The sequence below is a fragment of the Pseudomonas sp. ERMR1:02 genome (assembly GCF_002277815.1).
Taxonomy (GTDB): domain Bacteria; phylum Pseudomonadota; class Gammaproteobacteria; order Pseudomonadales; family Pseudomonadaceae; genus Aquipseudomonas.
In genome coordinates this window covers 56,337-113,050 of the sequence record NZ_NKJI01000019.1, presented here as the reverse complement: position 1 = coordinate 113,050, position 56,714 = coordinate 56,337, and the positions used below count along the sequence as shown (strand labels likewise).

At 57.9% G+C, this 56,714-nt stretch carries 50 protein-coding genes, 1 tRNA gene and 10 pseudogenes (2 of these 61 cut by a window edge); 33 read left to right on the top strand and 28 right to left on the bottom strand.

Annotated elements, in window-relative coordinates:
- From CES87_RS25870 to CES87_RS25825, 9 genes and pseudogenes are all read right to left on the bottom strand, one after another.
- A protein-coding gene (locus tag CES87_RS25870) for a hypothetical protein (protein WP_128608342.1) crosses the window boundary here: on the bottom strand, positions 1–779 show its 5' portion. It extends 598 nt beyond the left edge of the window; 779 of the gene's 1,377 nt are visible here — the first part of the coding sequence; the start codon lies at positions 777–779; the stop codon falls past the left edge of the window.
- Positions 776–2,659 (bottom strand): hypothetical protein, encoded by a 1,884-nt coding sequence (locus CES87_RS25865; protein WP_128608341.1) that lies wholly within the window; start codon positions 2,657–2,659, stop codon positions 776–778. Before CES87_RS25865 ends, CES87_RS25870 begins: the two co-directional genes overlap by 4 nt.
- Before the next feature lie 216 nt (positions 2,660–2,875).
- Positions 2,876–3,505: a LysE family translocator gene (locus CES87_RS25860; RefSeq protein WP_128608340.1), complete on the bottom strand. Its 630-nt coding sequence runs from the start codon at positions 3,503–3,505 to the stop codon at positions 2,876–2,878.
- A gap of 69 nt (positions 3,506–3,574) precedes the next feature.
- Positions 3,575–4,923 (bottom strand): annotated as a pseudogene (locus tag CES87_RS25855) (NCS2 family permease).
- A gap of 445 nt (positions 4,924–5,368) precedes the next feature.
- Positions 5,369–5,740, bottom strand: a complete 372-nt coding sequence (locus tag CES87_RS25845; protein WP_128608338.1) for a glutathione S-transferase N-terminal domain-containing protein — start codon at positions 5,738–5,740, stop codon at positions 5,369–5,371.
- Between the two features lie 104 nt (positions 5,741–5,844).
- Entirely contained in the window at positions 5,845–6,390 is a 546-nt protein-coding gene (gene folE / locus CES87_RS25840; RefSeq protein WP_003204506.1) for a GTP cyclohydrolase I FolE, read from the bottom strand.
- 77 nt (positions 6,391–6,467) lie between these two features.
- A complete protein-coding gene (locus CES87_RS25835; RefSeq protein WP_128608337.1) occupies positions 6,468–7,025 on the bottom strand; it encodes a Smr/MutS family protein in 558 nt (185 codons plus the stop codon).
- Positions 7,026–7,101: 76 nt separating this feature from the next.
- A complete protein-coding gene (locus tag CES87_RS25830) occupies positions 7,102–7,422 on the bottom strand; it encodes a hypothetical protein (protein ID WP_128608336.1) in 321 nt (106 codons plus the stop codon).
- Between the two features lie 131 nt (positions 7,423–7,553).
- A pseudogene (locus CES87_RS25825) lies at positions 7,554–8,142 on the bottom strand (cysteine hydrolase family protein).
- A 236-nt stretch (positions 8,143–8,378) separates the two neighbouring features.
- Here CES87_RS25825 and prmB point away from each other — a divergent pair.
- Positions 8,379–9,285, top strand: a pseudogene (prmB, locus tag CES87_RS25820) (50S ribosomal protein L3 N(5)-glutamine methyltransferase).
- A 100-nt stretch (positions 9,286–9,385) separates the two neighbouring features.
- Here prmB and CES87_RS25815 read toward each other — a convergent pair.
- Positions 9,386–10,172, bottom strand: a pseudogene (locus tag CES87_RS25815) (hypothetical protein).
- Positions 10,173–10,325: 153 nt separating this feature from the next.
- A pseudogene (locus tag CES87_RS25810) lies at positions 10,326–11,275 on the bottom strand (alpha/beta hydrolase).
- Between the two features lie 132 nt (positions 11,276–11,407).
- Between CES87_RS25810 and aroC the strand changes: the two are divergent.
- From aroC to mtnC, 5 genes are all read left to right on the top strand, one after another.
- Complete coding sequence (gene aroC / locus CES87_RS25805; protein ID WP_128608335.1) at positions 11,408–12,499, top strand: chorismate synthase; 1,092 nt, start codon at positions 11,408–11,410, stop codon at positions 12,497–12,499.
- A 34-nt stretch (positions 12,500–12,533) separates the two neighbouring features.
- Positions 12,534–13,682 carry an MFS transporter gene (locus CES87_RS25800; RefSeq protein WP_128608334.1) on the top strand — a complete coding sequence of 383 codons (1,149 nt, stop codon included), beginning with the start codon at positions 12,534–12,536 and terminating at the stop codon, positions 13,680–13,682.
- A complete protein-coding gene (locus tag CES87_RS25795; protein WP_128608333.1) occupies positions 13,679–14,299 on the top strand; it encodes a methylthioribulose 1-phosphate dehydratase in 621 nt (206 codons plus the stop codon). Before CES87_RS25800 ends, CES87_RS25795 begins: the two co-directional genes overlap by 4 nt.
- A gap of 96 nt (positions 14,300–14,395) precedes the next feature.
- Positions 14,396–14,941 (top strand): acireductone dioxygenase, encoded by a 546-nt coding sequence (locus tag CES87_RS25790; protein ID WP_128608332.1) that lies wholly within the window; start codon positions 14,396–14,398, stop codon positions 14,939–14,941.
- Positions 14,942–14,945: 4 nt separating this feature from the next.
- The gene (mtnC, locus tag CES87_RS25785; RefSeq protein ID WP_128608331.1) at positions 14,946–15,629 is read left to right on the top strand and encodes an acireductone synthase; all 684 of its coding nucleotides are present in this window, start codon (positions 14,946–14,948) and stop codon (positions 15,627–15,629) included.
- Between the two features lie 189 nt (positions 15,630–15,818).
- Here the strand turns inward: mtnC and CES87_RS25780 are convergent, their stop codons facing one another.
- A complete protein-coding gene (locus tag CES87_RS25780) occupies positions 15,819–16,097 on the bottom strand; it encodes a DUF3509 domain-containing protein (RefSeq protein WP_128608330.1) in 279 nt (92 codons plus the stop codon).
- Positions 16,098–16,440: 343 nt separating this feature from the next.
- On the opposite strand from CES87_RS25780, the gene CES87_RS25775 reads away from it, so the two are divergent.
- The 10 genes from CES87_RS25775 (at position 16,441) to CES87_RS25720 (ending at position 25,675) form a co-directional block, all read left to right on the top strand.
- Entirely contained in the window at positions 16,441–18,279 is a 1,839-nt protein-coding gene (locus CES87_RS25775; RefSeq protein WP_128608329.1) for a long-chain-acyl-CoA synthetase, read from the top strand.
- Between the two features lie 154 nt (positions 18,280–18,433).
- Complete coding sequence (locus tag CES87_RS25770) at positions 18,434–18,952, top strand: ankyrin repeat domain-containing protein (RefSeq protein WP_128608328.1); 519 nt, start codon at positions 18,434–18,436, stop codon at positions 18,950–18,952.
- A gap of 169 nt (positions 18,953–19,121) precedes the next feature.
- Positions 19,122–19,652 (top strand): hypothetical protein, encoded by a 531-nt coding sequence (locus tag CES87_RS25765; RefSeq protein WP_128608327.1) that lies wholly within the window; start codon positions 19,122–19,124, stop codon positions 19,650–19,652.
- 82 nt (positions 19,653–19,734) lie between these two features.
- Positions 19,735–19,926 (top strand): PLDc N-terminal domain-containing protein, encoded by a 192-nt coding sequence (locus tag CES87_RS25760; protein WP_128608326.1) that lies wholly within the window; start codon positions 19,735–19,737, stop codon positions 19,924–19,926.
- A 240-nt stretch (positions 19,927–20,166) separates the two neighbouring features.
- Positions 20,167–21,042, top strand: a complete 876-nt coding sequence (gene speE, locus CES87_RS25750; RefSeq protein ID WP_128608324.1) for a polyamine aminopropyltransferase — start codon at positions 20,167–20,169, stop codon at positions 21,040–21,042.
- Between the two features lie 227 nt (positions 21,043–21,269).
- A complete protein-coding gene (locus CES87_RS25740) occupies positions 21,270–21,503 on the top strand; it encodes a hypothetical protein (protein WP_128608323.1) in 234 nt (77 codons plus the stop codon).
- Between the two features lie 211 nt (positions 21,504–21,714).
- The gene (locus CES87_RS25735; protein ID WP_053157306.1) at positions 21,715–22,059 is read left to right on the top strand and encodes a ribonuclease E inhibitor RraB; all 345 of its coding nucleotides are present in this window, start codon (positions 21,715–21,717) and stop codon (positions 22,057–22,059) included.
- 436 nt (positions 22,060–22,495) lie between these two features.
- A complete protein-coding gene (locus CES87_RS25730) occupies positions 22,496–23,905 on the top strand; it encodes a circularly permuted type 2 ATP-grasp protein (protein ID WP_128608322.1) in 1,410 nt (469 codons plus the stop codon).
- 13 nt (positions 23,906–23,918) lie between these two features.
- A complete protein-coding gene (locus tag CES87_RS25725) occupies positions 23,919–24,869 on the top strand; it encodes an alpha-E domain-containing protein (RefSeq protein ID WP_077044641.1) in 951 nt (316 codons plus the stop codon).
- Entirely contained in the window at positions 24,866–25,675 is an 810-nt protein-coding gene (locus CES87_RS25720; protein ID WP_128608321.1) for a transglutaminase family protein, read from the top strand. Before CES87_RS25725 ends, CES87_RS25720 begins: the two co-directional genes overlap by 4 nt.
- A gap of 145 nt (positions 25,676–25,820) precedes the next feature.
- Here the strand turns inward: CES87_RS25720 and CES87_RS25715 are convergent, their stop codons facing one another.
- Positions 25,821–26,642, bottom strand: a complete 822-nt coding sequence (locus tag CES87_RS25715; RefSeq protein ID WP_128608357.1) for a cytochrome c — start codon at positions 26,640–26,642, stop codon at positions 25,821–25,823.
- Positions 26,643–27,246: 604 nt separating this feature from the next.
- Between CES87_RS25715 and CES87_RS25710 the strand changes: the two genes are divergently transcribed.
- From CES87_RS25710 to CES87_RS25700, 3 genes are all read left to right on the top strand, one after another.
- A complete protein-coding gene (locus CES87_RS25710) occupies positions 27,247–28,452 on the top strand; it encodes an acetyl-CoA C-acetyltransferase (RefSeq protein ID WP_128608320.1) in 1,206 nt (401 codons plus the stop codon).
- Between the two features lie 24 nt (positions 28,453–28,476).
- The gene (locus CES87_RS25705) at positions 28,477–30,621 is read left to right on the top strand and encodes a 3-hydroxyacyl-CoA dehydrogenase NAD-binding domain-containing protein (RefSeq protein ID WP_128608319.1); all 2,145 of its coding nucleotides are present in this window, start codon (positions 28,477–28,479) and stop codon (positions 30,619–30,621) included.
- A gap of 94 nt (positions 30,622–30,715) precedes the next feature.
- Positions 30,716–31,438, top strand: coding sequence for an amidotransferase (locus CES87_RS25700; protein WP_128608318.1), 723 nt, complete (start codon positions 30,716–30,718; stop codon positions 31,436–31,438).
- 99 nt (positions 31,439–31,537) lie between these two features.
- Here CES87_RS25700 and CES87_RS25695 read toward each other — a convergent pair whose 3' ends face one another.
- The 3 genes from CES87_RS25695 to CES87_RS25685 all read right to left on the bottom strand — a co-directional run bounded on the left by CES87_RS25695 (position 31,538) and on the right by CES87_RS25685 (position 34,279).
- Positions 31,538–32,509 (bottom strand): magnesium and cobalt transport protein CorA, encoded by a 972-nt coding sequence (locus CES87_RS25695; RefSeq protein WP_128608317.1) that lies wholly within the window; start codon positions 32,507–32,509, stop codon positions 31,538–31,540.
- 143 nt (positions 32,510–32,652) lie between these two features.
- Positions 32,653–33,375 (bottom strand): 1-acyl-sn-glycerol-3-phosphate acyltransferase, encoded by a 723-nt coding sequence (locus CES87_RS25690; protein WP_128608316.1) that lies wholly within the window; start codon positions 33,373–33,375, stop codon positions 32,653–32,655.
- A gap of 214 nt (positions 33,376–33,589) precedes the next feature.
- Entirely contained in the window at positions 33,590–34,279 is a 690-nt protein-coding gene (locus tag CES87_RS25685) for a crotonase/enoyl-CoA hydratase family protein (RefSeq protein WP_128608315.1), read from the bottom strand.
- A 308-nt stretch (positions 34,280–34,587) separates the two neighbouring features.
- On the opposite strand from CES87_RS25685, the gene CES87_RS25680 reads away from it, so the two are divergent.
- Positions 34,588–34,677: transfer RNA gene (locus tag CES87_RS25680), tRNA-Ser, on the top strand.
- Between the two features lie 226 nt (positions 34,678–34,903).
- On the opposite strand, the gene CES87_RS25675 is transcribed toward CES87_RS25680, so the two are convergent.
- The 4 genes and pseudogenes from CES87_RS25675 to phbB form a co-directional block, all read right to left on the bottom strand.
- Positions 34,904–35,170 carry a hypothetical protein gene (locus CES87_RS25675; protein ID WP_128608314.1) on the bottom strand — a complete coding sequence of 89 codons (267 nt, stop codon included), beginning with the start codon at positions 35,168–35,170 and terminating at the stop codon, positions 34,904–34,906.
- A 257-nt stretch (positions 35,171–35,427) separates the two neighbouring features.
- Entirely contained in the window at positions 35,428–37,131 is a 1,704-nt protein-coding gene (gene phaC, locus CES87_RS25670; RefSeq protein ID WP_128608313.1) for a class I poly(R)-hydroxyalkanoic acid synthase, read from the bottom strand.
- A gap of 161 nt (positions 37,132–37,292) precedes the next feature.
- Positions 37,293–38,470 (bottom strand): annotated as a pseudogene (locus tag CES87_RS25665) (acetyl-CoA C-acetyltransferase).
- A 63-nt stretch (positions 38,471–38,533) separates the two neighbouring features.
- Complete coding sequence (gene phbB, locus CES87_RS25660) at positions 38,534–39,280, bottom strand: acetoacetyl-CoA reductase (RefSeq protein ID WP_128608312.1); 747 nt, start codon at positions 39,278–39,280, stop codon at positions 38,534–38,536.
- 272 nt (positions 39,281–39,552) lie between these two features.
- On the opposite strand from phbB, the gene CES87_RS25655 reads away from it, so the two are divergent.
- Positions 39,553–40,680, top strand: coding sequence for an AraC family transcriptional regulator (locus CES87_RS25655; protein WP_128608311.1), 1,128 nt, complete (start codon positions 39,553–39,555; stop codon positions 40,678–40,680).
- A 17-nt stretch (positions 40,681–40,697) separates the two neighbouring features.
- On the opposite strand, the pseudogene CES87_RS25650 reads toward CES87_RS25655, so the two are convergent.
- Positions 40,698–43,129, bottom strand: a pseudogene (locus CES87_RS25650) (DUF3141 domain-containing protein).
- Between the two features lie 251 nt (positions 43,130–43,380).
- Here CES87_RS25650 and phaP point away from each other — a divergent pair.
- The gene (phaP, locus tag CES87_RS25645) at positions 43,381–43,944 is read left to right on the top strand and encodes a TIGR01841 family phasin (protein WP_128608310.1); all 564 of its coding nucleotides are present in this window, start codon (positions 43,381–43,383) and stop codon (positions 43,942–43,944) included.
- Positions 43,945–43,959: 15 nt separating this feature from the next.
- On the opposite strand, the gene phaR is transcribed toward phaP, so the two are convergent.
- Positions 43,960–44,511: a polyhydroxyalkanoate synthesis repressor PhaR gene (phaR, locus tag CES87_RS25640; RefSeq protein WP_128608309.1), complete on the bottom strand. Its 552-nt coding sequence runs from the start codon at positions 44,509–44,511 to the stop codon at positions 43,960–43,962.
- 317 nt (positions 44,512–44,828) lie between these two features.
- Between phaR and CES87_RS25635 the strand changes: the two genes are divergently transcribed.
- The 5 genes and pseudogenes from CES87_RS25635 to CES87_RS25615 all read left to right on the top strand — a co-directional run bounded on the left by CES87_RS25635 (position 44,829) and on the right by CES87_RS25615 (position 47,039).
- Positions 44,829–45,008, top strand: a complete 180-nt coding sequence (locus CES87_RS25635) for a hypothetical protein (protein WP_128608308.1) — start codon at positions 44,829–44,831, stop codon at positions 45,006–45,008.
- Between the two features lie 64 nt (positions 45,009–45,072).
- Positions 45,073–45,318, top strand: a pseudogene (locus CES87_RS25630) (6-aminohexanoate hydrolase); the annotation flags it as partial.
- A 170-nt stretch (positions 45,319–45,488) separates the two neighbouring features.
- Positions 45,489–45,677 carry a hypothetical protein gene (locus CES87_RS25625; protein ID WP_128608307.1) on the top strand — a complete coding sequence of 63 codons (189 nt, stop codon included), beginning with the start codon at positions 45,489–45,491 and terminating at the stop codon, positions 45,675–45,677.
- A 327-nt stretch (positions 45,678–46,004) separates the two neighbouring features.
- The gene (locus CES87_RS25620) at positions 46,005–46,373 is read left to right on the top strand and encodes a hypothetical protein (RefSeq protein WP_047531564.1); all 369 of its coding nucleotides are present in this window, start codon (positions 46,005–46,007) and stop codon (positions 46,371–46,373) included.
- 357 nt (positions 46,374–46,730) lie between these two features.
- Complete coding sequence (locus tag CES87_RS25615) at positions 46,731–47,039, top strand: class I SAM-dependent methyltransferase (RefSeq protein WP_128608306.1); 309 nt, start codon at positions 46,731–46,733, stop codon at positions 47,037–47,039.
- Positions 47,040–47,057: 18 nt separating this feature from the next.
- Here the strand turns inward: CES87_RS25615 and greB are convergent, their stop codons facing one another.
- The 3 genes from greB to CES87_RS25600 form a co-directional block, all read right to left on the bottom strand.
- On the bottom strand, positions 47,058–47,555 hold the full coding sequence (gene greB / locus CES87_RS25610; RefSeq protein ID WP_008031876.1) for a transcription elongation factor GreB: 498 nt from the start codon (positions 47,553–47,555) through the stop codon (positions 47,058–47,060).
- Positions 47,556–47,620: 65 nt separating this feature from the next.
- Complete coding sequence (locus tag CES87_RS25605; RefSeq protein WP_128608305.1) at positions 47,621–50,125, bottom strand: ABC transporter permease; 2,505 nt, start codon at positions 50,123–50,125, stop codon at positions 47,621–47,623.
- On the bottom strand, positions 50,125–50,808 hold the full coding sequence (locus tag CES87_RS25600) for an ABC transporter ATP-binding protein (protein WP_034150171.1): 684 nt from the start codon (positions 50,806–50,808) through the stop codon (positions 50,125–50,127). The genes CES87_RS25605 and CES87_RS25600 overlap by 1 nt, the downstream gene beginning before the upstream one ends.
- 10 nt (positions 50,809–50,818) lie before the next feature.
- On the opposite strand from CES87_RS25600, the gene CES87_RS25595 reads away from it, so the two are divergent.
- The 3 genes from CES87_RS25595 to CES87_RS25585 all read left to right on the top strand — a co-directional run bounded on the left by CES87_RS25595 (position 50,819) and on the right by CES87_RS25585 (position 52,872).
- Positions 50,819–51,424 (top strand): arylesterase, encoded by a 606-nt coding sequence (locus CES87_RS25595; RefSeq protein WP_128608304.1) that lies wholly within the window; start codon positions 50,819–50,821, stop codon positions 51,422–51,424.
- A gap of 56 nt (positions 51,425–51,480) precedes the next feature.
- A complete protein-coding gene (locus tag CES87_RS25590; protein WP_077044623.1) occupies positions 51,481–51,774 on the top strand; it encodes a hypothetical protein in 294 nt (97 codons plus the stop codon).
- A 126-nt stretch (positions 51,775–51,900) separates the two neighbouring features.
- Positions 51,901–52,872: a L,D-transpeptidase family protein gene (locus tag CES87_RS25585; protein ID WP_128608303.1), complete on the top strand. Its 972-nt coding sequence runs from the start codon at positions 51,901–51,903 to the stop codon at positions 52,870–52,872.
- 122 nt (positions 52,873–52,994) lie between these two features.
- Here the strand turns inward: CES87_RS25585 and oprI are convergent, their stop codons facing one another.
- Positions 52,995–53,246, bottom strand: a complete 252-nt coding sequence (gene oprI, locus CES87_RS25580; protein ID WP_003199355.1) for an outer membrane lipoprotei OprI — start codon at positions 53,244–53,246, stop codon at positions 52,995–52,997.
- A 638-nt stretch (positions 53,247–53,884) separates the two neighbouring features.
- Here oprI and CES87_RS25575 point away from each other — a divergent pair.
- Complete coding sequence (locus CES87_RS25575) at positions 53,885–54,172, top strand: GNAT family N-acetyltransferase (protein ID WP_010461341.1); 288 nt, start codon at positions 53,885–53,887, stop codon at positions 54,170–54,172.
- 82 nt (positions 54,173–54,254) lie between these two features.
- Here CES87_RS25575 and CES87_RS25570 read toward each other — a convergent pair whose 3' ends face one another.
- Complete coding sequence (locus CES87_RS25570) at positions 54,255–55,331, bottom strand: 3-deoxy-7-phosphoheptulonate synthase (protein WP_128608302.1); 1,077 nt, start codon at positions 55,329–55,331, stop codon at positions 54,255–54,257.
- 160 nt (positions 55,332–55,491) lie between these two features.
- Positions 55,492–55,935 (bottom strand): PilZ domain-containing protein, encoded by a 444-nt coding sequence (locus CES87_RS25565; protein ID WP_128608301.1) that lies wholly within the window; start codon positions 55,933–55,935, stop codon positions 55,492–55,494.
- Here CES87_RS25565 and CES87_RS25560 point away from each other — a divergent pair.
- Positions 55,934–56,319, top strand: a pseudogene (locus tag CES87_RS25560) (thioredoxin family protein). The gene CES87_RS25565 and the pseudogene CES87_RS25560 sit on opposite strands and share 2 nt — an antisense overlap.
- Positions 56,316–56,714, top strand: a pseudogene (locus CES87_RS25555) (putative 2-dehydropantoate 2-reductase); it runs 557 nt beyond the window's last position. The pseudogenes CES87_RS25560 and CES87_RS25555 overlap by 4 nt, the downstream one beginning before the upstream one ends.

Sequence of the window (56,714 nt, the reverse complement as noted above, 5' to 3'; positions counted from 1 at the left end):
GAGTCGGATGAGGTTGTTACAAGGTTTTCAAGTATTATCGTTTTGTTTTTGAAGAACAACTGCAAGCTGAAGTCACTGTAAGCCAGGTAGTCATTGCTGTTTCGAGTGTTGACTTGAACTGTGTAGGTGGCTTGCGTGTGAGTCAGTTCCTCGCTGTCGCAATCGATATGAATGGTTTTCAGATTGTTTTGGTCATTTTCAATAAATTTCAAGAGGGTTTGGTTAATGTCTCGATCAATGAAGAAGTGCGAAGATCTGCCGGAAGTCATTTCATGTTCAGGGCTGGTGATGATCATGGGGGCTGGCCTTTTTCCTTTCACCAGAATCAGGATTTCAATACTGTGATTGTTTGCACCGTTCAATTCATCGGGAAAGTCAGGGGCGAGTTGAAAACCGTCCAGGGTCAAAAAACGCATTTTCTGTTCCTGAAACAAGTGTTTGTTGCCCACTGATTTATAAACGTCCTTGATGATTAGTTTCCTCTCTGGCCACTCTCCATCTTTTCCGCACAGAGACGAGACCACCAGTGAGGTGTCTTCAACGGACCATTTCTGAATGCTTTCAAACGGCCAGTCCATGATGATCAGGCTTTCTTCTCCTGCCTCCTCCTTGATAGTGACGGTGCCGCTTTTGTGGGCAATGTAGTACTGGTCCTTGCCTGTACCACCCGCAGCGGTTGCATAACCTCCCAGCAGATAAATCGTGTCATCACCAGCGCCTGCGTGGATTCGGTCCTGGCCTCTGGAAACGATTCGGTTCGCTTTGGCTGACCCTTTCACGATGTTTCTTGCACCGGAAAGTGTCTCGACGTTTTCAATACTTTCCAGAGTTGTGAGGGGGCAGGGGGTGTCGAATCAATATTGCTCAGCAGGCATATCCGGCCGCTTTCCAGATCAATCTCAAAGCCGATGTGTGTAGAAACATCCTGGCTTTGCAACTGGCCTTGAAACACCAGCGTGTCGTCGCCGTCGCCCCCCAGAAGATGGGCGTCTGTCTTGACAGGCGCGGGCGCCTTGAGCGTCTGCACCGCCCCCGCAAATAGGAAGTGATCATCCTTTTTACCACCCGTCAGATGCTTGGAGCCTGTGCCGTAGCTGAAATGATTGGGCTTGTTCTCGACGCCGATGACGGTGTCTTTCCCGCCTCCCAACAGCCAAAGCGTTGCTTTCGATTCACCGCGTGTTCCCTTCACCACCCCGGGAAGATTCGAAGGAATTCCATTGCGGGCGTCGATGGTGTCGTTTCCATCCTCAACCAGTGGCGCCTTGATTTCCTTTGAAGGCGTTGACTCGCGTCCTTGTGCATCCCACTCGAACCAGAACACTTGAGCGGCCTTCAGTGAAACATCCACCTTGCCGTTCACAATGGCCTCAATGCTGTCTTTCATTTGTCCGTCGAGCCACTTTCGAGCTCTGCTGGTGAGCATTTTCGAGTGCTGGTCCAGGGTCAGGGCGATGCTGTAGCGGTCCTGAATACGCTGCGGTGCACTTTGGTTCACAAACGCAAGAAACCCGGTGACGAGACGTTCATCGACGCTCAATTCAATGTAATCGTCGATGTCGTCTACCTGGCGAATGGCACTGTAAATCTGTGATCCGGTGATCAAAATGGCCGCCGCTGCGATGCCCAATGGGCCGGCGTGGGCGAAGCCGGCCAGGGCCGCGGTACCGAGAATGAGGGTCAATGCGGCGCTGGTCAGGTTCATGCCGGCAGCGACGTAGTGATCCAGGGCTTGTTTGCCGGTGGTCTGGGAGGCGTCGTTCAACGCTTTGATCGCGAAGTAGATGTCGAAGGGGAGGGTCAGCGCGCCTGCGATCAACCCTGCTGCTCGCGACAGATACAGGCCAAATCGGGTCTTGGCAAAACCCTGGTAGATACGTGCGCTGGTTTCAATAAGCTCTTGAGCGGTTTTCACCAGGCCTCGTTCGATGATCAGCGAACCAAGTTCCGTCACCACCGCGCCCGCACTGATCGCCGCTTCGGTGCGATTACCGGTTTTGATGGCATCGCAAATACCCATCAAGCCGCTGTAGATGCCGAATGCCTGAAGTCCGACGCCCATGCTGTTAACGACTTTGCTTTTTTGTTTGTTGACCCAGCCAGGGACATTTTCGGGTAGGCGGGTATCGCGAATATCCAGTTTCTGCGCAGCTTGCAGGAGCCTGTCGATCTTCTGTGTATGGCTGGTTTGCGCCTCGTTAAACAGTGGCGGAGCATCTACTGAACGATGAGTGGCAATCTCGAACAACAAGCTCGGTATCGTGTAGTCGCCAACGGTGCCACTTGCCCACATACGACTTTCGACATCCGCGGGGTTCAGTCGCAAGCCGTCGATAAATGCCTGCGTTGTGCGGCGAAAGTTGGTGTTACCAATATCCAGCGGCTCGCCGTGAACCGTGGCATTCATGAGATGAAGCTCAAGGCGGCTGACCGTAAATTGGCCAAGGGTGATCGGTCCGTAGTGCTGATCCAGGGCTCGCAGCACCCGTTCCCGTTTATTGGCGCTTCGGGGAGGCTGGTCCTTGGGGGCTGTCGTGCGTTTGCTGCGGATAAAATCGGCAATCTCCTGATCGGCTGCGGGCAAAGTAGGCGGATCAATATCCGAGACTTTTATCGAGTCGTAGTCTGTTGCATCAGCAGACGTGAAGAGTTGCGACATACGCGCTTCCTTGTAAGGGCTGTTTTGAAAAACGTTGGCCCAAACTTTATGCAAGCGTGACGGTCAGACTGCGATAACTATGTATGGCGTATGTTTCTGCCGATGACGATGCATTCAGCGTTATATCGGGGGGGGAGGTGCGCAAGCCCATCCACGGCTTCAATCTGCCGGGATGGGCGAGAAGGTCGATACCTTAAAGGCTGATCAAGCGAGCCTTCAGTGCCCGCTCAACAGCGAGGCAGCGCCAGCGCCACCGAACAAACCGGCACTGATCCGGTTGAACCAGCTCTGGCCTTTGCCCGAGCGCAAATACCTGGCTGCGCCGTGGGCGCCGAGTCCGTAGGCGATCTTGCACAGCAGATCCAGCACCGTCCAGGTTGCAATCATCACCAGTAGCTGCGGCAGAAACGCTTGTTCGGCGCTCAAAAATTGCGGCAGGAAAGCGGCGAAAAACAGAATGTCTTTAGGGTTGCTCGCGCCCAGCACGAACGCCCGCCCGAACAGTGCGCGAAAGCGCGGCACCGGTGCAGCCTGAGGCACTTCGGCGCCGTGGGAAGGCTGACGCGATTGTTGCCAGCTCTGCCAGGCGAGGTAGAACAAGTACAACGCACCGACTATTTTCAGCGCGCTGAACAGCTGTTCCGACGCCAGCAACAACGCGCCTAATCCCAATGCGGAAGCACTCAACAGGCAGATCGAAGCAAACACGCCCCCCAGAAACGCCGGGTAAGAACGGCGCAACCCGTAATTCAGACTGTTGCTGATCATCAGCAAAGACAGTGGTCCCGGGATCAGGATAACAATCAGCGCAGCGCCGCTGAACAGCAGCCAGGTTTCCAGACTCATCACTTTCCTCCATTTACACAAAAGCCTCACCCGACGGGGTGAGGCTGTTTTCGAGCGTGTGCCGCGTGTTTACAAGAAGATGAACTTGGCGATGAAGATCGCGCAGAGCACCCACAGGCTGACAGAAATTTCCTTGTATTTGCCGGTGCCGGCCTTCAGCGCCACATAGGTGATGAAACCCAGCGCGATACCGTCGGCGACCGAGAAAGTCAGCGGCATCATGATCGCGGTCACGATCGCCGGAATACTGTCGGTCGCTTCGTCCCATTCAATGTGGGCCATGCCGCCCATCATCAGCATTGCCACATAAATCAACGCACCGGCGGTGGCGTAGGCGGGATCATGCCGGCCAGCGGAGCGAAGAACATGGCAGCAATAAATAGCACACCTACGGTCACGGCGGTAAGACCAGTCCGACCACCAGCCGCTACGCCAGCGGCACTTTCCACGTAGCTTGTTACTGGAGGGACACCGACCACCGCACCGAATACGCTGGACGCACTGTCGGCCTTCATGGCGCGGGAGAGGTTTTCGATACGTCCGTCAGCGCCCACCAGGTTGGCGCGCTGGGCCACACCCATCAAGGTGCCGGCGGTGTCGAACATGTGTACGAAGAGGAAGGCCAGCACCACGCTGATCATGCTGACGTTGAACACGCCGGCAAGGTTCATGGCCATCCAGGTCGGGGCCAGGCTCGGCGGGGCCGACATGATCCCTTCGTAATGCACCAGGCCCAGACCCCAACCGGCCAGCGTTACGGTGATGATGCTGATGAGGATCGCACCGAACACCTTGTGGTAACTGAGTATGGCAATCATCAGGAAGCAGATGGCGGCCAACAGCGGTCCAGGCTCGCGCAGGGAACCCAGTTTGATCAGAGTTGCCGGGCTATCGACGACTATGCCGGCGGTTTTCAAGCCGATCAGGCCCAGGAACAGACCGACGCCGGCGCCCATGGCGAAGCGCAGACTGACCGGAATGCTGTTGAGCAGCCATTCGCGGATCCTGGAAAAGGTCAGGATCATGAACAACACGCCGGACACGAACACCGCACCCAGGGCCGTTTCCCAGTTGTAGCCCATGGTTCCAACCACGGTATAAGTGAAGAACGCGTTCAGGCCCATGCCCGGCGCCAGGCCGACCGGCCAGTTGGCGTACAGGCCCATCAACAGGCAACCGAGTGCCGCGGCGATGCAGGTGGCGACGAACGCCGCACCATGGTCAATCCCGGCGTCAGCCATGATGTTGGGGTTGACGAAAATGATGTAAGCCATAGTGATGAAGGTAGTCAGACCGGCAATCAACTCGGTCTTCACCGTGGTGCCATGCAAGCTGAGTTTAAAGATGCGCTCCAGCAAGCCATTGCGTAAAGGCGGCGAGAGATCCAGCGTCGATGCTTCGGATTTGCGGCTTTCCACAGCGAGTACTCCTCAAGAGTTTTATTTTTATTTCCAGGGCCGGATCCGTGAGGGTGGCAGCGGCCCTTTGAGGTGCTTGCGATTTGTTGACCGTATGGTCAGAAACTCGCACGAAGTGGATTATGCTTTTGTATACAAATAAAGCAAATAATGTTTTTGGTATTGTCGACGAAAAGTTTGGCAATAGGGATATATCGCCTGATCTGGCCCCTTCGCGGGCAAGCCTCGCTCCTACAATGGATCGCGTAGCGTCAGGCTGCGGCGGCGAAAACGGCGTAAGCGCAGAAACGAATAAACCGGCCATGGGCCGGTTTATTATTTTTTTCGGGATTTGTGTTGTTTGATCTGACGCCTTCGCGGGCAGCCTCGCTCCTACAGGGGAATGCGCGCCCCTGTAGGAGCGAGGCTTGCCCGCGAAGAGGCCATCAATCACACCACAAAACCATCAGACCGCAGCGAAACGCTTATCCAGATAATCAATGATCACCTTGGACTCATACATCCAGGTGGTCTTTCCATCCTCTTCGATGCGCAGGCACGGCACCTTGATCTTGCCGCCTTGCTCCAGCAGGGTCTGGCGATCCTGCTCGTTGTTCTTCGCATCGCGCAACGCCACCGGCACATTCAGGCGACGCAGGGTGCGGCGGGTTTTCACGCAGAACGGGCAAGCGTGGAATTGATACAGGGTCAGGTCCTTGGCGGCGGTTTCGACCTGGGCCTGAGCGGCGGCGGGGCGCTGCTTCTTGCCGGGGCGAGTGAGGAAGTCGATGAAGATGATCAGTTGGCCGAGGCCGACACGAAGCGCTTTGACGAACACGTTGATAAGCCTCACGGGGCGAATGAAGAAAGTCGCGCAGCTTACCTGATTTTTCACAGGCGAAAAAAAACCGGCGATGAATGCCGGTTTTCTTGTGCTGCGAATTACTTGATCAGGCTGAGGAATTCGCTGCGGGTCGCCGCGTTTTCACGGAACTCTCCGAGCATTACCGAGGTGATCATCGACGAATTCTGCTTTTCCACACCGCGCATCATCATGCACATGTGCTTGGCCTCGATCACCACAGCAACGCCCAGAGCGCCGGTGACCTGCTGGACCGCATCGGCGATCTGGCGGCTGAGGTTTTCCTGGATCTGCAGGCGGCGGGCGTACATATCAACGATCCGCGCGACTTTCGACAAACCCAGCACTTTGCCGCTCGGAATGTAGGCGACGTGGGCCTTGCCGATGAACGGCAGCAGGTGGTGTTCGCACAACGAGTACAGCTCGATGTCCTTGACCAGCACCATTTCGCTGTTGTCGGAGCTGAACAAGGCACCGTTGGTGACTTCTTCCAGCGTCTGCTCATAGCCGCGGCAGAGGTACTGCATGGCCTTGGCGGCACGTTTTGGCGTGTCGAGCAGGCCTTCGCGGGACACGTCCTCGCCCAATTGGCCGAGGATCGCGGTGTAATTCTGTTCCAGGGACATGAAACTACCTGTGGGATTTTACGCAAAGGGCAAGGGTACGGTGGCGGACACGACGCTGCAAGCGTGAAGCGACAGCTTTACTCGTCGCGGCCTTCCATCATGGTTCGTTTGAGCATCACATAAACCGCTCCGGCACCGCCGTGTTTCGCCTGACACGAAGTGAAGCCAAGTACCTGCGAATGCTGGCGCAACCAAGTGTTGACGTGGCTTTTGATCATCGGTCGCTTACCGTCCAGGCGCACGGCTTTGCCGTGGGTGACGCGCACGCAGCGGATTTCGAATTTGGTGGCTTCGGCCAGAAAAGCCCAGAGTGTTTCCCTGGCCTTTTCCACGCTCATGCCATGCAGGTCGAGGCTGCCTTCGAACGGAATCTGGCCGATCTTGAGCTTGCGCATCTGGCTTTCCTGCACGCCGTCACGTGCCCACATCAGCTCGTCTTCAGGTCCGACGTCGATGACGAACTGATCGGACAGCCCGTCAACGGTGGTGGCATCGGTGCGCACGGTGGCGGCCTGTCGCAGTTTGGCGATCTGCGCGCGATCAGCTTTGGGTTTGCCGGTTTCGGCGCGATCGTGCTTGATCGGCTTGACGCCATGGATCGCGCTTTTGAACAGGGTAAAATCGTCTTCTTGCATGTCAGCCTCCGCGAAGGGCGGCCAGTTTACCCAACTCGAAGCGAATGAGGGCGCGACAAAATGCGCAGCATTCGGCTCAGTCGTGTTTTTTCATCAAATGCGGGGACATGGCCAGCTCCCGTGACTGTCGCGAGCGCCGCCGGCAGCGACGCCACAACCACACGCCGAGGTACAGCACGAACAGGCCAATTGCCAGAATCACCGCCGCACCGGCGCGGTTGGTGTTCAACTCGCCCAAGGCAGGTGCATGACCAAGCAGGCTGGCGACACCGGCCATGGTGAGCAACACACCACACGTTGCCAGCAACGCAGCGAACGCTGCGCCGATTCGAAAACGCCAGTTGCGTTGGCCTTTGGGCCGCAAGCGGCGAGCGTCAAAACCATCGGATAACTTCATTCCGACCTTCCTCAATGGGTATCGGCCCTTCGACCGGGAGTTGACCGGGATGTTCCTGAGGCTAAGACAATTACGGCTAACGAGAGGCTTTAGCGGATGAGCGGCGATATTGACCGCTCATTAATCGCTGATCAGACCAGGTCGTTAGTCTGGGCGACGGCGGCAAAGTTGTCCGCCATGATCGCCATTTCGGTCTGCTGCACATGCTCGGCGCTCAGGACGCCGCCTTTGTATGGCAGATCGCGGGTGGCACAGGCGTCTTCCACGAGGGTGCAACGGAAACCCAGGTTTTCGCCGCCCGTACCGTGGTGCTGACACTGGAATGGCTCATGAAACCGCAAACCACCAGATCCACCGACCCCAACTCTTCCAGGCGCTTTTTCAGATCCGTGCCATGGAATGCACTCGGCAGGATTTTTTCAATCCTGATTTCACCCGCAAGCGGCTCCAGCCCCGGGATGAACTGCCCGCGTTCGCCGCGTGGGTCGAACAGCCCACCGACAGTACCGAGATGGCTGACATGCACGATTGGCCGGCCGGCCGCACGGGCAGCCGTCACCAATTTCTTGATGTTCGCGACAGCAGCATCCATGCCGCTCAGGGCCAGGGGCCGCTGAGGTATTCTTTCTGGGCATCGATGATGATCAGGGTCGCATGACTCAGTTTGGCTGCTGCATAACCGCGGCCGCTGAGTTGAAACATCGTTTGTGGAACGGACATTCTGGGGCTCCTTGGAGTGGGGCTTTGCGACATTGTCCTCTGGCTGAGCGCTTCTGTGAATCGCTACTATCGTAGCACCGTCTTTTTTGGCGTGTAGCTTTGTCAAGTGGTCCGTTTTGTTCAATACCGGGATGAAAATAGAGATTAGTCCTACATGAGCTCCGGTGTTTTTCCCGCGTCGTCGTGACGACGTTTGGCTGATAGAATCGCCAGTCGATTTTCTGGAGTTTGCCGTCGTGATCACTTCCCGCCTTCGTACCCTGCGTGACCATATCCGTTGGGCCGTCAGCCGCTTCCATGGGGAGGATCTGTTTTTTGGCCATGGCACCGACAATGCCTGGGATGAAGCCCGTCAACTGGTGTTGGGTGCACTGCATTTGCCGTGGGAAATTGCTGACAGCTACCTCGACTGCAATCTGGAAGAAGACGAAGTTGTTCACTTGCAGCTATTGCTCAAGCGCCGCATCGAAGAGCGCGTGCCGACTGCTTACCTGCTGGGCGAAGCCTGGTTCTGCGGCATGTCGTTCATCGTCGATGAGCGTGTGCTGATCCCGCGTTCGCCGATTGGCGAATTGATCGAAAACCGTTTTACCCCTTGGTTGGGCACCGAGCCTGCGCGGATCCTCGACCTGTGCACCGGCTCGGGCTGCATCGGTATCGCCTGTGCCTACGAGTTCCAGAACGCCGAAGTGGTGCTGGCCGATCTGTCGTTCGAAGCGCTGGAAGTGGCCAACCAGAACATTGAACGCCATGGCGTCGATGAGCGAGTCTATACAGTGCAGGGTGATGGTTTCGATGGATTGCCGGGCAGCGCTTCGATCTGATCGTTTCGAATCCGCCTTACGTCGACGCCGAAGATTCGCCGACATGCCCGACGAGTACCAGCATGAACCGGAGCTGGGCCTGGCCTGTGGTGACGATGGATTGAACCTGGTGCGGCGCATGCTTGCCGAAGCGGCGGATCACCTGACCGAGAAGGGTTTGCTGATTGTCGAAGTGGGCAACAGTCAGGTGCACGTCGAAGCGTTGTACCCGCAAGTCGACTTCGCCTGGCTGGAGTTCGAGCGTGGCGGGCATGGCGTGTTCATGTTGACGGCCGAGCAGTGCCGGGATCATCAGGCGCTGTTCGCTTCCCGCGTCTGACCTTATAACGCCATCGCGGGCAAGCCACGCTCCACAGGAATGCACATAACCTGTGGGAGCGTGGCTTGCCCGCGAATGGCCGCGCCTCGGTCTTCAATCGTTAGCGGTGCGTCGCAATCCAGATCAACAACCCGCCTGAAACACCGCAACGCAACCAGACACGAAATGGTGAAACGCAGCCCGACGTCTTCACGCTTGTACTTGCTGACTTTTTCTTCGTGTTCTTGAGTTTGACTCCTGCTCGGCCAGATTCTGTTCGGCCTGCTGAAGCATTTGCGCCGCTTCAAGAATTTCCACGACTTGCAGTTTTTCCGTGTTCCAGTCACCCAGCAGGTCGCCGACCTGCACCTCTTCGACGCTACCCTTTAAATGCTGGGCGTCGGCGTAAACCACATCGAAACCGTGTACCCGCAAAAAATGATCGCGGCGCAGACGCGTGTCTTCGTTCAGCGCGTCCTTGTTGTTCAGGTCAGTGCCGTCGACGGTGTAACCGGGCCAGCGTTTCTTCGCCCAGTTAATGCCTTGCGCCGCCATGAAACGGCCAATACCGCGGTTTAGCGGTTCGATCTGCAGGCCGCTGTCCGGGCCGAAGTGAACGCGTTTTCGCTGTGATCGACCCAAACATCCAGATGATTCTGTTCCTTGCGCACCCGCTGGCTGGGCAGGGCAATGCTCATGCGCATCAGGCTGTGCTGCTTGTCATTGCGTTCTGCATAACCGAATTCGACAAAGCGCAAGGGCCGCACGCCGGTATTGCGATCGGTCTGCAACGGCGCCAGGCGGAGCATCTTGTGGTGCTCGACGTGGACGTCCGCCCACGGCAGCTCGACCGCTGGCGGTGCTTCTTTTTCAGCGGTGGTGTCGGGTGAAGTCGAGGTATCAGTCATAACGGCGAGATCCTGTCCAAGCGCAGCTTGTCGCCAGCCAGTGCGCTGGCGACAAAGGCTTATCGGCCGTTTTTTCAAGACTGGAGGGTCAGGGGAGTTCTCAACTAGTTTTCACGCGGCGTGAAAATTAGTTGAGAACTCCCCCAGCAGCGCTTAACGGGGGCGAAGTCCATCAATGAACCCGAGGATTCGCGCGCCCAGTTCCGCCGCCAGTGGCAAATTCGGATCTTTATAGGAGGCGATCTGTCGTTTGACGTCGTTGGGCACGATGCGCATGACATGGTTCATGCCTTCGATCAGCGCCAGTTCGGCGTCCGGTTTGGCCGCCTTGAGCAGGCGCGCGTCATTGACGCCGACCTGGATATCGTTGCTGCCCTGGATGATCAGCGCCGGCATTTTCAGTCGGGCGAAGGCCGCCGCCGGGTCTTGGCGGAACAGCGAAATCAGGTACGGTTGCACGCTCGGGCGGAAAATAACCTGCAGTTGCGGCGGCACGTTATCGTCGGTTTTCCCCGCCTTGAGGCTATCGAGCAGCTCGTTACTGCGCAGCATCAGCGGCGCCGGCAGGCGATTACTCAGTTGCTGGCGTAACACCTGATCGATTGGCCGGGCGCTGCCGGACATGGAATCACCGCCGCCGCATCGACGCTGGGCGCGGCGAGACTGGCGATCAACGCGCCTTCGCTGTGTCCCAACAGGATCAGTTGGCCAAAGCGCGGATCGGTCTTGAGCTTCTGGCCCCAGGCTTGCGCGTCGGATACATACGCTTCCACTGACAGGTTACGCTCGTCCGGGGTGGCCGCCAGGCTCGCCGCCACGCCGCGTTTGTCGTATCGCACGCTGGCGATGTTGTGTTTGGCCAGCACCCAGGCCAGTCGTTTAAGGCTGTCGTTGCGTCCGCCGTCGGGGTTGTTTCCGTCACGATCCGTAGGACCCGAACCGGAAATGATCAAGACCACCGGTACAGGTTTGTCGGACTTTGGGAGCAATAGCGAGCCGAAAAGCTCGCCGGTACCGGTGTCCAGGGTGATCGGCCGTTTCAGGACGGTGGCCTGGGCGAAGCCGGAAATCAGGGTAAGGCTCAAGATCAAAACTCGCAGCATTATCACGCCATCATTAACAAGATGCCGGTTGGACTCGCAGGCACCCGTAAGGTTCGAGGATGAACTACTTGGGTAGCCTGCGTATACTGGCGCGCATTACGTATTTGGGTTCGATTTCACGGAGCGTCCTGCATGTCCGGCAATACCTACGGCAAGCTGTTCACTGTCACCACCGCTGGCGAAAGCCATGGTCCGGCGTTGGTCGCCATTGTCGATGGCTGCCCGCCGGGCCTGGAGATCTCATTGGAAGATCTGCAGCGCGATCTGGACCGCCGCAAGCCCGGCACCAGCCGCCACACCACCCAGCGCCAGGAAGCCGACGAAGTCGAAATCCTCTCCGGCGTGTTCGAAGGTCGCACTACCGGTTGCTCCATCGGCCTGTTGATCCGCAACACCGACCAGAAGTCCAAGGACTACTCGGCGATCAAGGATCTGTTCCGCCCGGCCCACGCGGACTACACCTACCACCACAAATATGGCGAACGCGATTATCGCGGCGGCGGTCGAAGCTCGGCCCGTGAAACCGCCATGCGCGTCGCCGCTGGCGCGATTGCGAAAAAGTACCTGGCCACCCAAGGCATCGTGATTCGCGGCTACATGAGCCAGCTTGGCCCTATCGAAATCCCGTTCAAGACCTGGGATTCGGTGGAAGAGAATGCCTTCTTCAGCCCTGATCCAGACAAAGTGCCGGAACTGGAAGCCTATATGGATCAGTTGCGCCGCGACCAGGATTCGGTCGGCGCGAAGATCACCGTAGTGGCTGAAGGCGTGATGCCGGGCCTGGGCGAGCCAATCTTCGACCGTCTCGACGCAGAACTGGCCCATGCGCTGATGAGCATCAACGCGGTCAAGGGCGTTGAAATCGGCGCGGGTTTCGCCAGCGTCGCCCAGCGCGGTACCGAGCACCGCGACGAAATGACCCCGCAAGGTTTCCTCAGCAACAACGCTGGCGGCATTCTCGGCGGCATCTCGTCCGGTCAGCCGATCGTGGCGCATCTGGCGCTGAAACCGACGTCCAGCATCACCACGCCGGGCCGCTCCATCGATATCCACGGCAATCCGGTGGAGGTCGTCACCAAGGGCCGTCACGACCCGTGCGTCGGCATCCGCGCCACACCGATTGCCGAAGCGATGATGGCCATCGTGCTGATGGATCACCTGCTGCGTCACCGTGGGCAGAACGCCGACGTGCGCGTGAGCACGCCGGTGCTGGGTCAGCTTTAATGGCTAACCTTATCGTCGCTGCGGTCTGACGGCTGTGGCGGCGCTCCCGTACTGGCGGCTTTCCAGTTTCTATCTGTTCTATTTCGCCTTGCTCGGTTCCACAGCGCCGTTTCTGGCGCTGTACTTCGATCACCTGGGTTTTTCCGCGGCGCGCATCGGCGAGCTGGTGGCGATCCCGATGCTGATGCGTTGCGTTGCGCCGAACATCTGGGGCTGGCTCGGTGACTACACTGGCCGGCGCCTGGCCATCGTGCGCTTCGGCGCCGTCTGTACGCTGCTGACCTTTTCGCTGATCTTCGTCAGCAAAACCTACGCCTGGCTGGCGATGGTCATGGCCTTGCACGCATTCTTCTGGCATGCGGTATTGCCGCAGTTCGAAGTCATCACCCTGGCGCATTTGCAGGGACAGACCTCACGCTACAGCCAGATCCGCCTCTGGGGCTCGATCGGTTTCATCATCACCGTGGTCGCGCTCGGACGCTTGTTCGAATGGCTGAGCCTGGACATTTATTATCCGGCGGCGCTGGTGCTGATCATGGCCGGGATCGTCCTCAGCAGCTTGTGGGTGCCCAACGCGCAACCGGTGCAGGGCAACCGACCGACGGGGGAAGGCTTCCTCAAGCAATTGCGCAACCCTGGTGTGTTGGCGTTTTACGCCTGCGTGGCGCTGATGCAGATGAGCCACGGGCCGTATTACACGTTTTTGACCCTGCACCTTGAGCGATTGGGTTACAGCCGTGGCGTGATCGGCTTGCTCTGGGCCGTTGGCGTGGTGGCTGAGGTGCTGATGTTCATGGCCATGAGCAGGATCCTCGCGCGCTTTTCATTGCGGCGGGTGCTACTGGCGAGTTTTCTGCTGGCGGCGTTGCGCTGGCTGCTGCTCGGTTCGCTGGCCGAGTTTCTCTGGGTGCTGTTGTTTGCCCAGGTCCTACACGCGGCGACGTTCGGCAGCTTTCACGCCGCTGCCATTTCCTTCGTGCAACGTAGCTTCGGTGCGCGCCAGCAAGGGCAGGGCCAGGCGTTGTACGCCGCACTGGCCGGCACCGGCGGCGCACTGGGTGCGTTGTATTCCGGTTACTGCTGGAATGCCCTCGGCGCTGCATGGACCTTTAGTATTGCCAGTCTCGCAGCCCTCGCGGCTGCCGTTATCATTGCCACACGTATGCAAGAGGACAGGCCATGAGCCTTACCCGTGAACACCTCGCCCAGGAAATAATCGACGCCGGGCGTTTTTTGTATGGCCGCGGCTGGTCGCCGGCCACCAGCAGCAATTATTCGACCCGACTGTCGCCGACCGAAGCCTTGCTGACGGTGTCGGGCAAGCACAAGGGCCAGTTGGGCCCGGGCGATGTGCTCGCCACGGACCTCGCGGGCAACAGCCTGGAACCGGGCAAGAAACCGTCAGCCGAAACCCTGCTGCACACTCAGCTCTATAGCTGGCGCCCGGAAATCGGCGCGGTGCTGCACACTCACTCGGTGAATGCCACGGTGCTATCGCGCCTGACGCCGGAAGATTTCATCGAGTTCGAAGACTACGAACTGCAAAAAGCCTTTAGCGGCGTGTCGACCCACGAATCCCGGGTGCGGGTGCCGATTTTCGACAACGATCAGGACATTGCGCGACTCGCTGCCAAGGTGCAGCCTTGGCTCGACGCCCATCCCGATTGCGTCGGTTACCTGATTCGCGGCCACGGCCTCTACACCTGGGGCGCGCGGATGAGTGACGCGCTACGGCAGATCGAGGCCTTTGAATTTTTGTTCGAGTGCGAGTTGAAGACTCGCAGCGTGTTGAACCGTTAACGGCAGACCTCACAAGTCGCCCACCGCCTGATGCAGCGCTGCGCCCGACCGGTGTCCACAAACCGGACGGCGCGGCCGATACCGAGGAATTGCCCCATGAGCAGCCTGTCCGTTTACCACGTCTCAAGCCCCGACATTCCCAACAAGGTGCTGACCCATTTCGAAGACATCGCCTCGACCCTGGCCGAGCAAGGCGTGCGCTTCGACCGTTGGCAAGCAGCCGCAAAGATCCAGCCCGGCGCCACACAGGAAGAAGTGATCGCTGCCTATCAGGAGCAGATCGACAAGCTGATGACCGAACACGGCTACATCACTGTCGATGTGATCAGCCTCAATAGCGATCACCCGCAAAAAGCTGAATTGCGTGCCAAGTTCCTCGATGAACACCGCCATGGCGAAGACGAAGTCCGCTTTTTTGTCGCCGGGCGTGGCTTGTTCACCCTGCACATCGATGACTACGTTTACGCCGTGCTCTGTGAGAAAAATGACCTGATTTCGGTGCCGGCGGGTACGAAGCACTGGTTTGACATGGGCGAGCATCCGCATTTCGTTGCGATCCGCTTGTTTAACAATTCGGACGGCTGGGTGGCCAACTTCACCGGCGAGGATATCGCCAGCCAATTCCCGCGTCTGGAGGACTGAATCGATGCCGATCAAAGCGATTCTCACCGACATCGAAGGCACCACCAGCGCGGTGAGTTTTGTGTTCGACGTGCTGTTTCCCTACGCCGCCAAACACCTGCCGGATTTTGTTCGCCAGCAAGCCGAGCGTGCGGATGTCGCCGAGCAACTGAACGCCGTGCGCCGGGACAGCAATGAGCCGAACGCCGATATCGAACGGGTCATTGAGATTCTGCTAGGCTGGATTGCCGAAGACCGCAAGGCCACGCCGCTCAAGGCGTTGCAGGGGATGGTCTGGGAACAGGGTTATCAGGCCGGGCAACTCAAAGGCCATGTGTACCCGGATGCCGTCGAAGCACTGCAGCGCTGGCATCAGGCCGGTTATCAACTGTTCGTTTATTCTTCGGGTTCAATCCAGGCCCAGCGCCTGATCTTCGGCTGCTCGGAGGCGGGGGATCTGACGCCATTGTTCAGCGGCTACTTCGACACCACTTCCGGACCCAAGCGTGAGGCGAAGTCCTACGCCAACATTACTCAGGCGATCGGGCTCGAGGCGGCGCATATTCTGTTTCTGTCGGACATCGTCGAAGAGCTGGATGCGGCGCGCGCAGCGGGAATGGCCACTTGCGGGCTGGCCCGTGAGGGCGGCGAGCTGGTGGGACATGTCACCGTGGACAGTTTTGCCCGCATAGACCCTTCCACGTTCTAAACAGCAACACGAAACTGTAGGAGCGAGGCTTGCCCGCGAAGGCGGCGGATCAGATGACACTTATAGCACCTGAGACACACCGCCTTCGCGGGCAAGCCTCGCTCCTACAGGGATTGTGCACCTCCAGAAACAAATCAGGCCGTGAAGCGAGAGCATTCACGGCCTGTTTGTTTACAGCGCTAAAATGATTTACAGCGAGTGATAAGTCGGCAGCGCAAACCGTTGCTGGCTTTGCAGCATGGAAATCTGCGGCAGTTCGCTGGCCTGCTCGGCGAGGTCGCGGCGAATAGCGCTGATGACCCACGACAGTTGATCGCCATTGTGCAATTGTTGGTAGGAAATCGAGCGTTTAAAGACTTTGTCTTCGGATCCACGCAACGTCAGCAAAATCCCGCCGTCTGGTCGGGCCTGGGTGGTGACTTCGAAGTTGGAGAACAAGGATGAAAATTTTTCTTGGATCAGGCTCATGTCTGTCAGCTCCGTGATTACTTAATGGCAAGCATGCACAGAGCGTTGCAGTGATTGTGCCAGCACTTAGCTTATTAAAATGTTGTTAAAAAACAATAAGTTATAAATTTGTATAATTTTCACTATCGTGCAATTTGCAAGAATGGCCATCGTGCATCCTGCATTTTGCGTGGTCGTCGGCGATTCGATGGAACCATTTGGTGTGCCTGCGCTCACGATTTCCAACGCCGCTGGGGCAGATACAAAACATTTCAAAAACCGCGTGTACAGCTCAAGAACCGTTGACGTATTTTCGGGATTAACGCAGCGCCACCCGACAATAAAAAATCGAACGGGAGCAACCATGAGCCGCACTTCAAGCGACACGATTACCTGGGGCATGATGCTCAGAAAGCTGCCTTCCATTGCCAAGGCCCTTCCACGGGTGGTGAAAGGGATGAAGGTCGCCAACGTCAAGGACCCGACCCAACCGTGTGGCCTGGCCTGGAGTTTCGAACAAGCAACCTTGCGTAATCCCGATGGTCCTGCATTGCTGCACGGCGATGTTTCACTGACTTATGCACAGGTCAATCAGTGGGCCAATCGCATCGCCCATCACCTGATCGACCAAGGCATCGGCAAGGGCGATGTGGTGGCGATCTTTATAGAGAACCGCCCGGAACTGCTGGTAACGATACTGGCGGTGGCCAAGGTCGGCGCGATCAGTGCCTTGCTCAATACCTCGCAGACCCGCGATACACTTGTCCACAGCCTGAATCTGGTGGCACCGGCAGCCATTGTGGTCGGTGGGGAGCTGGTCGCGGCATTTCTTGCAGTGCGCGAGCGGGTAGCGATCGAGGCGAGACGCATCTGGTTTGTCGCCGATCAAGACACGTACGACCATCCTGGAATTGCCCCCGAAGGTTTCATCAACCTGATGACGGCCAGTGTCGACGCCGACAGCGACAACCCCGCGAGCAGCCAGCAGGTTTTCTTCGACGACCCTTGCTTCTATCTCTACACCTCGGGCACCACCGGGTTACCCAAGGCCGGGGTGTTAAAACACGGGCGCTGGATGCGCAGCTTCGTCAGCTTCGGGATGGTCGCGCTGGATATGCGGCCTGAGGACGTCGTCTATTGCACCTTGCCGCTTTATCACGCCACCGGCCTTTGCGTGTGCTGGGGTTCGGCCATCAGCGGAGCCTCGGGGTTTGCCATCCGCCGCAAGTTCAGCGCCAGTCAGTTCTGGAGTGACGTACGCAAGTACCGCGCGACCACTATCGGTTATGTCGGCGAGTTGTGTCGTTATCTGGTCGATCAACCGCCCAGTGCCGACGACAGAATACACAGCGTAACCAAGATGATCGGTAACGGCCTGCGTCCCGGCGCGTGGCACGTGTTTAAGACGCGCTTTGGTGTTAACCACATCTGCGAACTGTATGCAGCCAGTGACGGCAATATCGGTTTCACCAATATTCTGAATTTCGAAAACACCGTTGGTTTTTCCCTGATGTCCTGGGAATTGGTGGAGTACGACCATGACAGTGGCGCGCCGACCCGTGCCGCCAATGGTTTCATGCGCAAGGTCGGCAAAGGCGAGCAGGGGCTGTTGCTGGCGAAAATTGACGACAAGGCGCCGCTGGATGGCTACACCGACCCGCAGAAAACCGAGAAAGTTGTGCTTCATGATGTGTTCGTGAAGGGTGACCGTTACTTCAACACCGGCGACCTGCTGCGTAACATCGGTTTTGGTCACGCGCAGTTTGTCGATCGCCTCGGCGACACCTATCGCTGGAAGGGGGAAAACGTCTCGACCACTGAAGTCGAGAACATTCTCCTGAAACATCCGCATATTTGCGAAGCCGTGGCTTATGGTGTGGAGATCCGCAACACCAACGGTCGCGCCGGGATGGCGGCGATCACTCCCGCCGAATCCCTGGCGACCCTGGATTTCAGTGAGCTGCTGGCGTTTTTCCGGCAACAGATGCCGGCCTATGCGGTGCCGTTGTTTCTGCGGGTGAAAGTGAAAATGGAAACCACCGGGACGTTCAAGTACCAGAAAACCCGGCTCAAGGACGAAGCCTTCGACCCGGGCAGGACCGGTGATGACCCGATCTACGCCTGGCTGCCGGGCACTGATACTTATGTGCAGGTCACCCTGCAGTTGCTGACGGACATTCAAGACGGGGCTTTTCGTTTCTAGTGCGGCGTTTCTAGTGCGGCGTTTCTGAATGCGGCGTTATTGAATGCGGCGTCATTGAATGTAGCTATTGGCCTGTATCAGAAAAAAGAAGTGACAGGGTCTGGACCGCTCGGGAAACTGTCGGTTTTCCGAAAGACAGAAAGTGGAGTGTTCCATGTCAGACCAAAGCCGCCAGATGACCCCCGAAGAAGCTGCCGAGTTTGCCGAACAGGTATTCAACAAGGCGCGCGAGGGCGATGCGGCCATGATGGCTGCGCTGCTGACCAAAGGCTTGCCGCCAAACTTGCGCAATCACAAGGGCGACACCTTGCTGATGCTGGCCGCGTACCATGGTCATGTGGACACCGTAAAAGTCCTGCTCGAACACAAGGCCGATCCGGAAATCCGCAACGATAACGGCCAGAGCCCGATCGCAGGTGCTGCCTTCAAGGGTGATCTGGCGGTGGTCACCGCGTTGGTCGAGGGTGGTGCGCAGGTCGAAGGTTCGTCCTTCGATGGCCGTACCGCGTTGATGATGGCGGCGATGTTCAACCGCGTTACCATCGTCGACTACCTGATCAGCAAAGGCGCCGACCCGAAAGCCAAGGACGCCAATGGCATTACGGCGCTGGATGCGGCCAAGACCATGGGTGCTGTCGACACCGTCGCTCAGCTGGAGAAATTGCTGGGCTAACCGCAGACTTTGTAGGAGCTGGCTTTTCAGCGAAGGCGATGTCAAATGCGAAGAAATTATCGACCGACACGCCGCCTTCGCGGGCAAGCCAGCTCCTACAAAAGCAATTACACAGCGCAATGCGTTATCCTTCGCGCCCTCAAAATTCCCTCGCTACAGGATCTGCCCCATGAAAGCCGCGCTCGTCGAACTCATCAGCAAAATCAGCTCCGGGTGCATGGGTGAAGACGAAATCCTCAAGGTCGCTGACGAAGCAACCCAGGCTTACGCGGATCCGATGAGTTTTCTGACGGCCAATCCGGACATCAATTACGACGATACCTTCCCGATTCCGCTGGGTGAGTGGGTGGTCGTCGGCAGCCTCCCCGAGACCGTGTTGTTTCAGGCTGACACCTACATGGACCTGTTCGCCCAAATCGTCGCTTCGTTCGGTCCGGGTGTAGACTTCAACATCAAGCCCAAGCAACTGGCCAAGACCGAGGCCCTGACCGCGCTTAATCGCATTCAGGTGCAAATGAGCAGCCTGAACAAGGAAAACGGCGGCTATGTGCTGATGAACTTCAGCCAGTTGCTCGACGATGAACTGCAAGTGGTATTGGTCTACGGCAACGACGTGCCACGGGTGCTTGAGTTGTGCGCCGAAGTCGGCATCGCCGCTGCGCCTTCCCTGGAAGCCTTGAAAGTGGCCATCCACGTCTGAGGCGGCAAAGCTGTCAATAAAACGGAACCCTCGCCATGGCCGGCTATCCTAAGGGGGCATACCACTCTTCGGGAGCGTCACCATGGGTTCCACATTCAACAGCCTGGTTGGCCTGATCATTCTTGCCCTGGACATCTGGGCAATCATCAATGTGCTGAAAAGTGGCGCTGAAACAGGGATGAAAATCGTCTGGGTGCTGTTGATTGTCCTGCTGCCAGTTCTGGGACTGGTCATTTGGGCCATTGCCGGTCCGCGGGGGAATGTCAGAATCTGACATTACCTCTGTAGGAGCGAGGCTTGCCCGCGAAGAACGATAATGCGGTCTACCTGTTTAACCGTGTAATCGTTCTTCGTGGGCAAGCCTCGCTCCTACAGATAGGGGGGCATCAGAAGGTTCGACCTGTCATGTTCCGCAACGTAGAATGCGCGCCTTTCCTGGGCAATCGACGCATTCGATTGGCCTTCATGGGCGGGTAACCGTCCGTTGCCACCCGCATTCATCGGAGCACTTCCCATGAGCAACATCCCTGCCAGCGACTACCTGGAAACCCTCTACGAAGGCTACGGCCAGCGTTTTCGCATGGACAAACTGCTGCACGAAGTGCGCACCGAACACCAGCACCTGGTCATTTTCGAAAACCCGCGCATGGGCCGGGTCATGGCGCTGGACGGCGTCATCCAGACCACCGAAGCCGACGAGTTCATCTACCACGAGATGCTCACCCACGTGCCGATTCTGGCCCATGGCAACGCCAAGCGCGTGTTGATCATCGGTGGCGGCGACGGTGGCATGCTGCGTGAAGTGACCAAGCACGGTAGCGTCGAGCACATCACCATGGTCGAGATCGACGGCACCGTGGTCGACATGTGCAAGGAATTCCTGCCGAACCACTCCAACGGCGCCTATGACGACCCTCGCCTGAACCTGGTGATTGACGACGGCATGCGTTTCGTCGCCAGCACCACTGAAAAATTCGACGTGATCATTTCCGATTCCACCGACCCGATCGGTCCGGGCGAAGTGCTGTTTTCGGAAAACTTCTACCAGGCCTGCCATCGCTGCCTGAATGAAGGCGGTATCCTGGTGACGCAGAACGGCACGCCGTTCATGCAGATCGAAGAAGTCAAAACCACCGCCGGCCGCCTGCGCAGCCTGTTTCCAGACTGGCACTTCTACCAGGCGGCGGTGCCGACCTACATCGGCGGTTCGATGACCTTCGCCTGGGGCTCGACCGATACCGCTTATCGCAAGTTATCCCGTGAAACCCTGCAACAGCGGTTCATTGGCAGCGGCATCGTCACGCGCTACTACAATCCAGAGATACACATCGGCGCCTTCGCCTTGCCGCAGTACGTGCTGCAGGCTGTGGGCAAGCCAAGCAACGATTGATGGTCGAGACACAACCCTTGTAGGAGCGAGCCTGCTCGCGATGGAGTCGAAAGCGCCGCGTTTAACCATTAAACACGCGTAATCGTTAACGACCATCGCGAGCAAGCTCGGCTCCTACAGGTTTTGTGGTTTTTATGCCAGCACGCTGTATTCCATTTGAACGATCAGTAAGGGTGTAAGTCGAGATAGGTGTAAGCCCATTTGCGGGTTTGATTGAGGAGGCTCCGATGTCAAAGTGGAAAGTCACTTTCGTAGATGATCATGGTGAAACGATCGACGAAGTCTTCGAGTGTGAGGAATGCCCGAGTCATGAGCAGGCCGCCAAACTCATCAAGGAACGGCTCCTTCCTGTCGCCGCGAAGCTGGATCTGAACGATCTGGAAGGGCGAACCACTGACGCGACCGTCAAAAACCTCAAGACTCAGAACAGCATTCAAATCCTCGGCATCACGCCAATCTGATCAACTCCTGTCACATTCTCAACCAGGCCTTGGCAGCGCCTCTATCCTGGGGCTACTCTGCAATCGAGATCAGCGAATGGATCGCTAAGGTCTGGTCTTGTCAGCTACATGCTTGTTTCCCGCCGGCATATCGATTGCTTAAACGCTCGCACCTTGGTTGCGCGCGCAGGGAGTACGGAAAGTCTATCCATCGGTTTGAGGAGGACGTTTCATGAGCACAGCCTATCAAGAAGACATCAGCAGCAGCGTTCTGCGCCGCATGAAAGAAGGCGGATTCGACTTTTCACGGTTCCATCCCATCGAGTTCTACGCCATTTTCCCGGACGAGGAGCGGGCACGCAGGGCGGCAGGTCATTTTCATCGTGGAGAATCCCTTAATGCGCAGATCAGTGTGCGCGACGACGGTGCCTGGGCGCTTGAGTTAAGCAAGGTCATGTACGCCACCTACGACGATATCGGCGATTTCGAACAGGGTTTCGAAGCGGTGGTCGAGCCATTGGGCGGCATCATTGAGGGCTGGGGTGTTAAACAGGAGGTACGAGGGCGACTCGCATAACCTTATGAACAGTAACAATCGGCAATCGCGGCTGACCTTAGGGTCGGCCGTTTTCGTTATTTGGGAAGATTTTATGGTCGGCCCCCTTGTCGGAGCTGGCCTGCCAGCGAAAGCCCAAAAGCGCCAAGGTTAATCAGTCAATACGCGTAATCGTTAGCGACCATCGCTGGCAAGCCAGCTCCTACAAAATTTTTTTCAGCTTTCCCGCGGATTTATCTACAACGTTAACCGGGCAGTGAAATCAACTCTGGCTATGCTGGTGATACGCAACAACATTGCCTTGCAATGAAGCGGGGGCGATCAGGTTGGGGCATTTGCCGCACAGGATTGGTGCGGTGTATGCGCGAAGATTATCCAACTGATTGAAATTAAAGCGTTTATGCCGATGGCACGGGCCTTGCGAAGGTCTGGACGTCCGGGTGACAAGGAGTACGGCATGATCCGCACCTATTTTGATGAGATGTACGATGCCGGCGGCCAGGTCCGCCCGCATTATCGGGAGTTTGCCCGTTGGCTGGCCGAAACGCCTGATGAGCTTTTGGCACAACGGCGACGCGAGGCCGATCTGTTATTTCATCGCGCCGGGATTACCTTCACGCTCTACGGTGATGAGCAAGGGACAGAGCGCCTGATTCCCTTCGACACCATTCCCCGCAGCATACCCGCCAGCGAGTGGCGCGTGGTTGAGCGCGGCTGCATACAGCGGGTCAAGGCGTTGAACATGTTTCTCGCCGACCTCTACCACGAGCAGCGGATCATCAAGGCCGGCATCATTCCGGCCGAGCAGGTGCTGGCCAACGAGCAATACCAGTTGGCGATGCAAGGGCTGGATCTGCACCGCGATATCTATTCGCATATCTCCGGTGTCGATCTGGTGCGCGACGGCGACGGCACGTATTACGTGCTCGAAGACAATCTGCGTACGCCCAGCGGTGTCAGTTACATGCTCGAAGACCGCAAGATGATGATGCGCCTGTTCCCGGAGCTGTTCGCGGCGCAGCGCATCGCTCCGATCGATCACTATCCGAACCTGCTGCTCGATACCCTCAAAAGCTCCAGCCCGATCGACAATCCGAGCGTGGTGGTGCTGACGCCGGGGCGCTTCAACAGTGCGTTCTTCGAACATGCGTTTCTGGCGCGGGAGATGGGCGTGGAGTTGGTGGAGGGCGCGGACCTGTTCGTACGTGATGACAAAGTCTACATGCGCACCACCGACGGGCCGAAAGCCGTCGACGTGATCTACCGCCGCCTCGACGATGCGTTCCTGGATCCGCTGGCCTTCAACCCGGACTCGATGCTCGGCGTGCCAGGGCTACTGTCGTCCTACCGTTCCGGCAATGTAGTGCTGGCCAATGCCGTCGGCACGGGCGTGGCGGACGACAAGTCGGTCTACCCGTTTGTCACCGACATGATCCGTTTCTATCTGGATGAAGAGCCGATCCTGAAGAACGTGCCGACCTGGCAGTGTCGTAATCCCTCTGAGCTTTCCCACGTGCTGGCCAACCTGCCGGAACTGGTGGTCAAGGAAACCCAGGGCTCCGGCGGTTACGGGATGCTGGTGGGGCCGGCGGCGACAGCGGCGGAAATCGAAACATTCCGCGCGCGGATCATCGCCAAGCCCCATGCCTACATCGCGCAACCGACGTTGTCGCTGTCGACCTGTCCGACCTTTGTCGAAAACGGCATTGCGCCGCGCCATATCGACCTGCGTCCGTTTGTATTGTCCGGTCGCGAAACCCGGGTCGTGCCTGGCGGATTGACCCGAGTCGCGTTGCGTGAAGGTTCCCTGGTGGTGAATTCCTCCCAGGGCGGCGGAACCAAGGACACCTGGGTGGTCGAGGATTGAAAGGAAGCCTGTCATGTTAAGTAGAACTGCCTCGGATTTGTATTGGATGTCGCGTTACCTGGAGCGGGCGGAAAACCTCGCACGGATGCTCGACATCAGTTACTCGCTGTCACTGATGCCACAGGATGGACGTGGTAACGGCCTGCACGAACTGGCCATGCCGCTGTTGATTACCGGCACCCTGGACGATTACCTCGAACGCCACGGCGAACTGCATGCCGAACGGCTGCTGCATTTTTTCGCCCTGGACGCGGCCAACCCGGCGAGCATCTACAGCTGCCTCGGCGCGGCCCGGGCCAGTGCCCATGCGGTGCGTGGGCGAATCACCGCTGATATGTGGGAAAACATCAACGCAACCTGGCTGGAAATCCGCGGGATTGCCGAACAGGGCCTCAGTCGCTACGGCATGAGCCGTTTCTGCGAATGGATCAAGGAGCGATCCCACCTGTTCCGTGGCGCGTCCTACGGCACCATCATGCGTAATGACGCATTTCGCTTCATTCGCCTGGGGACGTTCATCGAAAGGGCTGACAACACTTTGCGCCTGCTCGATGCCCGTTACGAAATGGCTGGCGATCAGGCCGAAGCGGTCAGCGATGGCACGGCCCACGCCTACTATCAATGGAGCGCGTTACTGCGGGCTCTATCGTCGTTCGAGGCTTACACCGAAATCTACCGCGACGCCCCCGGCGCCCGGCATGTGGCCGAGTTGCTGTTGCTGCGGGCGGATGTGCCGCGCTCGTTGCGCGCCTGTACCGAAGAAATCGACCAGATCCTCGCCCAGCTGCCGGGGGCCAACGGCCGACCGGCGCAACGCCTCGCGGCGGAAATGGACGCGCGCCTGCGCTACACCGGCATCACCGAAATCCTCGACGAAGGCTTGCACGCCTGGCTGACCGAGTTCATCCCGCTGGTGCGCCAGTTGGGCAACGCGATTCACAGTTCTTACCTGGAGGCTGCATGAGACTTTCCATTAGCCACGAGACCACCTATCGCTATGAAGATCAGGTGCGGGCGAGCATCCAGTATTTGCGACTGACACCCCACGACAGCGAGCGCCAGCACGTGCTCAGTTGGCAGCTCGACCTGCCGCGCCCGGTGCGCGCGCAACTCGATCCATTCGGCAACATCCTGCATGTGCTGACCATGGACGAGCCGCACGAGGCGATCGTCATTGGCGCCCGTGGCCAGGTCGATATCGACGAACTGCGCGAAGCCGAGCACGAGAGCCAGTCGGCGTTACCGTTCCTGCGTTTCACCCGCCTGACTGAAGCTGATGCTGCTTTGCGTGCGTTTGCCCAGAGGGAGTGCAAACAGCGCCGGGATCGTACTGCGCTGATCGATTTGATGCATGGCCTGAACCAGCACATGACCTATACGCCGGGCGCCACCGAAGTGGACACCAGCGCCGCCCAGGCCTTCGCCGGGCGCTCGGGCGTGTGTCAAGACCACACCCATGCGTTTCTCGCCTGTGCTCGCAGCCTGGGGGTTCCAGCCCGGTACGTGTCGGGTTATCTGTACAGCGAAAACAGCGAGCATTTGGCCAGTCACGCCTGGGCTGAAGCCTGGCTGGATGACGCCTGGTACAGCTTCGATGTGACCAACGAACTGGCCCGACCCGAGCGCCATTTGAAATTGGCGGTGGGCCTGGATTACCTGGACGCCTGCCCGGTGCGCGGGATGCGTCGCGGTGGTGGGAGTGAGCAGATGCATGCGAAGGTGTTCGTCACGCCGACGCCTGTGCCGGTGATTTCCGTCCAGCAGCAATAATCTGGGGCACCGCACAGCAGCCTGCTGATCATTCCCACGCTCCGCGTGGGAATGCAGCCCGGGACGCTCGGCGTCCCAGCCGTGCGGACGCAGAGCGTCCATTGAGGCATTCCCACGCAGAGCGTGGGAACGATCATGTAAGCGATCAGGGCTTAACCTTGCGCCCCACCATATGCTTCAAATACCCCACCAGCATCCCCAAGTCCTCATCCGGCAGCACCTCGGCCGAGAACCCTGGCATCTTCGCCTGGGGCCATTGGCGCAAACTCTGCGGATCACGGATATAGCGCTTGAGGAAATCCGCGCCGAAGTATTCGGTCGGGTTGTACGGAATATTCAGGTCCGGCCCGAACTGCGCATCCCCGGCACCGTTCAATCGATGGCACGCCAGGCAGTTTTTCTGAAACAGCGCAAAGCCCTTGTTGACCGGGTCGTCTGCCTTCAACGCAGGATCAGGCAGCAGGGCAGGGAAGCGCTCGGCCACGGGCGCCATGCGCTTGATGCTGGCGACTTCGAACGGCCATTGTTCCGGGCTGATATTGCCCGCTCGGGGATTGGTCCAGACCAGGTAAAACGGCCCGGCGCTGTGCTTGCCTTCCGACAGCGGCGGCCAGGGTTTGGCCGGGTCTTCAATCGCTAGCCAGGCTTGCGCGCCCTGAGTGTTGAGCAAAGGCGCAGCCGCCATTTCGGCGGCAAAACCGTCTAGCGCGACGGCTTGCAGATGATCTTCGGGTTTGACCCCTGTCAGCAACGCCGCCAACGGAACAGCGCGGTAGCTCATGTCGCGTTTGTAGGAAACATCATTGGGAATGGCGATGGTCTGGACCTGAGGATGCTTGAGCAATTGCTCGGTCTGCCAGGTGCGACTGTCCGCGCCCAGCTCAAGGTTGAGTTGTGCGGCGTAGAGAGGCGTGCTGAGCAGCAGGGCCCCGAACACAATGAGCGTTTTCAAATGATCGCCGTCCATGTCGTAGAAGTGCCACAAAGGTTGGCACAGCCACGCTGGCCCGGGTAGCGAGCCAGTCACATTTTTAACGTGGCGATATAAAACTCTGGCGCCGTAATTTTCAAATACCGACTAGCCGATCACCTTGGTCAGGTTTGGCAAAATCAACAACAGCGTAGTGGCAAAGAGAATGAGACCTGCTTGACGAACTTTCGATTGTTTGAACATGGCTGACCGCCTTTTTTTTTGTTATTTCCTGATGCCTGCCTGCATATATCCATGACGGCAAACGTTGCACTTCCTGTAGGACGAGCGCCTCGGCAAAACCCGACGACAACTTCGTATAACTTCACCTTAGAGCCCGCGTCACGCTTGGTTTAGATCCATTTAGTATGGTGTTCTTACTCTATGCTATTAAAAAGGCATGAGGCCTATTGCCAGCTTCTTGGGCGGCCTTTTGCTAGACACCTGCGTGTCAAGAAACGGTTCGCCCGTTTGTTGACGACCGTCCGTCTGAGCGTGAGCGTCAATGCCGGTGAGCGCTGCGGTCATTGAATCCGTTGCGTCCGGGGCCAAGAGTGAGAGCTGTGTTTTTCATTCATCTGCACTGCGGTTCGAGGACGTCATGACCCAAGCTTTGATTTTCGACGCATTACGCACGCCCCGTGGCAAAGGCAAGGCCGATGGCGCTCTGCACAGCGTCAAGCCGGTGAACCTGGTGGCCGGGTTGCTCAGGGCGCTGCAGCAGCGGACCGCTCTGGACACCAGTCAAGTCGATGACGTTGTGCTCGGCTGCGTGACGCCCATCGGTGATCAAGGCTCCGATATCGCCAAAACCGCGACCCAGGTCGCGGACTGGGACGTCAGTGTGGCCGGGGTGCAGATCAATCGTTTCTGCGCATCCGGGCTGGAGGCGGTAAACCTCGGAGCGATGAAAGTCCGTTCCGGTTTTGAAGACCTGGTGGTGGTTGGTGGCGTCGAGTCCATGTCACGAGTAGCCATGGGTGGCGACGGCGGGGCTTGGGCGCTGGACCCGGAAACCAATCTGCATAGCCATTTCACGCCGCAAGGTGTGGGCGCCGACCTGATCGCCACGCTTGAAGGTTTCAGCCGTCAGGACGTCGATGCCTATGCGCTGCACTCGCAACAGAAAGCCGCGCGGGCGCGGGCCGATGGTTCGTTCAGCAAATCGCTGGTACCGGTTCAGGATCAGAACGGCATCATCCTGCTCGATCACGATGAGTTCGTTCGTGCCGAATCGACCCTTGAAGGCCTGGGCAAGCTCAAGCCGAGTTTCGAAATGATCGGGCAAATGGGCTTCGACGCCACCGCACTGCGCGTCTACAGCCATGTAGAGAGGATCAACCACGTCCACACCCCCGGTAACAGCTCCGGGATCGTCGACGGCGCGGCGTTGATGCTGATTGGTTCCGAGACCAAAGGCAAAGCGCTTGGCCTGCAACCACGGGCGCGAATCGTCGCCACTGCGGTAACCAGCACGGACCCGACCATCATGCTCACCGGCCCCGCGCCGGCCACCCGCAAGGCGTTGGCCAAGGCCGGGTTGCGGGTCGAAGACATCGACCTGTTCGAGGTCAACGAGGCGTTTGCCTCGGTGGTGTTGAAGTTCATCAAGGACATGGCCGTCGACCCGGACAAGGTTAACGTCAACGGCGGTTCCATCGCCATGGGTCATCCGCTGGGCGCTACCGGCTGCGCGATTCTCGGCACATTGCTCGATGAACTGGAAACCCGCCGCCTGCGTTATGGCCTCGCGACCCTGTGTGTCGGTGGTGGCATGGGCATCGCCACCATCATCGAACGCCTCTGAGCCCCGAATTCAAGGAAACCTTCCATGACCCAAGCCATTCGTTACGAAAAAGGCCAGGACCAGATTGTCGTCCTGACCATCGACATGCCGGGCCAGAGCGCCAACACCATGAACGCGGTATACCGTGAGGCCATGGCTGACTGTGTCGCTCGCCTGGTGGCCGACAAGGACAGCATTGCCGGTGTCATCATCACCTCGGCGAAAAAAACTTTCTTCGCCGGCGGCGACCTCAATGAGTTGATCAAGGTCGGCAAGCCCGAAGCCAAAGCCTTTTACGACATGGTGCTGAGCCTCAAAGGGCAATTGCGCACCCTGGAAACCCTCGGTAAACCGGTGGTCGCGGCGATCAACGGCGCGGCGCTCGGCGGTGGCTGGGAAATCTGCCTGGCCTGCCATCACCGAGTGGCGCTGGACAACCCGTCGGTGCAACTCGGCCTGCCGGAAGTGACCCTCGGTTTGCTGCCGGGTGGCGGCGGGGTGGTGCGCATGGTACGCATGCTCGGCCTGGAAAAAGCCCTGCCGTATCTGCTTGAGGGTAAAAAGGTGCGGCCGCTACAGGCGTTGCAGGCGGGTTTGATCGATGAATTGGCGGCGGATCGGGATGAGCTGCTGGCCAAGGCGCGCGCCTGGATTATCGCCAACCCGACGGTCGTGCAGCGTTGGGACGTGAAGGGGTACCAGATTCCCGGTGGCACGCCGTCGAATCCGAAAGTCGCACAGATGCTGGCCATCGCACCGTCGATCCTGCGCAGCAAAACCCAGGGTTGCCTGCCGGCGCCAGAGAAAATCCTCTGTGCCGCCGTGGAAGGCGCCCAAGTGGATTTCGACACCGCGCACCTGATCGAAACCCGCTACTTCACCGAACTGACCACCGGCCAGGTCTCGAAAAACCTGATCGGCACCTTCTGGTTTCAGCTCAACGAAATCAATGCCGGAAGATCGCGCCCGCAGGGTTTTGCCCCTTATGTCACAAGGAAAGTCGGCGTGCTCGGCGCGGGGATGATGGGCGCGGGCATTGCGTTTGTCAGCGCATCGGCCGGGATCGAAGTGGTGCTCAAGGACATCAGCCTCGCGGCTGCCGAGAAGGGCAAGGCGCATTCGGCGACATTGCTGGACAAAAAAGTGGAGCGCGGCCAACTGAATAGCGAGCAACGCGAGGCCGTTCTGGCACGCATCCACACCACCGAAAACGATGCCGACCTGGCGGGTTGCGATCTGATCATCGAAGCCGTTTTCGAGGACCGTGAGTTGAAGGCCCAGGTCTCATCGGCTGCACAAAAAATCGTCGGCGCGGACGCGGTGATCGCTTCCAACACCTCGACCCTGCCGATCAGTGGCCTGGCGACGGCGGTACCGGACCAGAGCAAATTCATCGGTCTGCATTTCTTCAGCCCCGTGGAAAAAATGCCCCTGGTGGAAATCATCAAGGGCGCCAACACCAGCGACGAAACCCTGGCTCGCGGGTTCGATTTCGTCCTGCAAATCAAGAAAACCCCGATTGTGGTCAACGACAGTCGTGGTTTCTTCACGTCGCGGGTCTTCGGTACGTTTACCAATGAAGGCATTGCGATGCTGGGCGAAGGCGTGAGTGCGCCGATGATCGAGACCGAGGCACGCAAGGCCGGCATGCCCATCGGACCGTTGGCGATCTCTGACGAAGTTTCCATCAGCCTCATGAGCCATATCCGCCAGCAAACCGCCAAAGACTCGCAGGCGCAAGGCAAACCGCTGATCGAGCATCCGGCATTTGCTGTGATTGACCTGCTGCTCAACGAATACAAGCGTGCGGGCAAGGCTGCGGGGGGTGGTTTCTACGAGTATCCGGCCGGTGGCCAGAAGCATCTGTGGCCGGAACTGAAAACCCGTTTTGAAAAGGCCGACGGGCAGATTTCGCCCAAGGATGTGCGTGATCGCCTGCTGTTCGTACAAGCCATCGAAACCGTGCGCTGTGTGGAGGAGGGCGTGCTCACCTCGACCGCAGATGCCAATGTCGGTTCGATTTTCGGCATTGGCTTCGCCGCCTGGACCGGCGGTGCGCTGCAGTTCATCAATCAATACGGGGTCAATGACTTCGTCGCCCGCGCCCAGTACCTGGCCGGGCAATACGGCGAGCGCTTCGCGCCGCCGGCACTGCTGCTGGAGAAAGCCGCCAAAGGCGAGACGTTTTAGGGATCGGTGACGCACTGCGGGGCTTGCCTTGTCACGGTGTTTCAAGGCAGGCTCTGGGGTGTGCATTATTCCCATCAAGTGTCAGGTATTTTTTATGTCGTTACGCATCTGCATTCTCGAAACCGACATCCTGCGTCCGGAATTGGTTGACCAATATCAGGGTTACGGGCAGATGTTCAAACACCTGTTTTCGCAGCAACCCATTGCCGCCGAATTCACTGTGTTCAACGTGATGCAGGGCGAATATCCCGGCGATGACCTGTCCTACGACGCCTACCTGGTCACCGGCAGCAAAGCCGATTCCTTCGGCACTGACCCGTGGATCCAGACCCTCAAGGAATATCTGCTGACCCGCTACGAGCGTGGCGACAAACTGCTGGGCGTGTGTTTCGGGCATCAACTGCTGGCGCTGTTGCTGGGTGGCAAGAGCGAACGTGCGACCAAGGGCTGGGGCGTCGGCACCCACAATTACAAACTCGCCGCCAAGGCGCCGTGGATGAACCCGGTGCGCGAGGAGCTGACCCTATTGATCAGCCACCAGGACCAGGTGACATCACTGCCGGAAAACGCCACGGTGATTGCTTCCAGCGATTTCTGCCCGTATGCCGCGTACCACATCAATGATCAGGTGTTGTGCTTCCAGGGGCATCCGGAGTTCATTCACGACTATTCCCGAGCCTTGCTGGAGATTCGCCAGCAAGTGCTGGGCGAGCAGGTTTACTCGAAAGGAATCGCGAGCCTGGAAAGTGAACATCACGGCGCCACGGTTGCCGAATGGATGATGCGGTTTGTGGCGCATAAGCCTGAAACCGTTTAAAGCCTGTAGGAGCGAGCTCTGCTCGCGATGGTCGTGAACGATAACGCGTAAAACCAGATGGCCCCGGTGCCCTCGGGTTTTTCGCGAGCCAGCTCGCTCCTACAACCAACCCGACTTCTTGAAACTCGCCCACAAACCCACACAGCCCACCGTAATAAACCCCAGCACCGCGAAATACCCGTAATGCCAGTTCAGCTCAGGCATGTTCTGGAAGTTCATCCCGTAAATCCCCGCCACCGCCGTCGGAAACGCCAGAATTGCCGCCCATGCAGCAAACTTGCGTTGCACCACACTCTGGCGTGACGCCTCCAGCAATACGCCGACCTCGATGGTCTGGCTGGCAATGTCTGCCAGGGTGGTCAGGTCTTCCATCTGCCGCGTTACATGAATCTGCACATCGCGAAAGTACGGGCGCATGTTCTTGTCGATGAATGGAAAGCTCAGCCTTTGCAGTTCCTCGCCGATCTCCACCATCGGCGCTGCGTAACGGCGCAAGCGCAGCACGTCGCGACGGAGGCTGTGAAGGTCCTGGATATCGCGTTCGTTCAGTGTGCCGCACAGGACGTTGCGTTCCAGCTCATCGATCTCGGCATGGATCGCTTCGCCCATCGGCTGGTAGTTTTCAATCACAAAGTCGAGGATGGCATAGAGTACGAAATCTTCCCCGTGCTCCAGCAACAGTGGACGCGCCTCACATCGCTGTCGGACGTAGGCGTAGGACGCCGAATGACCATTACGTGCGGTAATGATGTAACCCTTGCCGGCAAAAATGTGGGTTTCGATGAACTTGAGTTTGCCGTCTTCGCGAATGGGGGAATAAGTGACGATGAACAGCGCATCGCCGAAGGTTTCCAGTTTCGGTCGGCTGTGTTTTTCCAGGGCATCTTCGATGGCCAGTTCATGCAGGTTGAACTGGCGTTGCAGGTTGGAAAGCTCTTGGGCATCCGGCTCTTCGAGGCCGATCCAGACAAAGTGACCAGGCTTTGCAGCCCAGGCCGCGCCCTCGTCGAGGGTGATATTGGTGACTTTCTTACCGGCGCTGTAAACCGCAGCAGCAACAACTCTACCCATGATATTGGTTCACTTCTTATTGGCAGGCGTTCGTTAACAAATAGGGGCAGGCATTGTTCAGCTTAGCCTTGTCTGCTGTTTGAGAGTCAGCAAAATATGCAGAGTTCACAGGCAAAAGAAAACCCGCACAGGGCGGGTTTCATTCACGCGGCTTGCAGTTGCCGATCCATCGAAGCGATGCATTCACGCATCTGCTCCTGGCACTGGGCAATCAGCATTGGCATGTCATCCAGGCTCAATCCCGCTGTGGGAATGGCCGGCAACGAACGGATCAGAATTTCCCCACTGCGCCAGCGGTGCAATCGCATGTGTTTGACGTAAGTGCTGACGCACACCGGCACGATTGGCACACCTGCCGCGATCGCCATCTGGAACGCGCCTTTCTTGAACGGCAACAAGTCCTCGCCCAGATTGCGCGTGCCCTCCGGGAAGACCCAGATCGAGGTGTCTTCGTTTTGCAGGGTGTGGGTCGTGGTCAACATCGACTGGCGGGCCTTCTGCGCATTGCCGCGGTCGATCAACACGTTACCGGCCAGCCAGAATAACTGACCGAACAATGGCACCCACTTCAGACTTTTTTTGCCGATGCACACAGTACGGCGGGGCACCACGTTGCCGAATACAAACAGATCGTAGTTGGACTGGTGGTTGGCGATGATCACGCAGCTGTCAGGTTTATCCATCAACGGCCCGACCTCGGCCTTCACCCGTAAACGCAAAATGCACATAGCCGGCCACGCGTAGAGACGCGCACACAGACGACTGTTGTCCGGATTGAATGGACGGCACAGGCCGAGAATCACGCCCAGTACACCCGCCACCATAAAGTGCAGGCCCATCAATGACATACGTAAAAAAAACAGCATTTTCAGGCCCCACCGGGACAAAAGGTGGCGCAGTGTACGGATGTGCACTGTTTTCGGCAATTGCCGCTAAAGAAGCGGGAGATAGCCGATGTTTAAGCATATGTTTCCGAGTGAGAGGTCAGATGCGTTCTAGAGCGGTTACGGAGTTTTCCACAGAGCATGAAAGAAAAAGCCCGACACGACGGTCGGGCTCTTCGTTGCTGCAGGTTTGGGCTTAACCCATATGCTCCTGATCCTGGATGATCGCGTTGTCCAGAGTTTCCAGCAGTGCCTTGCGTACTTTCAGTTTGGTGTTCTTGTGTGCGGTCATGTTGATCTTCTTCAACTGACGAGCCGCCGCCAGTGCCGCACCTTGCAGCTCCTCGGCGGACACCACCACGTCAAGGAAGCCGGCATCCACCGCACTCTGCGGGTTGAACATTTCACCGTTGATGACCGAGCGATGAAACGCCGACTTGCGCAGGCGATCACGGGCCAGCTCGATACCGGCGTGGTGCATGGTCATGCCGATCTGCACTTCGTTCAGGCCGATGCTGAACGGGCCGTCAACACCGATGCGGTAGTCGACCGACAGCAGCAGAAACGCACCCTTGGCCACCGCATGACCGGGACAAGCCACAATCACGGGGAACGGGTGCGACAACAGGCGACGGGCCAGCGTCGAGCCAGCGGTCACCAGCGCCACGGCTTCTTTGGGACCGGATGTCATCACTTTCAAATCGTAACCGCCCGAGAGAATCCCAGGCTGACCGGTAATGATCACCACCGCACGATCAGACACCGCTTGATCCAGCGCAGCGTTGAAGGCCGCAATCACGTCTGGAGAGATGGCGTTGACCTTGCCATTGCTCAGGGTCAGGGTCGCGATACCGTCTTCGAGATGGTAGGAAATCAACTCACTCATGACGCTATTCCTTTCAGTAAAGTTGAGCAGAAGTTACCCACCACCACCGGCCAGGTAAAGCGCCGTGACTGACCCGCCAGTCACCCTTTTCCTGCCCGCCAGGCCCGACCCGCCACAACAGCGGCGCATTGCCCTCTATATAGAAGCGTGCGTGGGGCCAGAGATTGGCCGGTTTGCCATTGCCTTGACCGGCTCGAAACGGCTAATCGAGTTAAGCGCATGAAAATTCTGAAAAAAATGTTTGCCATCAGAAAAGCTTTCGACTACATTAGCGCGCCTCGACAGACAGAACTTGTTTGAAGAGATACGGTGAAGTGTCCGAGTGGCTTAAGGAGCACGCCTGGAAAGTGTGTATACAGGAAACTGTATCGAGAGTTCGAATCTCTCCTTCACCGCCACATTTAAACGAAAAAGCCCCGATTATTCGGGGCTTTTTCGTTTCTGCGTTTCTGAAAAAATCCCGCCCATACTTTGGACGGTTCAGTGCTTTGCCAATGATCCCTGCATCGCGTAAGCCCAAGGCATAGCTCTTTGCACGACCGGCTGCTTCCAACAGCAGGCAGCCTTCGATGATCTTGAGAGTGGAGTATCAGGCGGATCACCGGTAGCGATCCGCGAGAATGCTTACTCTGGCATTGTCCAGGATTGTAGCTTGTAGCCCTCCTGGCTCAACTCGGCGCGCACCTCTTCCAGCAGGCTTTCCAGCTGCGCCGGGTCGGAATAGGCACTGCTTGGAACCTGTTTGCGACAAATACGAGTGTTGGCCCGGTCGACGACGGTCAGGCTCAGTTCGCCATTACCGTCTTGCGGAGCCCAGGCGACGCATTGAAAAGGTTCGAATGCATGGCCGGCAATCAAAAGTGCTTCGTTGATGCGCAGCGGGGTGCTCATGGGTCGTCTCTCCTTGTACCCAAACAAATGATGTGCCGTCGGTTGGGCTTACCGGTCGACTGTTTATTAGTAGTGGGGGCAGGTCGCACGTAGTAAAAGCTGACCCACCCTGCCGATTGAAATTTGACCCACGGCGGATTGCTGATTTTGCACCAGCAATTGTGGATAAACCTGGCAGCGTGCCGATCACATGAGCCGCGCAAGACCTGCTGCATGCAGTCATGCAGCAGGGGCGCTCTGGCCCCCACAGCAGTCTTTCATCGCTTTACATAACTGCCTGGCGCCGGCTCCAGAGGCGGGAATTTTTCATTCCCGGTGTGTGCAACCGCTGGTTGGCGCTCGCCGGAGTGTCCCGCCAGCCAGTTGAACCAATCATTCCACCAGCTACCGGGTTGCTGCTCAGCATTCTTGAACCAGGTCTCCGGGTTTTTCGTGACCCGATTATTGGTCCAGTAATGGCGCTTCTGCTTGGCCGGTGGATTGATGACACCGGCGATATGCCCTGAAGCTCCCAATACAAAACGCTTGGCCCCGGAGAGCAGGTTGGTGCTGGCGTAGGCGCTTTTCCAGGGCACGATGTGATCGTCATGGGTGGCGAGGATGTAAGCGGGAGCGTCAATTGCACGCAAATCCAGCTTGGCCCCGCAGCATTCCAGCTCGCCTGATTTCAAATCGTTTTGCAGATAGGTGTGGCGCAGGTACCAGCAGTACATCGGGCCCGGAAAGTTGGTGCTGTCGTTATTCCAGAACAGCAGATCAAGCGGAATCGGCTTTTGCCCCTTGAGGTATTTGTCGACGTTGTAGTTCCACCACAATTCGTTGGGGCGCAGCAGGGAGAACGTATTGCCCATGTCCTCACCACGAAACAGGCCGATAGGGCCATTAATGCCGCCGATTGTACGCTCGCGGTGGGCCACCAGTTCTTCGTCGACGAAGACGTCGATGGGGCCGGTATCCAGGTAATCAAGGAACGTGGTGAGCAGGCTCACGCTGGCGATCTCTCTGTCGCCACGTGCAGCCAGTACGGCCAGTGCCGTGCTCAACAGGGTGCCGCCGATGCAGAAACCCACGCAATTGAGTCGCTGCTCGCCACTGATCTCGCGGGTCACTTGCAGGGCGTTGATCACCCCGTGCTCAATCATGTCATCCCAGGTGGTGCCAGCGTGTTCCTGGTCAAAGTTGCGCCAGGACATCAGGAATACGGGATGTCCCTTTTCCAGCAGGTGGCGGACCATCGAGTTGTCCGGACGCAGATCAAGGATGTAGTACTTGTTGATTGAAGGCGGTACGACGAATACCGGGTGTCGGTACTGGGTTTCGCTTTGCGGGTAGTACTGAATCAGCTGGAACAGGTGATTCTCGAAGACGATTTCGCCAGGGGTGTTGGCCAGATCGACGCCAACCTTGAAGGCGTCGCTATCACACTGACGCATTTTACCTTCGTTCATATCGCTGGCCAGATGCTGCATGCCTGTGAGCAGGCTGGCACCTTGAGTCTCAACCACACGCTGGAGCGCGTCAGGGTTACTGACCAGAAAATTGCTTGGCGCACTGACGGCGATGGCTTGCTCGACCAGATAGCGCAGGCGTTGGCGCGGTTTCTTTTCGTCGATCAGCAGTTTGTCGAGCAGTTTCAGGAGAAAGCTGGAGTTGAGCAGGTAAAACGCAGCGAGGGAGCCGAACAGTGGGTCACTCCAGTTGCCGCTGGCGAAGCGTCGATCATCAAAGCTGAAGGGTTGGCCGGTCAGCAGTTTTTGGCCGAGCTGGCCCCATTGAACCTGGTAGTCCACTTGAAGGCTGTCCAGGGTTTCGCGAGGCAGATCGAACCAGGCGCCGTGTTCATGCCCGGAAAACCAAGGATTAGTGCTGACCCACAGGCGCAATTGTTGCACTGCATAGGACGCGATGAAGGGAACCTGGCCTGACCAATAGGTTGTGAATGTATGCGCGTTATTGTCCATAAAGTTCCTTGCCCATACAGATGAGCCGGGCAGAAAAAAAGCCGCGCTATGCCGGACTCCGGCATAGCGACGGCAGGAATGCGGGCAGTGTTGTTTGACGCCAGCCTGATGCGCGGAGCAAGGATCCCAAGTCCGCGCATTGGCTACTCAGATGCCGTTGGTTAGCGCTCGATAGCCAGGCCTACGCCTTGTCCGCCACCGATGCACAACGTGGCCAGCGCCTTCTTGCCGTCGCGACGGACCAGTTCGTGCACCAGCGACACCAGAATCCGTGCCCCCGACGCGCCGATCGGATGGCCAAGGGCGATCGCACCGCCGTTGACGTTGACCTTGCTGGTGTCCCAACCCAACTCTTTGCCAACCGCCAGCGACTGGGCGGCGAAGGCTTCATTGGCTTCGATCAGGTCCAGGTCCTCGACGCTCCAGCCGGCCTTTTGCAGGGTCAGACGTGTAGCCGGGACTGGGCCAATGCCCATGATCGACGGGTCCACGCCGGCGCTGGCATAGGCTTTGATCCGTGCGAGTACCGGAAGGCCGAGCGCTTGTGCTTTTGCTGCGCTGGCCAGCAACAGCACGGCCGCACCATCGTTGAGAGTCGAAGAGTTGCCGGCGGTTACGCTGCCGTCTTTCTGGAAGGCAGGTTTGAGTTTTGCCAAGGCTTGCGCAGTACTGTCGATACGCGGCTGTTCGTCGGTATCGAAGACCAGCGGGTCGCCCTTGCGCTGAGGAATCAGGATCGGGGTGATTTCGCTCTGGAAACGCCCGCCCTCAATGGCTGCGGCGGCCTTCTGTTGCGAGGCGGCAGCGAAGGCATCCTGTGCTTCACGAGAGATCTCGTACTTCTGCGCCAGATTCTCGGCGGTGATACCCATGTGGTAGTCGTTGAAGGCGTCCCACAGGCCATCCTGGATCATGCTGTCTTGCAGTTGTGCATGGCCCATACGCAGGCCGGTGCGTGCCTTGGGCAGAACATAGGGGCCAGACTCATATTTTCCTGACCGCCAGCGATTACCAGTTCCGCATCGCCGCAACGGATTGCCTGGACGGCGAGATGGACCGCCTTGAGACCGGAGCCGCAGACCTTGTTCAGGGTCAGGGCAGGAGTGGTGTTTGGCAAGCCAGCCTTGATCGCTGTCTGGCGTGCCGGGTTTTGTCCAGCGCCGGCGGTGAGTACCTGGCCCAGGATCACTTCATCAATCTGAGCGGCATCGAGACCCGTTTGCTCCAGCAAGCGGCGAATCACTGCGGCACCCAGCTCGGTCGCGGGAATTGCAGATAAAGAACCCTGAAAACTGCCAATGGCGGTACGAGTAGCGGCAACGATTACGACTTCGTTCATGCGTGACCTCATGGAAAGACAAAATTCGTCAAGCAAACCAGGGCATTCCTGCCCTGATCAGGGTTATTGCATGTTCATGCCGCCGTTCAAGGAGAAGTCGGCACCGGTGCTGTAGGCGGACTCATCGGAGGCCAGCCAGGCCACGATTGAGGCGATCTCTTCGGGTTGGCCAAGGCGACCAACCGGTATTCCCGCGATCATGCCTTCGAGAATGTCCGGGCGAATTGCCGCAGTCATGGAGGTCTGGATGTAGCCTGGGGAAACGGTATTGACGGTCACGCCCTTGCCGGAGACTTCCCGGGCCAGTGCCATGGTGAAACCATGGATGCCAGCCTTGGCGGCGGAGTAGTTGGTCTGACCGAACTGGCCACGCTGACCGTTGATCGAGGAGATATTGATGATCCGCCCCCAACCCTTGGCCAACATGCCTTCAATGACCTGCTTGGTGGTGTTGAACAAGCCCGTCAGGTTGGTCCCGATCACGCTGTTCCAGTCTTCCGGGGTGAGCTTGCGAAAAGAAGCGTCGCGAGTGATGCCAGCGTTGTTGACCAGCACATCGATCGGGCCGAATTGTTCACGAGCCGCCTCGAAAGCCTTGCGGGTCGTCTCCCAATCGGTGACGTCGCCATAGATGCACTCGAACTGATAACCCGCCTCCAGCTGGCTGGCAATCCAGTCGTTCTTGCGGCTGGAATCAGAGCTGCAGCCGACGAGTACCTTGAATCCTTCCTTGTATAGACGTTGGCTGATTGCCGTACCGATACCGCCCATGCCACCCGTTACCACAGCAATACGACTACGCGATTCCATACATCTACTCCATTTTTTTTGCGCTGCAGGAGTGAGGATTGTTCGTTATCGACAGGTCGTGCGGAAGTGTTTGAAGGTGACGATTTCCTGTCCATCGGTGCCACGCGGGTGTTCTGGCCTACTGGCAAAAAAATGAAGAGCAACCATACTGGGATCAATTCTTGAAAGTGAATGGATGGTTAATATTGGTGAAACATTATTGAAATATGTTCAACGCATGTCAGTATCGGCTCCGGACAGGATGTTCGGTTCCACAGGTCAGTGAGGACGCCATGTATAGAATGAGTTCAGGTTATGCCAGCGTGCTGGCGAATACGTTTTTGGCCCAAGGACTGGACGTTGCCCGTCTTTGCGAGGATGCGGGGCTGGATGTCAAGTTCGTGAATGAACCGGGAGCATTCTGCGATCGAAGTATTATCTATCGTCTTTGGGATCTGGCTGCTCAGGCTTCGGATGACCCGAACATCGGTTTGAAAGCCTACGGGAATTTCCATCCCAGCAGTTTTCAGATCGTGGGCTACACGATGATGTCCAGTTCGAACCTGAAAAGGGCGCTTGAGCGTCTGGTTCGATTCAGCCCGTTGATCGGTACCGGATTCAGCCTTTTCTTTGTCCAGGAGCAGCAGCATTACCGACTGGCCAGCCTCGAACATCAGCAACCTGGCTCGGTCAAACCCCGGCAATATACGGATGCAGCCTTGGCTTCGCTGCTGGGTTTCTGCCGTTGGCTGGCAGGTGGCAAGTCACCGCAACCTTTGAGTGTGGAGTTCACTTATCCCGAACCCGAAGACACGTCGGAGCATCAGCGGCTTTTTGGCTGTCCGCTGAGTTTCGGGGCAGCTTATGACAGCATCTTGTTCGATGGCCAGGAGCTTCTGAGTCCTTTGAGCATGGCCAACGAGGCGTTGGCCACACTCCATGACAGTTTTGCCGTGGCTCAATTGGACCTGTTGTCCGGTTGCTCTATCGTTGGCAGAATTCGCGCGCTGATTACCGAGCGCTTGAGCCAGGGGCAAAGCCAAGGGCAATGTGATATGGAATCGATTGCGGCGGCACTGAGCATCAGCAAGCGAACGCTTCAACGAGGCCTTGAGAAGGATGGCACGCAATTCAAGGATGTGCTGAACGATGTGCGCCGGCAGTTGGCCGATTTCTATTTGCGCCATTCTCATTTCAACCTGAAGCATATGACTTACCTGCTCGGCTTTCATGATCACAGCAGCTTCCATAAGGCATGCATCCGTTGGTTCGGTATGACCCCTGGTCAGTATCGAGTCGACGAGTCGTTGCTTGTGGTCGAAGCAGTCGCGCCGGTCCGACCCATGAACCCCGTCGGACTGCGCAGAGACCGTAACATCGCAGGCTTCGCCAGCGACTACGCCGAACGGATACACCGCTAATCCCTTTTGAAGGTTTATTAAGGCTTAGGGCCTTTTGTACCTTTGCTCGCTTTGCGCTTGGGGGCTTTAACGGCGATGGCGGGAGCGGGCGTCGGTGTGATCTCCGGCGGCAGCGTTGCTGCAAGCGGAGATGGCTCCGAAGGGGCCTCCTGCGGGATGACAACTGTTTCACCGGGCGGTTGAGTCAGGCTAAAGCCCGGTAGGGGGACTTCGAGCAGCGCGTGCAGTTCGCGCCAGAATTGGCCTTCGGCTCCGGAGGTCGCTAGCAGTTCAGGCATTAATTGCCCAACGGCTATCAGGACCTGTTGGCGCTCCTTTGCCTCTGGTAGCAACAAGGGCAGGCTGCGCAAGCTTTCTTGCGGGTGGGCAAAACCAGCAGGTTCTGCAATCGGATGGCCTCGCGCAGGGCCGTGGGTTCATTGCTGTAATCCTGGACCAGCAGATGCACCTGCTGGATCAATTTTTCGATGCTTTCCTTGCCCGCCTTGTCGCTGTCGCGGCCCAGCAAAAACAGAATCCTCACCAACGCTTCCAGGGGGCCACCATGGGGTAGCGCATCCTGCAAGCGTTCGATCAGGGCCTGGTCCTGCCGGTCGGCATGTGCCTGGAGATTTCGCGTCGGCTTGTTGCCGGTGAGGGCATTCAGTGCGCCATAAATCCCGTAAAAACACATCTCCTGAATGGCATCACGCGCATCGCGGTACGCATTCAGGGTGTCTTGCATCTGGTTGGAGAACAGTTCCTGCCAGGCCAGCAACGGGTTGTCTTTGCGTGCGGGACGACGATCACTGCTGACTTTGGATATGCTCCCGGCTAACCACCACAGCGCCGGATTGAGGCTGCTCCATATCAATTGCTGCTGATGGAAGGGGTGCGTCCTGCGCATCAATTCGGCAATGGGCTCGTTGACCATCGGACGCAGCCACGGACGTATGAAGCCGTCGTAAAACGCGCTGTTGATTTCAGAGGTGCGCTCTACCAGAGAGAATTCGCGATCGTCATCACGGGCCGGCTCGATGTCTTCATGGATATCGGCGATTCGCCTTGATTCGAATTGCACTCGGTATTGCACGTCATTGCTGCCTGAAGGGGCCGGCAGATCGTCAATCAGCATTTCATACAACCCCGCCGGCAGCGCATTGATGGCTTCGAGCGCGCCGAGCAACTCCCGGTGTTCACGCCGCGCCACCTTACCGGAGACAAAAATACCTAAATGGCCGATGCTGGCGTGCCGAAGGTAGACGATGGTGCGTCCTGCCTCATGCAAGGCGAGATCGCTGGGATAGACATCGGCGATCCAGTTCAATGCCTGCTGGGGAGGGTGATGTTGTCGCCGTAGGAGCAGAACACCACCACCGGCACTTCGATCCGTTTCAGGTCAATACCGCTGCTCTTGCGGTCGAGTCCGCCGGATAATTGGTTGCCGATGAAAAGATCATCGACAATCATCTCTATCTCTTCGCCATTGAGCAGAGTCGGGCTGCCCCACCAGCGTTCGAAGTCGAGGAAGCGCGCAGCTTCGCTGTCGACCTGGCTGAACAACTGGTAGTACTTGCCCCAATAGGTGTTGGCCGGGTCCAGGTTTTCGAAATTGCTGACCAGCCAGCTACCGTCAAAACGGCCATTGCCCAAGTCGCTGCCCAGGCGAGCCAACCAGCCGCCACCCAGCAGGCCACCGGTATAGCGCATCGGATTGCGTCCATTGACACCGGCCCAGTATGACAGGGGGCACCATTGATAATGATCAATCCCGGCAGTTCCGGTCGTGTTGCCGCCAGCCCCATCAAGGCCCAGCCTGCCTGGCAGTTACCGATGATGATCGGCTTGCTGTTGGCTGGGTGAAGGGCGCCGACGACTTCGATGAACCGGGCCTGGGCTTCGACGATATGGGCCAGGGTTTGCCCAGGCTGTGGTGAGTGACTGAAAGAGATGAAATAGGTGGGGTGGCCGGCTCTGAGGCTTTCACCTAATACCGAATCCTGTTTGAAGCCGCCGATTCCCGAGCCGTGGCCGCCGCGTGGATCAATGATGATCACCGGCTGGGCGTTGCTGTCGATTTCTTGCTCTGGTCCGGGGAGGATTCGCAGCAGTGAATAGTTGACCGGGTGTGGGAGCTCGGAGCCAGCGATCAGGGTTTCATGATCGAACTTGAGCAGCAGCGGATACCCGGCGCGTTCATGGGCCAGCGTATTGTCGCCGCGCCGGCGCAGGGTGTCCCAAAACAGAAGGCAGCGTTGGCCGAGGTCGGTGACATACTCCTGCCATTCAGCGGGCGTAGGTTGTCTGAGTTGACCCCGCTTCAGAGGCGCAAAGGTTTTTCCTGGCGCTGGCGAAAAGCAAAAAGGAAGTTCAGCGTATTGAGGCGCTGCAGATGACTCAGGTGTTCGAACAGGCCACGTTGAGAAGAAAGTCGGTAATATTGCGGTGCAATAATATCTTCCGGGCCCATGGTGATCTCCTGGTTTTATGCATGAGAAGCGGCTCGCCTGCATCTCATCATCAAAGAGAGCTTGGCCGGCCGTTCGCCTTTCAGGAGTCTATAGCGAATAGCGGCGTAGGTGAAAGACTTTTGTGCGGTGCACAAAAAAACATTGCCAAACGAATTTGTGCACTGCAATATCAAGGCTAGCGCGATGACCGGCAGGATCGCTATCGCGTCCTTAGGCCCATGTCGGCCTTTCAGAATCAGGAGATTCAAGCATGTCTTTTTTTAACTCGGAAAAATTGCAAGACGCTCAGAAAGCCAACCTAGACCTCCTGCAGCAAATCAGCGGCAAAATCTTCTCCAGTGTTGAGCAGCTCAGCCAATTGCAGTTCAAGACCCTGCAGGCCTCCACCGAGGAGCAGTTCGACGGTTTTCGCAAACTGTTGGCGGTACGTGATCCACAAGGTTTCGCTGAGCTTCAGGCTTCTTTCACCCAGCCTAATGTGCAAGCCGAACGCCTGGCTGAGTTCAATCGTCAAGTACACGCGCTGATTGTTGGCACCCAATCGGAAATTGCCCAACTGACCACGCGTCAGGTCGAGGCGGGCACCAAGCAGGTGCAAGAGTTCGTTGAAGTGATCAGCAAGAATGCACCGGCTGGCTCCGAGTCTGTTGTGGCCGGGTTCAAGTCATCGCTGGCGAATGCCGGTACCGTTTTTGAAAGTGCACAGAAAGCCGTTAAACAGGCTACTGACGTTGCCCAGAGCAGTTTTGACGCAGCGACCGCCGCAGCCGGCAAAACCGCTCCTGGTGCCAAGGCTACAAGCGATAGCAAATAAGTCAGATTAGAACGGTTACATGATGGCGATGGGTTTATTCCCCATCGTCATTTTTTTTGGCCCGCCACCGGCCCCCGGCTTGCCTGCTGGCATGCTGCCGAATAGGCCGAAAAGGTTCTGAGTGTTCATGTAGAGGGCTTTTGACTGGTCGACATACTGGCGCATCAAATCCTGCATGACCGGTGCTTGCTGGTGCATGAACGCGCCCCAAGCTTCAGAGGACTGAGCGCCGGACTGGGACTGGATGTCGATGACCGTCTGGATGCTTTTATCCAGGTAGCTGCCGAGGACGCTCTGGTAGGGACCGTAGAACTGGATAATCCCCATGAGCATCTCACTGGAGAATATCGGTTCACCGCCACTTTCGGCTTCCAGAATGACCTGCAGCAAAATACTTCGGGTCAGATCCTCGCCAGTCTTGGCGTCGACCACCTCGAACGGGATTCTATCGACGACCAATTGACGTATATCCGCAAGGGTCAAATGACTGCTGGTGTGCGTGTCATAAAGACGGCGATTCGGGTACTTCTTGATCAGACGGGTGGTGTTCCGACTGTTATCTGTCATGCGGGGCTACTCACAGCAAGCCTGATTTGCAGGCATCTTATCCTACTCTGCCCACTGCGACTCCAATGCGTCGCCTCACGCGGCACGCGCTGGGTGGTCAGCGTAAGGACTTCCTTCATCTTTTGGGCGCTGAGCTTGCGAGCTGGCCGTCTATGGACCTATAGAAACACTAAAATGGCGGACTCCTTCACCGCCAAATTCGATGTAAACAAAACCCCTGGTTTCGAAAGAAGCCAGGGGTTTTGTTGTTTCCGGGGTTTAAATTTCACAAGCGTGCAAAGGCGCTTCTGAATTTAATGTAGGGACAATGGACCGGCATGTGGGAAGCATCTCTGGAAAGCCCCGTCTTCTGGTGCTTTCATCGGGTTTTGTACCGCAAGCTGAACACCGAAGCCGGCAAGATGACCCGTGAAACTTTTTGGTATCCGGTGGCCGTTGCACCTGGTTTGATTGGCACAGTGGCGACTATCACTGCGGTGTTGATCAAGCTCCTTTAGTACCTGTTCTTCGAACGGAATCGAAACCATGTCCAAGCTTTGTTCCGCTTTTCGCGGGGGCTGCATGCCCATCGCTGTTGTACTGATGTGCATGGTGTCATCACACTCCAGCGCTTCCACAACCTATCCCGACGCGGCGGCCAGCGACCCGGCAAAATTGCGCTGGATGGTCGGCTCTCCACCGCCTGCGGATCGCACCGTGCGTTTCGAAGATGGCAGCTATTTTCAGTTCCCGGCGATGCGCTGGAGCGTCTCGAACTTTCGCCAGCTAATGCCGACAATCAACCTTTCGCGAGGGCTGGGTGCGCCGGAACGGCGGTCAAACTGAGGTGAGTGAGGCGGCCCATTCGTCGGGCATTCGCCAATCTGAACTACGAGTCCAGTAATGACCGGCTAGTCTGAAAAACCTTGGTGATCGATATTTTTTCGGCGAATAGGTCTTGCCGGTGTCGATCCCGCTTTTAGAAAAGGGGTGAAGAGATGGCTGATCCGTATATCGAGGACGACGGTGCAGAGTTTCCAATCAACAATTGCGTACAGTGTGGACAGACTGTTTACGTTGCCAGCTTCGGCGAAGACCAGACCGAGGTCGACAAGATCAAGACCCGGGCGAGCCGCGTGCTGAAAGGGAAATTTCTCCCCAAGTTGACGGCGCCGGTCAGGAAGTAATGGATCTGTTAGCGAACCCCGTCATTGAACGGGGTTTTTTGTGCCTGAGAGTGTTGCAATGGATTTGTGTGAACGAATAATTAACCTGAGTTTTTTTCACACAGTTTTCACAAGCTCCTACGTAGGCTCAACTCATCCGTTAGAAAGCAACACCCTGCCCGTTCCCCCAGCGGGCTTTTTTTTGCCTGTCCATAAAACCTTTTCCATAAATGCTGTCCAACCGTCGCGAATAACGAGGTTGAGCGCGCGCATGTCTGGACTTTGTCTCCTCTAAGGCTTTCAATCTCGCCCCTTTTGATTACATCCCCTATTTTTGAGGTTTTTGTCATGCGTTTCACATTGCCTGCTCTGGTTCTGGGTCTTCTGGTTGCTCAAGGTGCAATGGCTGGCGACGGCACTGCCGCCGTCGGTGGCGGTTTGGGCGGCGCGCTGGGTAATGTCGTGGGCCAAAGCATGGGCGGCAGCACCGGGGCAGCTATTGGTGCGGGTGTAGCAGGCGCAGCCGGCAGCGCTGTTGCCGCCAAAAAAGGCCACCGTACCAGCGCTGCAATCGGCGGTGGCGTCGGTGCCGCTGGCGGTTCGGTGATCGGTAACAGCCTGGGCGGCAAAACCGGTTCCACCATCGGCGCAGGCCTGGGTGGCGCATTGGGTGGCGGTGTAGGCAGCAACCTGGCCAAAGGTCACAAGCGTCACTGATCTTGATCGATCAATTCAAAAAGCCGGCTTGATCAGTCTGGGTGAAAACCTGGCAATCTGCCGGCCAGTTAAAGGAAATGCCCGTATCGCAAGATACGGGCATTTTTTTCGCGGTATCCAAGGTCCGACAAGGCCTGATTGAGTCGGCTTTTTTGTTGCGCGTCATTCTTGACACTGTCCGGTCAGCTTCTCTAGGATGCTGCTCATGCGCCGATTTAAACAGCTACTTGCGGGGCGCCAGGTGACTCATTCAGTTGCCGATAGAAGCTTGAAACAGGCTTCGAAATACCGCTAAAGCGCTGGTTCGGTGTTGCCTCTCACCTGCCATGCAGTCTTTTGAGGCAGAGACACGACACGATGAATGCACTAAGCCCCGTTGTACGTCCCGCGCCGATCACGGCACATCTCACCCAGCGCAATCCAAAAATCCTGCTTGGCGGCAAACATCAGCCGACGCTCTTGCGTTACCTCGATGGCTGGCCACGTCGCAACGCTGGGCCAGCAGCCTTCCTGATCCAGTTTGTCGAAGACGGTGAGTCCCTGGCTCGATTTGCCAGCGACAGTTTTGATCTGGCGGTGATTCAATCGCCCAGCGCTGAAGACGCCCCTGAAGTCATCAAACAACTGACCCGCGTCGCCCGACAAGGGCTGATCACCCGCCGCTGAGGCGTAGGGCCCTGCAGCTTAGGGATAGTCAATTGCCACGATGTATACGCACTGCTCACCGGTCGGTGTCTGAACCCGTACTTCGGCGTCCAGTGCCTTGCCGATCAAGGCGCGGGCCAGCGGCGAGTCAATGCTGATCAGGCCTAGTTTCAAATCCAGTTCATCCGGCCCGACGATGCGATAGCGTGACTCTTTGCCATCCTCGTCCTCGATGGTGACCCAAGCGCCGAAATAGACCTTGTTTGGATCGCTGGGCTTTTCGCTGACGACTTTGAGCGCTTCCAGGCGTTTGGTGAGAAAGCGCACCCGGCTGTCGATCTCGCGCAGCATCTTTTTGCCATAGGTGTATTCCGCGTTTTCCGAGCGATCGCCCTGGGCTGCGGCTTCGCTGACAGATTGCGTTACTTGCGGTCGCCGAACGTGCCAGAGCTCATGGAACTCGGCGCGCATCCGCGCTTCACCTTCAGGGGTGATCAGCGCGGTGCCGGCGGTGCGGGGAGGGCGATAACGGCTCATGGCGACTTCTTTGAAAGATGAGAGGTTTGAAGGGAAGAGGTTTGAATGGTAAGTGGCTGAGTCTATCAACCCTCGCGCAGGACTGTCAGGGGGCTGGCGTTCAACGCGCGGCGAGTGCCAAATACACCGGCGCCACCAATCAGTACCGCACCGATCAGTGGCAACACCAACAGCCATGGATGCGGATGCCAGGGCAGATCGAACGCGTATCGGTACAGCACCAAACTCACGACTTCCGAACCCAGCGCGGCCAACAAACCGCTGACCGCACCGAGTAAACCAAACTCGATCCGCCGCGCCTTGACCAGCAGTTGCCGCTCCGCGCCCAGCGCCCGCAACAGCGCGCCTTGGCGGATGCGTTCATCCAGCGTCGCCTGCAAGCCGGAAAACAACACGGCCATCCCCGCCGCCAACACAAACAACAGCACATACTCCACCGCCAGGGTGACCTGTGCGAGGATGCTGCGCAGCTGCGCCAGCAAGGCTTCGACTTGCAGAATAGTGACCGCCGGAAAGCTGCGGGACAAATCGACGATCTGCTGATCATGACCCGCTGACAGGTAGAAACTGGTCAGGTAAGTCGCCGGCAGATCCTTCAAGGTACCGGGCTGGAAGATCATGAAGAAGTTCGGCTGGAAGTTGTCCCAGTTGATCTCCCGCAGGCTGGTGACTATCGCCTCGCGATTGACCCCGCCGACGGTAAAGACCATGTGATCACCGAGCTTGAGCTTCAGACTCTCCGCGACTTTGCCTTCCACCGACACGCCGGGAATTTCATTGGGTGGTTGCTCGGACCACCAGTCGCCGGCTGTGATCTTGTTGCCCGCGGGCAGGTCTGCTGCCCAAGTCAGGCTCAGGTCGCGCTGGACCGCCCGATCACCGGCCGAATCCTTGCTGACGATCTGCTGCACCGGTTCGCCATTGATGCTGATCAGCCGTCCCGGCACCACCGGATACAGCGGTGCCGATTGTGCCGAGAGTGAGATCAGGCGATCGGTAAATGCCTGCTTATCCGCTGGCAGGATGTTCAGGGCGAAATAGTTTGGTGCATTTTTCGGCAGCTGGTTCTGCCAGGTGTCCAGCAACTCGCCGCGCAGCAAGGCGATCAACGCCATCGACAACAGAATCAGGCCGAACGCCAGCGATTGTCCGGCGGCTGCCAGTGGATGACGCAGCAATTGACCCAACCCGAGTCGCCACGGCAAGGAGGCGCGGGCAAGCATTCGCCGCAAACTTTTCAACAGCAACAGCAGCAGGCCACCCAATACCAGTGCCGCGATCACGCCGCCGCCGAGCAGGGCAAAAGTCAGAACCAGGTCCAGGCTCAAGCGCCACATGATCAGCCCGAGGGCGCCCAACGCTGCGCCGTAAACCATCCAGGTGCTGGAAGGAATCGGCAGCAAGTCCCGACGCAACACCCGCAACGGTGGAACCCGCCCCAACGCCGCCAGTGGCGGCAAGGCAAACCCGGCCAGTGCCACCAGGCCGGTGCCGATCCCGGCGATGGCTGGAAACAGACCGCCCGGTGGCACGTCGCTGGGCAACAAATCATGCAGTAAGGCAAACAGCCCCAGTTGTGCCAGCCAGCCGATAAAGGCGCCGCTGATACTGGCGAGCAAGCCGAGGACGGTCAGCTGCAAACTGAACAGCACCATGGTTTCCCGGCGGGACAATCCAAGGCAACGCAACAGCGCACTGGCATCGAATCGGCGCGTGGCGAAACGCGTCGCTGACAGCGCCACGGCCACACCGGCCAGTAACACCGCCACCAGACTGGCCATATTCAGATAACGCTCAGCCTTGCCCAGGGCACCACCAATCTGACGGTTGCCATCCCGGGCATCCTGGATTCGCTGGTTGGCGGCCAGGCCGGCTTTGACCAATTGGCGATAGGTTTCCAGGGCATGTGTATCGCCGCGCCAGAGTTCACGGTAGCTGACGCGACTGCCAGGTTGAACGACGCCGGTCGCGGTGAGGTCGTCGAGGTTGATCAGTACCCGTGGCGTCAGGCTGTAGAAGTTGCCGGCGCGGTCGGGTTCGTAGGTCAGTACTCGCGCCAGTGTCAGGGTTTTCATTCCGACATCGATGCTGTCGCCGATCTTCAGATCAAGCGCGGTCAGCAATCTTGCCTCGACCCAGGCTTCGCCGGGTTTCGGCCCGCCGCCGGACTCCTCCGGGGCGAAAGGGGCAGGGGCGCTTTTCAGTTCGCCGCGCAAAGGGTAGACGCTATCGGCAGCCTTGATGCTGGACAGCTGGATGCCGTTGTCGGTGGCGATGACGCTGGAGAACTCCACTACTTGCGCGTGTTTGAGACCTAGCTCGGTGCCGCTTTTTATCTGTTCGGGTCGCGCCGGCGAACTGCCCTCGAGCAGCAGGTCCGCCCCGAGAAACTCGGTGGCGCGCAGCATCATGGCGCCGTTCAGGCGGGCGCCGAAGTAACCGATGGCGGTGCTCGCCGCCACGGCCACCAGCAGGGCGAAAAACAACACGCGCAATTCACCGGCGCGGGCGTCACGCAGTAATTGACGGATGGCGAGACTGAACAGGCGCAATAGCGGCAGGCGTACCATCAAGGCTCCAGAGGGGCGACCAGAAGGCCGGCTTCAAGACGGATCAGACGCCGGCAGCGATGTGCCAGGCGTTCATCGTGAGTCACCAGCACCAGGGTCGTGCCGCGTTCCTTGTTGAGTTCGAACAACAGATCGCTGATGCGCTCGCCGGTATGGCTGTCGAGGTTGCCGGTGGGTTCGTCGGCGAACAGCACATCGGGTTCGGCTGCAAATGCCCGGGCAATGGCCACGCGCTGCTGTTCACCGCCGGAGAGCTGGCGCGGTGAGTGGGTCAGACGCTGACCCAGGCCGACCCGTTGCAGCAGTTCAGTGGCGCGTCCACGGGCATCTTTGCGGCCATCGAGCTCCAGTGGCAGCATGACGTTTTCCAGGGCATTGAGGCTATCGAGTAACTGGAAGGACTGAAAGACAAAACCCACATGCTCGGCACGGATGCGGGCGCGCTGGTCTTCGTCGAGATTGCTCAGGCCCTGCCCGGCGAGGGTGACTTCACCACTGCTCGGCAAGTCGAGGCCCGCGAGCAGGCCCAGGAGGGTGGACTTGCCTGAACCGGACGCGCCGACGATGGCCAGGCTGTCGCCCTTGTTCAGTTCCAGGCTGAGTTCGTGCAGGATGGTCAGTTCACCTTCCGCGCTGGGAACCACTTTGCTAAGGTTCTTCGCGGTGAGAATGCTTGCGCCCATGGAGAATCCGATGCGTGTGTGGTTTTTGAGTGCTGGCCTGGCCTTGATGTGCATGGCCCAGAACGCAGCGGCGGGTACAGTCCTGATCGTTGGCGATAGTATCAGCGCCGGTTTCGGACTGGATACCCGGCAAGGGTGGGTGTCATTGCTCGAACAACGGCTCAAGCGCGAAGGTTTTGACGATACCGTGGTCAATGCGTCCATCAGTGGCGACACCAGTGCCGGAGGCCAGGCGCGGCTGCCAGCGCTGCTTGCAGAGCATAAGCCGGAGCTGGTCATCCTCGAGCTGGGCGGTAATGACGGGCTGCGCGGATTGCTGCCAACGCAATTGCAACAAAATCTTGCTTCGATGATCGACAGCTCCCGCGCCAGTGGTGCCAAGGTGCTGCTGCTCGGCATGCAGTTGCCACCCAACTATGGCGTGCGCTACACCAAGGCCTTCGCCGATGCCTTCAGCAACGTTGCCAGCGAGAAAAACATCCCGCTGGTACCGTTTTTTCTCGACGGCGTGGGCGGTCATCCCGACCTGATGCAGGCCGACGGCATCCACCCGGCGGCCGGGGCTCAGGACAAGTTGCTGGAAAATGTCTGGCCTACGCTAAAACCGCTGTTATGACACTTTTCTAGGCGCGGGCTTTCGGCTAAGGTGGCGCCCCCGATTTGGAGCCCCCGATGCCGCGTCCCGCCTGGTCACTATTTTCCTACCAACTGATCGAGCCTGACGAACAGCTGGATCTGTTCGCCTGCCAGGAAGTGCGGGTACATCTGGTAACCCGTCAACTGGAGCTGGGCGGTTCGGCAGACCGGACCTTGTGCGGCAGTCTGTTGCCGGCGCAACCGCGCTGGTCGAGCGTCGATCGACGGGTGTTCCAGGACCACCGCCTGTGCTCATTGTGCCGGGCCATTCTCGAGTCGCAAAAGCGTGGCACCTCGCCGATCTGGCCGGAGCTGCGGTTCGAGCTGTAGGAGCTGCCGCAGGCTGCGATCTTTTCCCTGCATGACGCGCTCTATCGGGGCAGCTCCCCGAAATAACAGGCGGCGGTGTACAATCCCGTTTTATACCCTCTGTTGATCATGCGAAGGATTTTCCGGATGTTGCCGCGCTTTCCTGCCGTCACCCGCTGCCTGACTCTTGCCGCACTTTGTGTGGCGGGCCCCGTAGCCGCATTGGAGCTACCCCTGCCACCGCCAGGTGAAGACATCATTGGCCAGGTGCAAGTGATCAAGGCCAAGTACGAAGATACCTTCGCCGACCTTGGCACTACCTACGATCTGGGCTACACGGAAATGGTCGCGGCCAACCCGGGTGTCGATCCATGGTTGCCGGGCGCCGGTACCGAAATCGTGCTGCCTACCCGCTTCATCCTACCTCCGGGCCCGCGTGAAGGTATCGTCATCAACCTGGCCGAATACCGTCTCTATTACTTCCCGAAAGGCCGGAACGTGGTGTACACCTTCCCACTGGGGATCGGTCGTGAAGGCTGGGGCTCGCCAATTGCCCACACCAGCATCACCGCCAAAACGCCAAACCCGACCTGGACACCTCCAGCATCGATCAAGGCCGAGCACGCCGCCGATGGTGATCCGCTGCCTAACGTGGTGCCGGCAGGTCCTGATAACCCACTGGGGCCGTTCAAGTTCACCCTGGGCACTCCGGGCTACCTGATCCACGGTTCGAACAAGAAGTTCGGCATCGGCATGCGCACCAGCCACGGTTGCTTCCGCATGTTCAACAACAACGTGCTGGAAATGGCCGGCATGGTGCCGGTGGGCACGTCGGTGCGTATCATCAACGACTCGTACAAGTTCGGTCTGAGTGGCGGCAAGGTTTACCTGGAAGCGCACACGCCGCTGGACGACAAGGGCAACCCATCGGTGGTCGACAAGCACACTGCGGTGATCAACGCGATGCTCAAGCGTGAAGACATCACCAACAATCTGCGCATGAACTGGGACGTGGTGCGTGACGTCGTCGCTGCTGAAGACGGCCTGCCGGTGGAAATCGGAGTGCCGAATGCTTCCGCGCCGATGGTGTCGAGTGTGCCGATCGACCCGATGCAGTAACCCTTGTAAAGAACCCGCCTATGCTGGCTGCATCGGCGGGTTTTTTTATGCCTGCACGAAACTGCGGGCAATAAAAAGCCGACCCAAAAATGGGTCGGCTTGATAACAATCCCGAAGGATTATTACTTGCGGCTAGCTTTGTCCAGCATGCGCAGAGCACGCTCGTTAGCTTCGTCAGCAGTCTGTTGTGCTTTTTGAGCAGCAGCCAGAGCTTCATCAGCTTTACGGTAAGCTTCGTCTGCACGAGCCTGGGAGCGAGCTGCTGCGTCTTCAGTAGCAGTCAGACGTGCTTCAGTTTCTTTCGATGCGCTGCTGCAACCGGTAGCCAGAACTGCGGCCAGAGCCAGAGCAGAGAATTTCAGAACGTTGTTCATCGTGTTCCCCTTCAAGGACTTTCTATTTAGTAGCTGTCTCCTCAGATTGAGGAAATAGCCGGCGTACATACTACCCATTACTTGTCGTAAGTAAACTGACGTAAAGCAAGAAGCAAAAAAAATTGTAGGCGTTGATTCTTTTTCGAGCAACTTTTAACTGCTTTGTTTAAAAAATACCCAGCTGGGAGGCCCGAGATGAGCGAGCCGGCGAGGAAAAGTTCCCTGCACAAACAGCTGTTTTCCGGTCTAGGCTAAAGTGTGTCTAGATGGATTCGTCTACACTTATGTTCGGATTTTGCGCAGCGCCTCTCATATCTTTCTCTATGTTGTGGTGACTTTAACAACGGGCGCTCGTCTTAAGTCTCAACATCCGGCAATGTTCAGGCATTCGACCCTCGGGGAACCTTTGGTCGAGCCGTTCCTGCGTAACCCGGAGCAGCACCCGCCAACCTGCACGATGACGAGCGCACCTTGAGCATTTTTGCCAATGGTGCCTACTATTTGTACGTGCTCGATTGCGCGAGATCGGTGTAGCTCTTCTCGGTGTCCATTTCAGGCACGGGGTGGCGTAGATGTTCCTTCGCCGGAAAAACATCGGTAAGGTAGGGGTCGGAATCAAAGACCCGCGAGGAGTAGTGATGAGCGAGGCGTTGTCCATCCACCATGACCAGGCTGGTCATCAATTCGAGACCAGTGTGGACGGTCATCGTGCCTACCTGACTTATATGGATCTGGGGAAACAGACCCTGGATATCTATCGCACGTTTGTGCCTAACGCATTGCGCGGGCGCGGCATTGCTGCAGCATTGACCGAGAAGGCGTTGGAGTACGCCGAGGAAATGGGCTACACCGTCATTCCATCGTGCTCCTACGTCGAGCGCTACATGGAGCGTCACCAGCGGCATGCGGCCAAGCTGAGCCAGTAATCTTCAGCAAAACGGACACATAAAAAAACGCCGGGCTTGCCCGGCGTTTTTTTGTCTGCGCTTTTTTCTATGCAGCTGGCGATCAGCTGCGATCACGTTTAGGCAGCACATCCTTGAGCTTGGCATGCATGCTGCGCAAAGTGTTCTCGGTGGCGGTCCAGTCGATGCAGGCATCGGTGATCGAGACACCATATTGCAAGTCGGCGAGATCTTTCGGGATGGACTGGCAGCCCCAGTTCAGGTGACTTTCAACCATCAGGCCGATGATCGACTGGTTGCCTTCGAGAATCTGGTTGGCAACGTTCTCCATCACCAGCGGTTGCAGGGCCGGATCCTTGTTCGAGTTGGCGTGGCTGCAATCGACCATGATGTTCGGCTTGATCTTCGCTTTGTTCAGCGCCTGCTCGCAGAGGGCAACGCTGACCGAATCGTAGTTCGGCTTGCCGTTGCCACCGCGTAACACGACGTGACCGTAGGCGTTGCCCTTAGTGGTCACGATCGACACGCCACCTTCCTGGTTGATGCCCAGGAAGCGGTGAGGGCTGGAAACCGATTGCAGGGCATTGATCGCTACGGTCAGGCCGCCGTCGGTGCCGTTCTTGAAGCCGACTGCCGAGGACAGGCCGGAAGCCATTTCACGGTGAGTCTGGGATTCGGTGGTGCGAGCGCCGATGGCCGACCAGCTGATCAGGTCCTGCAAATACTGCGGGGAGATCGGGTCGAGGGCTTCGGTGGCGGTTGGCAGGCCCATTTCAGCCAGGTCCAGCAGCAACTGACGACCGATGTGCAGGCCGTCCTGGATCTTGAACGAGTCATCCAGGTACGGATCGTTGATCAAGCCTTTCCAGCCGACAGTGGTGCGTGGCTTCTCGAAATACACGCGCATCACCAGATACAGGGTATCGGACACTTCTGCGGCGAGAGCCTTCAGGCGCTCGGCGTATTCGTGGGCTGCCTTGATGTCGTGGATCGAGCACGGCCCGATGACCACGAACAGACGGTGGTCGGTGCCATCCAGAATGTTGCGAATGACTTCGCGGCCCTTGGTTACGGTGCGCAGGGCGACGTCGCTCAGAGGGATGTCACGCTTGAGCTGGTCGGGGGTGATCAGCGTCTCGTTGGAGGCGACGTTTAGGTCGTTGATCGGTAAATCAGCCATCGTTTACTCGTCAGGTCACGGGTGCCGGCCGCCAGCGAACCCGCGCGGCGGAGCACAGCAAATTAAGCGCGTCGGGGAGCCGAACCTTAGCGCGTTACACTGTGGCTCGACAATGGGCAGACGCCAGTTAGGGGGCATTCTCTATTAGTTTTCCCACCCTCTAATCCAGTACTGCTTGTGCAAATGCCTTGCGAACAGAGTCATGAGAGAACTCGTCGGCATGTTCCTGAACCCATTCGAGGGCCAGGGCCTGGATATCCTGAAGGTCGTTGTGCGTGTCATGCAAACGGCAATAACTTTCGATCTGGCATACCTGCTCGCCCATCCGGGCACTGAACAGCGTCTGCTCGTCGACGAAGGCAATGCCCACCAGATAGCCATGCTTGCGTCGCAGGCACCAGGCCACGTAGCCCAGAAAGCGCATGTCGGGGTTCAAGGTCGGCATACGCACTTGCAGCGCCGTGCCGTGGCGCCACGCGCGGTGATAATTGCAAGCCATGCCCCCCAGGCTGGTAGTGTGCAGCTGCTGCCGCGAAATACACTCAGGCGTCAGCAACGTTAATTCAACGGGCACTTCGTCAGGATGAGGAATAAATCGTCCCATGAACACGGACTCCATGTGTCGGCCATCTGACATTGTTTCCCCCAGTATAGTGGTCGAATTGGAACTGACCGATTTCGATGCCGATCAACGGCTGCTGATGATGAATGGTGTGTCGCTGGTCATTTTCACCAGTGTTGGCTGCTCAAGCTGCCGTTTTGCCCGCGAGCAATTGCCGGCACTCGATCTGGCCGTCGATCGACTGTGCTGGATCGACGCCGGGAACAACGGCGGGTGGTCGAGCGTTATCAGGTCTTTCATTTGCCGGCGCTGTTTGTGGTGCGCGATGGTGAGTTTTTTGGGGCATTGCATTCGCGCCTGACCGGCACCGAACTCAATCGGGCGATACGTCAGGCGTTGAGTCGAATAGCAGAGGAGTTGCCATAATGGGGGCAGTTGCCAAACCGACAATCGGTATTATCGGGACCGGTGCAATCGGCGGGTTTTACGGGCTGATGCTGGCGCGTGCCGGTTTTGATGTGCATTTTCTGTTGCGCAGCGAATTTTGCGCAGTGGCCGAACGCGGGCTGCAACTTCATAGCGCAGTACACGGGGCGCTGACGCTGAACCCGGTGCAGGCCTATTCGGCGGCCGAAGACATGCCGCCCTGCGACTGGTTGCTGGTGGGGCGAAAACGACCAGCAATGCAGACCTGGCACCGGCCATCCTTCAGGCAGCAGCGCCGAATGCCAAAGTGCTGCTGTTGCAAAATGGTCTGGACGTCGAAGATAGCCTGCGCGAGTTGCTCCCCGATTCGCTGCACGTGCTCGGTGGGCTCTGCT

Bases quoted from the DNA above. Each gene is read 5' to 3' on its own strand.
- CES87_RS25865 (WP_128608341.1), bottom strand. From the start codon at position 2,659: ATGTCGCAACTCTTCACGTCTGCTGATGCAACAGACTACGACTCGATA.
- CES87_RS25860 (WP_128608340.1), bottom strand. From the start codon at position 3,505: ATGAGTCTGGAAACCTGGCTGCTGTTCAGCGGCGCTGCGCTGATTGTT.
- folE (WP_003204506.1), bottom strand. From the start codon at position 6,390: ATGTCCCTGGAACAGAATTACACCGCGATCCTCGGCCAATTGGGCGAG.
- CES87_RS25835 (WP_128608337.1), bottom strand. From the start codon at position 7,025: ATGCAAGAAGACGATTTTACCCTGTTCAAAAGCGCGATCCATGGCGTC.
- CES87_RS25830 (WP_128608336.1), bottom strand. From the start codon at position 7,422: ATGAAGTTATCCGATGGTTTTGACGCTCGCCGCTTGCGGCCCAAAGGC.
- aroC (WP_128608335.1), top strand. From the start codon at position 11,408: ATGTCCGGCAATACCTACGGCAAGCTGTTCACTGTCACCACCGCTGGC.
- CES87_RS25795 (WP_128608333.1), top strand. From the start codon at position 13,679: ATGAGCCTTACCCGTGAACACCTCGCCCAGGAAATAATCGACGCCGGG.
- CES87_RS25790 (WP_128608332.1), top strand. From the start codon at position 14,396: ATGAGCAGCCTGTCCGTTTACCACGTCTCAAGCCCCGACATTCCCAAC.
- mtnC (WP_128608331.1), top strand. From the start codon at position 14,946: ATGCCGATCAAAGCGATTCTCACCGACATCGAAGGCACCACCAGCGCG.
- CES87_RS25780 (WP_128608330.1), bottom strand. From the start codon at position 16,097: ATGAGCCTGATCCAAGAAAAATTTTCATCCTTGTTCTCCAACTTCGAA.
- CES87_RS25775 (WP_128608329.1), top strand. From the start codon at position 16,441: ATGAGCCGCACTTCAAGCGACACGATTACCTGGGGCATGATGCTCAGA.
- CES87_RS25770 (WP_128608328.1), top strand. From the start codon at position 18,434: ATGTCAGACCAAAGCCGCCAGATGACCCCCGAAGAAGCTGCCGAGTTT.
- CES87_RS25765 (WP_128608327.1), top strand. From the start codon at position 19,122: ATGAAAGCCGCGCTCGTCGAACTCATCAGCAAAATCAGCTCCGGGTGC.
- CES87_RS25760 (WP_128608326.1), top strand. From the start codon at position 19,735: ATGGGTTCCACATTCAACAGCCTGGTTGGCCTGATCATTCTTGCCCTG.
- speE (WP_128608324.1), top strand. From the start codon at position 20,167: ATGAGCAACATCCCTGCCAGCGACTACCTGGAAACCCTCTACGAAGGC.
- CES87_RS25740 (WP_128608323.1), top strand. From the start codon at position 21,270: ATGTCAAAGTGGAAAGTCACTTTCGTAGATGATCATGGTGAAACGATC.
- CES87_RS25735 (WP_053157306.1), top strand. From the start codon at position 21,715: ATGAGCACAGCCTATCAAGAAGACATCAGCAGCAGCGTTCTGCGCCGC.
- CES87_RS25730 (WP_128608322.1), top strand. From the start codon at position 22,496: ATGATCCGCACCTATTTTGATGAGATGTACGATGCCGGCGGCCAGGTC.
- CES87_RS25725 (WP_077044641.1), top strand. From the start codon at position 23,919: ATGTTAAGTAGAACTGCCTCGGATTTGTATTGGATGTCGCGTTACCTG.
- CES87_RS25720 (WP_128608321.1), top strand. From the start codon at position 24,866: ATGAGACTTTCCATTAGCCACGAGACCACCTATCGCTATGAAGATCAG.
- CES87_RS25715 (WP_128608357.1), bottom strand. From the start codon at position 26,642: ATGGACGGCGATCATTTGAAAACGCTCATTGTGTTCGGGGCCCTGCTG.
- CES87_RS25710 (WP_128608320.1), top strand. From the start codon at position 27,247: ATGACCCAAGCTTTGATTTTCGACGCATTACGCACGCCCCGTGGCAAA.
- CES87_RS25705 (WP_128608319.1), top strand. From the start codon at position 28,477: ATGACCCAAGCCATTCGTTACGAAAAAGGCCAGGACCAGATTGTCGTC.
- CES87_RS25700 (WP_128608318.1), top strand. From the start codon at position 30,716: ATGTCGTTACGCATCTGCATTCTCGAAACCGACATCCTGCGTCCGGAA.
- CES87_RS25695 (WP_128608317.1), bottom strand. From the start codon at position 32,509: ATGGGTAGAGTTGTTGCTGCTGCGGTTTACAGCGCCGGTAAGAAAGTC.
- CES87_RS25690 (WP_128608316.1), bottom strand. From the start codon at position 33,375: ATGCTGTTTTTTTTACGTATGTCATTGATGGGCCTGCACTTTATGGTG.
- CES87_RS25685 (WP_128608315.1), bottom strand. From the start codon at position 34,279: ATGAGTGAGTTGATTTCCTACCATCTCGAAGACGGTATCGCGACCCTG.
- CES87_RS25675 (WP_128608314.1), bottom strand. From the start codon at position 35,170: ATGAGCACCCCGCTGCGCATCAACGAAGCACTTTTGATTGCCGGCCAT.
- phaC (WP_128608313.1), bottom strand. From the start codon at position 37,131: ATGGACAATAACGCGCATACATTCACAACCTATTGGTCAGGCCAGGTT.
- phbB (WP_128608312.1), bottom strand. From the start codon at position 39,280: ATGGAATCGCGTAGTCGTATTGCTGTGGTAACGGGTGGCATGGGCGGT.
- CES87_RS25655 (WP_128608311.1), top strand. From the start codon at position 39,553: ATGTATAGAATGAGTTCAGGTTATGCCAGCGTGCTGGCGAATACGTTT.
- phaP (WP_128608310.1), top strand. From the start codon at position 43,381: ATGTCTTTTTTTAACTCGGAAAAATTGCAAGACGCTCAGAAAGCCAAC.
- phaR (WP_128608309.1), bottom strand. From the start codon at position 44,511: ATGACAGATAACAGTCGGAACACCACCCGTCTGATCAAGAAGTACCCG.
- CES87_RS25635 (WP_128608308.1), top strand. From the start codon at position 44,829: ATGTGGGAAGCATCTCTGGAAAGCCCCGTCTTCTGGTGCTTTCATCGG.
- CES87_RS25625 (WP_128608307.1), top strand. From the start codon at position 45,489: ATGGCTGATCCGTATATCGAGGACGACGGTGCAGAGTTTCCAATCAAC.
- CES87_RS25620 (WP_047531564.1), top strand. From the start codon at position 46,005: ATGCGTTTCACATTGCCTGCTCTGGTTCTGGGTCTTCTGGTTGCTCAA.
- CES87_RS25615 (WP_128608306.1), top strand. From the start codon at position 46,731: ATGAATGCACTAAGCCCCGTTGTACGTCCCGCGCCGATCACGGCACAT.
- greB (WP_008031876.1), bottom strand. From the start codon at position 47,555: ATGAGCCGTTATCGCCCTCCCCGCACCGCCGGCACCGCGCTGATCACC.
- CES87_RS25605 (WP_128608305.1), bottom strand. From the start codon at position 50,125: ATGGTACGCCTGCCGCTATTGCGCCTGTTCAGTCTCGCCATCCGTCAA.
- CES87_RS25600 (WP_034150171.1), bottom strand. From the start codon at position 50,808: ATGGGCGCAAGCATTCTCACCGCGAAGAACCTTAGCAAAGTGGTTCCC.
- CES87_RS25595 (WP_128608304.1), top strand. From the start codon at position 50,819: ATGCGTGTGTGGTTTTTGAGTGCTGGCCTGGCCTTGATGTGCATGGCC.
- CES87_RS25590 (WP_077044623.1), top strand. From the start codon at position 51,481: ATGCCGCGTCCCGCCTGGTCACTATTTTCCTACCAACTGATCGAGCCT.
- CES87_RS25585 (WP_128608303.1), top strand. From the start codon at position 51,901: ATGTTGCCGCGCTTTCCTGCCGTCACCCGCTGCCTGACTCTTGCCGCA.
- oprI (WP_003199355.1), bottom strand. From the start codon at position 53,246: ATGAACAACGTTCTGAAATTCTCTGCTCTGGCTCTGGCCGCAGTTCTG.
- CES87_RS25575 (WP_010461341.1), top strand. From the start codon at position 53,885: ATGAGCGAGGCGTTGTCCATCCACCATGACCAGGCTGGTCATCAATTC.
- CES87_RS25570 (WP_128608302.1), bottom strand. From the start codon at position 55,331: ATGGCTGATTTACCGATCAACGACCTAAACGTCGCCTCCAACGAGACG.
- CES87_RS25565 (WP_128608301.1), bottom strand. From the start codon at position 55,935: ATGGGACGATTTATTCCTCATCCTGACGAAGTGCCCGTTGAATTAACG.